We start from the raw sequence: 55,459 nt of genomic DNA, 5'->3' as shown, positions 1-55,459 counted from the left end.
GCCCGATGGAGGCGCCGGCGGCGCCGGTGAAGCTGAAGAACCCGATGGCCCGGGTCCGCTCGCGCGGATCGGTGAAGAGCGTCACCAGGATGCCGAGGACGACGGCCGACGCGAGCGCGCTGCCGACGCCCTGGAGGAAGCGGGCGGCGATCAGCACGCCCGGCGCGGTCGCGACGCCCGCCAGCACGGAGGCGCCGGTGAACACCGCGTTCCCGGCGAGGAACAGCGCCTTGCGGCCGACGAGGTCGCCGAGCCGCCCGGCGAGCAGCAGCAGCCCGCCGAGGGGGATCAGGTAGGCGTTGACGATCCAGCTCAGCCCGGCGGGGGAGAAGCCCAGGTCGGACTGGATGGACGGCATCGCGACGGTGACGATGCTGCCGTCCAGGATCGTCATCAGCATCGAGGTGGACAGGACGCCGAGCGCCGCCCACCGGGAGCGCAGCGGCGAGGTGCGGGGGATATCGGGCGAGGACATGGTCATCTCCTGGTCGGTGCCACCGGGGAGGTCAGTGCCACGGAGTTCGGTGCCACCGGGACGGCGGCGCCACAGGAGAACCGTAGTAGATAGTTTCGTTGCAGACAATCCTCGACGGGCCTATTTCTGGCGCTCGCGGGCCCGCCGCACCGGCCGCACGCTCTCCTCGGGCACGGCCAGATGCCCGCTGACCAGGTTGTTCAGGGCGCGGAGGAGGATCTCGCGCTCCTGCTCCGGAAGCGAGCCGAGGGCGGCCTCGTGGACGCCGTCCACGATCTCCTGGCTGCGGGCCGCGACCCGCGCGCCCTCCTCCGTGACGGCGATGATCCGTGCGCGGCGGTCCCGCGACGACGGGCGCCGCTCGGCGAGCCCCGCCTTCTCCAGGGCGTCGACCGTGACGACCATCGTCGTCTTGTCCATGTCGCCGAGCTCGGCGAGCTGGATCTGGGTGCGCTCCTCCTGGAGGGCGTGCACGAGGACGCAGTGCATGCGGGCCGTCAGCCCGATCTCGGCGAGCGCCGCCGCCATCCGCGTCCGCAGCACATGGCTGGTGTGGTCGAGCAGGAAGGACAGGTCGGGTGCGGTGCGCGCGGGTGCCATGGCGGTCATGCCCGCCAGCCTACCCAACTCGTCCCGTCCCGGATTATCTAGAACCTTGCTTATCTTGTCCGCTACGCTGGAGGCATGCACCGCACCGCGACTCTCGCTTGGTGGCCGTCCTAGGACGGCCGAGAGACACGCATGCCCGGGCCGTCCGCTGGACGGCCCTTCTTCCTTCTCGGTGACCCAGGGGGCGGGCGTCCGGCAGGACGGCCCCCGACAACGAGGAGAGAACACCGTGCACACCGCCACCCCCACCGCGCCGGACGCCTCGCGGCTCGACCTGGAGGCGCGGATCGCCGCGGACCCCGGCGCCTTCCGGATCATGACCGGCGACCGTCCCACGGGACCGCTGCACCTCGGCCACTACTTCGGCACGCTCGCCAACCGCGTCCGCCTCCAGCGGGCGGGCGTCGAGGTGTTCGTGCTGGTCGCCGACTACCAGGTGCTCACCGACCGGGACGTCGCCGACCGGCTCGGCGAGCACGTCGAGGGCCTCGTCGCCGACCAGCTCGCCGCCGGGATCGACCCGTCCACCGCGACGATCTTCCAGCACAGCGCCGTGCCCGCGCTGAACCAGCTCATGCTGCCGTTCCTGTCCCTGGTCTCCGTCGCCGAGCTGGGCCGCAACCCCACGGTCAAGGACGAGATCGCGGCGTCCCGGCAGGACGCGGTCAGCGGGCTGATGTTCACCTACCCCGTCCACCAGGCCGCGGACATCCTGTTCTGCAAGGCGAACCTCGTCCCGGTGGGGAAGGACCAGCTCCCGCACCAGGAGATCACCCGGACGGTCGCGCGCCGCTTCAACGAGCGCTACGCGCCCGTCTTCCCCGTGCCGGAGGCCCTGCTGTCGGCCGCGCCGCTGCTGCTCGGGACGGACGGCCGGAAGATGAGCAAGAGCCGCGGCAACACCATCGCCCTGTCCGCCACCGCGGACGAGACCGCGCGCCTGATCCGCCGCGCCAGGACGGACGGCGAGCGGCGCATCGCCTACGCGCCCGAGACCCGTCCCGAGGTGTCGAACCTGGTGCTGCTGGCCGCGCTCTGCCAGGACCGCGACCCGCACGAGGTGGCCGCGGACATCGGCGACGGCGGCGCCGCGGCGCTCAAGCGGGTCGTCACCGAGTCCGTCAACGAGTTCCTGCGGCCGATCCGCGCCCGCCGCGCCGAGCTCGCCGCCGACCGGGCGCACCTGCGCGCCGTCCTCGCCGCCGGGAACGCCCGCGCCAACGCCGTCGCCGACGCGACGCTCGCCGAGGTCAGGGCCGCCATGGCCACGTGAGGGCGGCTAGCGCGGGGCCAGGCCGTACAGGACGGTCGCGACGAGGTCGTCGATCATCCCGGGGGACGCGGACCGCGCCGCACCCGCGTCCCCGCCCCCGAGGAGGGCCGACAGCACCGGCTCGTGGCACACGCCGACGATCATGGCGGTGGCGGCGTCGACGCGGGCGTCGGCGGGCAGCCGGCCGAGGTCCCGCTCGGCCCGCAGGTAGGCGCCGAGGCGGTCGCGCCAGTTCACGTCCGGATCGTCCAGCGCCGCGAACCGGGCCAGCACCTCGGGCCGCCCGACCAGGCCCGCGAGCGCGGGCAGCAGCCGGGCGTGCAGCGCCGTCCCGTGCTCGATGTGGGCCCGGAGGTTCGCCTCGACCGTCCCCTCGCCCGGCACCGGCAGCGCGGGCAGCCCCCGCCGCACCGCGACGGCATGGGCGCGCAGGGCCAGGGCGAGCAGCTCCTCCTTGTCGGCGAAGTGGTTGTAGAGCACGCCGTCCGCGACGCCGGCCTCCCGCGCGATCGTCCGCACCGTCAGCCCCGCCGTCCCGCGCTCGGCGATGAGCCGCTCGGCCGTGCCGATCAGGTGCTCGCGCAGCGTCCGGTCGCCGCCGCGCAGCGCGGCCGCTCTTCGAGGAGACATCACCGGCATCGTAATCGCCGCCCGGTGCGTCAGCGGCGGGCGCTCACCAGCCATGCCGTGCTCCGCAGCCGGACGGCGCCGTCCCGCTCGAAGGGGCGGACCGCCTTGGTGATCGCCTCCAGCAGCTCGCCGCTCTCCCCGAGGTTGTGGCGGACGGGTCCCCAGCCGGCGAGGAACGCGGCGGCGTCGGCGGCGTCCCGTCCCCAGACCTGCTCGGCCTCCACAGCGCGGCAGGAGACGTCCCGGAACCCGGCGGCACCGAGGATCTCGCGGATCCGCGCGGGATCGGCGAGCGACAGCGGCCCGTCGTGCCCGGCGACCGTGTGGTCGGGCGACGAGGTGAGGACGGAGAAGACGGTGCCGAGGTCGGTCCCGTCCAGCGGCGCCATGGACAGGAAGGCCAGCCGCCCGCCGTGCCGCAGGGCGCGCCGGACGTTGCCGAACGCGGCCACGGGATCGGCGAAGAACATGACCCCGAAGCGGCTGAGCGCGACGTCGAAGCCGCCCTCGGGGAACGGGAACACCTGCGCGTCGCCCTGCTCGAACGTCACGTTGGCGACGCCCTCCGCCGCCGCCAGCGAGCGGGCGCGGGCGAGCATCGGGCCGGACAGGTCCACCCCGGCGGCCGCGCCGAACCGGGCCCGCTCCGCCGCGAGCCGCGTGACCTGCCCGTTCCCGCAGCCGATGTCGAGGACGCGGTCGCGCTCCCCGATCGCGGCCTCGTCCAGCAGGAAGCGGTTGAAGTCGCCGTTCACCGCGTCGTACCGATCGTGGTGCGCCGCCCAGTGCTCGCCCTCGTAACCGTTCCAGGCCTCGGACTGCTGAACGTTGACGATCTCGGCCATGGCATCCCCTCGTTATGAACAAGCGTTCATGAACAAGTGTTCATAATGAGACCGCATGCGGCCGAGCGTCAAGGCATCACGAGGAACAAGGGCTGCGCTTCACCGGGCACGCCCGACGAGGGCCAGGTGGGGACCGCCTCAGGTGGGGAAGCCGGCGCCGTTCGCCAGGGCGCCTAGCGAGCGGGTGAACGCGGCGCGCTCGGACGCCGGGAGCCGGGCGGCGAGCTCCTCGTCCACCGACCGGGCCGCGGCGGCGCACCGCTCCAGCAGCCGGTGGCCGTGCTGGGTGAGCAGGAGCACCTGCCGCCGCCGGTCCCGGGGGTCGCGGATCCGCTCGACCGCGCCGAGCCGCACGAGGTGGTCGGCGAGGGCGACGACGAGGCTCGGCACGACGCCGAGATGAGCGGCGACCTCCAGCTGGGACGCCGCGAGGCCGCGGCCGACGACGGCCATCAGCGCGGCGTGCCGCGGCTTCAGATCGAGCGGCGCGAGCGCGGCGGCGAACCGGTCGGCGGCGACCGCGCCCAGCGTCATGAGCTGGAACGTCAGGGTCCCGGACAGCGGCTCGGACCGCCGCTGCGATCCAGGCGGCGCAGCGGCCCCCTCGGCATCGGTCATGGGCGGGGAGTTTATTGCAACGCCCCCTCGACGCGTCGAGTGTAGAACGGAATTCTTCGTTCCCTTACTATGGTCTTCATGGAGACCACGGCACGGGTGCCCATGAGCGGGCGCAAGGCGCAGGCGGCGCGCAATGACGAGCTGATCCGGGAGGCGGCGCGGGCGGTGTTCACCGCCGATCCCGGCGCGCCGATCTCGGCGGTGGCCGAGCACGCGGGGGTGGGGATCAGCGCCCTCTACCGGCGCTACAAGAGCAAGGAGGACCTGCTCCAGCGGCTCGCCGACGACGGCATGGACCGCTACCTCGCCGAGGTGGAGGCGGCGCTCGCCGACGAGGGGGACGCGTGGGCGGCCTTCGCGGGCTTCATGCGCCGCTGCCTCGACATCGGCGCGGGCTCGCTGACGATGCGGCTCGCGGGCAGCTTCCCGGTCACCGAGGCGATGAGCGAGAAGGGCCGCGCGATCCACCGGGCCACGCAGCGGCTGCTGGAGCGGACCAAGGAGGCCGGTGCCCTCCGGCCGGAGATCGAGGTCGGCGACGTCTCCGTCATGCTTGAGCATCTGCACACGATCCGGATCGGGGACGACGCGCGCATGAACCGGTTGCAGCACCGCTACCTGGCGCTGTTCCTGGACGCGCTGCGCCTCACCGACTCTGAGGAGCTGCCGGGCCCTCCTCCCACCTGGCAGGAGCTGCGAGGCCGCTATGACGACTGACGCCTCGCCGAAGGGCGTGCCCGCTCCGCGGTCCGGGGCGGCCGCCGGGCCGCCCGTGCTCGGACGGCGGGCGCTCAACCGGGCGCTGCTCGCCCGCCAGATGCTGCTCCGGCGGCGGGCGATGCCCGCGGTCGAGGCGATCGAGCACCTGGTCGGCATGCAGTCGCAGGCGCCGAACCCGCCGTACGTCGGCCTGTGGAGCCGCCTGGAGGGCTTCGCGTTCGACGAGCTCGCCCAGCTCACGAGGGACCGCGCGGTGCTCCGGATGGTGCTGATGCGCGGGACGCTGCACCTGGTCAGCGCCCGTGACGCCCGCGCGCTGCGGCCGCTCACGCAGGGCATCCTCGACGGGTACCTCCGGACGCGGCTGGGCGAGGCCCCGGCGGCGGACGGGCTCGACGCCGTCATCGCCCACGCCCGGACGCTGCTGGAGGAGGAACCGCGCTCCGACAAGGAGCTGCGCACGCTGCTGGCCGAACGCTTCCCCGATGCCGACGCCGAACTGCTCGGCTTCGCCGTCCGCTGCCGCGTCCCCCTGGTGCAGGTCCCGCCGCGCGGCATCTGGGGCGCGTCGGGGCTGGCCAAGCACACGACCCTGGACGCGTGGCTGGGGGACGGCGAGCCGCCCGAACCGTCCGTGGACGCGCTGGTCCTGCGCTATCTGGGGGCGTTCGGGCCCGCGTCCGTCCAGGACGCGCAGCAGTGGTCCGGCCTGACGCGGCTCGGCGAGGTCGTCGAGCGTCTCTTGCCCAAGCTGGTGGTGTTCCGCGACGAGAACGGCCGCACTCTCTATGACCTGCCGGACGCGCCCCGTCCCGGCCCGGACGTCCCGGCGCCGGCGCGGCTCGTCCCCGACTTCGACAACCTGCTGCTCTCCCACACCGATCGGGCACGGATCATCACCGAGGAGCACCGCAAGCGGGTGTTCACGGTCAACGGCATCATCCGGGCGACGTTCCTCGTGGACGGCTTCGTCCACGGCATGTGGAAGATGGAGAAGAAGCGGGGGACGGCCGTGGTGCGCATCGACCCGTTCCTGCCCGTCGCGGACGCGGACCGGGCGGCCCTGGCGGACGAGGCGGAGCGCCTGCTGGCCGCGGCCCACCCCGGTGCGGCCGCGTACGCCGTCGAGTTCACGGCCTAGGGCCGCTCGCGGGGGGGGGCTCAGCCCTTGCCGTCGGCGCAGGGCGCCTCGCGGTCGGGGTCGAGCGAGGCGAGCAGGGCGTGCAGCGTCTCGCGGAAGCGCAGCATCTCCTCGCGGCTGAGCGGGTCGAACAGGTGCCGCCGGACCTCGGCGACGTGGCCCGGGGCCGCCTCGGCGAGGACGGCGAAGCCCGCGTCGGTCAGCTCGGCGATCGTGGTCCGGCGGTCGTCGGGGTGCTTGACGCGGCGCACCCAGCCGGCCTCCTCCAGCCGGTTGACGGCGTGCGAGAGGCGGCTCGGAGACGAGTGGACGATCGCGGCCAGCTCGGTCATCGTGAGCGCGCGGCCCGGGGACTCCGACAGCATCGCGAGGATCATGTAGTAGGCGTGCGGCAGCCCGGAGTCGCGCTGGAGCTGGCGGTCGAGGGCCTCGTTGAGCAGCCGCGACGTCCACAGGAACGCGCGCCAGGTCTCCTGCTCCTCCTCGTCGAGCCATGCCGGGTCCGTCATGCCCCCAGTCTACCTAGTTACTTGAACGCTCAAGCCTTGAAAGTTCAATTTTTAACGGTTATGCTCGGTTTGGTTGAACACTCAACTGATACTGCCCCAGGGGGACGAGATGAGCCGCATGCCGGTGCTGTACCTCAGCCACGGCGCGCCGCCGCTGGCCGACGACGCCGTGTGGACGGACGAGCTGGCCCGCTGGTCGGCGGGCCTGCCGAAGCCCGAGGCGATCCTGATGGTGTCGGCGCACTGGGAGGAGGCCCCGCTGTCGGTCGGAGCCACCCGCCCGGTCCCGCTGGTCTACGACTTCTGGGGCTTCCCCGAGCACTACTACCGCGTCCGGTACGACGCCCCCGGCGCCCCGGACCTGGCGGAGGACGTCCGGAAGCTGATCCCCGGCACGCACCAGGACGAGCGGCGCGGCCTCGACCACGGCGCGTACGTGCCGCTGGTGGAGATGTACCCGGACGCCGACGTCCCCGTGCTCCAGATGTCGATGCCGACCCTGGAGCCGGAGCGGCTGTTCGAGATCGGCCGCCGGCTCGCGCCGCTGCGCGATCAGGGCGTCCTCATCGTGGGGAGCGGCTTCACCACCCACAACCTGCGCGAGATGGGCGCCGGCCCGGACGCCGCGCCGCCCGCGTGGTCGGCCGAGTTCGACGACTGGACGGTCCGCGCCGTCGGCGGCGGCGACATCGACGCGCTGCTCGACTTCCGCGCGAAGGCGCCCGCGGCGGCGATCGCGCATCCGCGGACGGAGCACTTCGCGCCGCTGTTCGTGGCCCTCGGCGCCGACGCCGACGGCGCCGCGGCAGGTGGGAGCGATGGTCCGTCCGGCCGCCGGTCCGTCATCGACGGCTACTGGTTCGGGCTCGCCAAGCGCTCGTTCCAGTTCGGCTGAGGGCACCGCGGCGCGGGGAACCGCGGTGCGGAGGCGGGTGCCCGCCCCCGGGCGTCAGCGCATCTCGGCGAAGCCGGTGCGCCAGGACGGCACCCGCGGCTTCCAGCCGAGGCCGAGCGCCTTGGCGTTGGACACCGGGCGTCCCGTCGCGGCGGCGTGCCGGGCCTTGCCGGGCATCGGCGCGCCCAGCGCGGCGCTGTAGACCGGCAGCCAGTCCGCCGTGGTCGCGGGCTCGTCGTCGACGATGTTGACGGGCCCGGCCGGCCAGTCGAGCGCGGCGAGGGCGGCGGCGGCCGCGTCGTCGGCGTGCACGAACGACGTCCACGCCGGGGTCAGCCGCAGGCTGCCCGCCCGGACCCGCTTGGCGATCGCACCGTCCGGCGCGTACCAGGTGCCGGGGCCGTAGAGCGCCCCGTAGCGCAGGACGACGCCGCGCGGCATCTCGCCCACGGCCGTCTCCAGCCCCGCGACGCCCTCGTAGGGCGGCAGGGTCGGGTCGAGCGGGTCGGTCTCGACGGCCGGGGTGTCGCTCGGCACGTACAGCCAGGCGATGCTCTGCGCGATCATCGTCTGCACGCCGGCGGCGAGCGCCGCGTCGACGAGGTGGCGGGTGCCCTCGATCCGCAGCCGGGAGTTGGCGGCGAAGTCCTCGCCGGTGAGGTCGGTGAGCTGGTGCACGATCGCGTCGGGACGCACCGTCTCGACGGCGGCGCGCACGGCGGCCTCGTCGAGGGCGTCCATGACCACGGGGGTGCCGCCGAGGTCGCGGACGGCCTCCGCGCGCTCGGGGCGGCGCGTCGTCCCGGCGACCTCGTGGCCCGCCTGGACCAGCAGCGGGAGGAGCCGGCGGCCGACGACTCCGGTCGCGCCGGCGAGAAGGATCTTCAAGGGGGTACCTCCACGACTTTCACGCCTTCGTGGTCGTAGGACTGTTCGTGATGGCTTGGCGGTTGTGGCTGGCAGGGGCGGTCGGGGCCGGCGGGGTGGTTCCGCCGGCACGGGGTTGCGGCCGCTGCGGCCGTCCGACGCCGAGGGTCGTCGCGGGCGGGCGGCACCACCCCCCGTCGCCCGTCCGCCACGAGCGTACCGCCGGACCGCGACAACATGCGTTTCGCGGTGGCGCCAGCGGATAACTTGTCGCCGACCGGCAGGGGCGGCAGGCGCGGCGGGAGGCGGCGGAGATGAAGATCAGCCTGGTCAGGGGCGATATCACCGAGCAGCGGGTGGACGCGATCGTCAACGCGGCCAACGCGTCGCTGCTCGGGGGCGGCGGCGTGGACGGCGCCATCCACCGCCGGGGCGGCCCGGCGATCCTGGACGAGTGCCGCAAGCTGCGCGCGAGCTCCTACGGCGGCGGCCTCCCGACCGGCCAGGCCGTGGCGACCACCGCGGGCGAGCTGCCCGCGCGCTGGGTGATCCACACGGTCGGGCCGGTCTACTCGCCGAGCCAGGACCGCTCCGACCAGCTGATCTCCTGCTACCGGGAGTCGCTGCGCGTCGCGGACGAGCTGGGCGTCACCTCGATCGCGTTCCCCGCGGTCTCGGCCGGGATCTACGGGTGGCCGATGGACGACGCCGCCCGGATCGCGGTCAACACGGTCAACTCGACCTCGTCCTCGGTGTCGGACGCGCGGTTCGTCCTGTTCACCGAGGACGCCTACGCGGCGTTCGAGCGGGTCGTCGCCGCGCTCTGACCTCGCCCTCTGAGGGCGCCCGGGCGGTCACTCGTCCTTCTTCGCCGGCGGGACGACCAGCGTCGGCCGGTGGACGTGGTGCAGGACGCGGGTCGAGACGCTGCCGAGCAGCACGGACCGGGCGCCCGCGAGGCCGCGCGACCCGGTGACGATCAGGGAGGCGTCGAGCTCGTCCGCGACGTCCACGATCGTGGCCCAGACCGGGCCGGTCCCGCGCTCCGCGCGCGGCGTGACGTCGGTGAGGCCGGCGGCGGTGGCGAGCTCGGCGCCCTGCTTGGCGAGCAGCTCCGCCTGCTGCTCCTCCTCGAACTGGTCGCCCGGCACCCCGCTCGTCGTGACCGGGGAGACGGTGGCCAGCGGCGCCCAGGAGATCTGGGTCAGCAGCGGCTCCCACACCGTGAGGATCACGGTGGGTTCCGGCTGGACGTGCCGGGCGGCGTACTCGATGGCGGTGCGGGCGTCGTCGGACCCGTCGAAGGCGATGAGAACGGTCATGTTCCTGGCATGTCCAGCGGCGATGTCCCTCGAACGTCCGCCGCGCCGGAAGTGATCGACTTCTCAGGCGGCGGCCGGGGCGCGGCCGGGGCCGGGCGGTCCGGCGAACGCCTGCGCGACGTCGAGCCAGCGGTCCGCGTCGGCGCCTTCCGCCGCGACCGCGAGGTCGTCGCGGTGTCGCCGCTGCGTGACCAGCAGGCAGAAGTCGAGCGCGGGCCCGGTGACCGACTGCGCCGCGTCCGCCGGGCCCCACGTCCACTCCTCGCCGCCGGGGCCGGTCAGCGTGACGCGGAACTCCTCGGTGGGCGGCTCCAGGCCGCGGTTCCGGAACGCAAAGTCGCGGGTGCGGACGCCGATGTGCGCGACGTGCCGGAGCCGGGGGGTGGGCTCCCGCCGCGCGCCGAGGGCGTCGGCGACGTCCTGGCCGTGCGCCCACGTCTCCATGAGCCGCGCGGTCGCCATCGACGCCGGGCTCATCGGCGGGCCGAACCACGGCACCCGCGTCCCGGCCGGGACCGCGGCCAGGGCCGCGCGGATGCGGCGCCGCCCGTCCCGCCACCGGGCGAGGAGCCGGTCCGGGGCCTCGGCGGCGCCCTCGGCCGCGCCCGCCTCGACGTAGTCGGCGTCGGTCATGGCCTTCTCCAGCAGTTCCGCGAACGCCTCGGGGTCGGTGGCGGCCACGATGGCCTGGTCGTCGGTCCAGGCGAGGTGCGCGATCTGGTGCGCGACCGTCCACCCCTCGGCGGGCGTCGGCGCGGACCAGCGCGCGGCGGGCAGCGGTGCCACGAGGGCGTCGAGGACGTCGCCCTCGGCAGCGAGGTCGGCGAGCAGGGCGTTCAGGTCGGGCATCCCGCAAGGATCTCCCGGTCCGGTGGCGCCCGTACAGCCCCGAACCGAATTCCGTTCAGACCGGCGGGCCGGACACCCGCTGGGACGGCGCCCGCGGAGGCGGTTTCAGGTCACCAGGGCGCGGGCCGCGGCGTAGTCGGCCTTGCCGTTCGGGAGCCGCAGGCTCGCGCCCGTCCGGACGAACGCCTTGGGGATCTTGTAGCGGGCCAGCCGGACGGCGCAGCCGGCGCGCAGCTCGGCGTCGTCCGGGCCGCTCCCGGGGCCGGCGGGCCGGACGACGGCCACGATCTCGGTGCCCCACCGCTCGCTCGGCCGCCCCACGACCAGCGCGTCCGCGATGCCCGGCAGGCCGCGCAGGACGGCCTCCACCTCCTCGGCGAACACCTTCTCGCCGCCCGTGTTGATCGTGGTGGCCTCGCGGCCGTGGAACTCGATCGTCCCGTCCGCGCGGTACCGGACGCGGTCGCCCGCGACGACGAGGCGCTCGCCGTCCACCGTGAGGAACGTGGACGCCGTCTTGTCCGGGTCGCCGAGGTAGCCGAGCGGGATCGTGCCGCCCTTCGCGAGCCAGCCCAGCTCGCCGTCGCCCGGCCGCAGCCTGCGCGTCCGGTCGGCGCTGAGCACGGCCGCGCCCGGGGACGGCGTGAACGCGGGGGCGTCCGCGCCGCTCCGGGTGACCGAGAAGCCGCTCTCCGAGGAGCCGAGCACGTCCACGATGCGGCTGTGCGGGACCAGCTCCAGCAGCCGCCGCTTCACCTCGGGGCTGATCGCCGCGGCCGAGTTGACCATCGTGCGCAGCGGGCCCAGCTCGTGCGGGCGGCTCTCCAGCGCCGCCACGATGGGACGCGCGAACGCGTCGCCGACCAGCGGCATCCGGGTCACCCGCTCGCGCTCGGCGGTCGCCATCAGGTCGGCCGCGTCGAGCCCGTCCACGACCGTGGGGAAGACCACGCACGCGCCGCCGCACCAGCCGCCGAGCGAGGACCAGGTCCCCGCGCCGTGCATGAGCGGCGGCCCCACCAGCACCCGGACCTCGCTGCGCACCGCGCGCTCGACCGCCTCGCCGAGATCGGTGACCGGCGTCCCGTCGCGGCGGCGGAGGCCGAGCGGGCCCAGCATCAGGTCGCCGATCCGCCACAGCACGCCCTTCGGCAGCCCGGTCGTCCCGCCGGTGTAGAGGATGTGGAGATCGCCCGCGTCCGGCCGGACGCCGTCGAGGGGGCCCGCCGGGGCGGCGGCGAGCGCGGCCTCGTAGTCGAGCGCGCCGGGCAGCAGGCCGGTGCCGGACTCGTCGGCGACCTGGAGGAGCAGCGGCCGCCGGTTCAGCCGCTCCACGACGCGCCCGATGGCGGGGGCGAACCGCGCGTGGTACATCACCGCGGCGGGACGCGCGTCGCCGAACAGCTGCGCCAGCTCGTCGTCCACGTAGCGGTAGTTGACGTTGAACGGGGCGACGCGGGCCTTGTGCGCCCCGACCAGCCCCTCCAGGTACTCGGGCCCGTTGTGCAGGTAGAGCGCGAGGTGGTCGTGCGGCGACTCCCAGGGCTCGCTGCTCGCCTCCGGCCCGATGCCGAGGCCGTGGTCGTGCAGGACGTGCGCCAGCCTTCGCGTCCGCTCGGTCACCTCGCGCCACGTCCAGCGCCGGTCGCGCCACACCAGGCACTCGCGGTCGGGCACGGCGGCCGCGATGGCCTCGTGCAGGGTCGCCAGGTCGAGCTGTGCCATCGACTCTCCTCCGGGCGTCGCGCCACGCGTGCGCTCCGCCGGCGCGGAGCGCGTCGGGCACCACCGTAACCAATCGCTTACCGAATCTCATTCAGTGGCCCCGGGCCAACGATCCGGGGACGGGACGAGAGGGTGCGCGCAGGCGGGAGGATGGGGGCGTGAGGACGACGCGGAAGCCGCAAGGGGAGGTCACGCGGGGCACCACCGCGCCCAACCGGCTGCGGCGGGTGGACCGCTGGATCGCCGCCACGCAGACCGCGGTCCTGCGCACCGGCGACCGGCCCCTCGCCGTCGACCTCGGCTACGGCGCGTCGCCCGTCACCACGTTCGAGCTCTACCGGCGGCTCCGCGCCGTCTCGCCCCGGCTGGAGGTCGTCGGCATCGAGATCGAGCCCGAACGGGTCGCCGCCGGGATCGCCTTCACGGCCGCCACCGGCCCGCACGATGGGCTGTCGTTCCGGCGCGGCGGCTTCGAGCTGCCGGTCGAGCGGCCCCCGGTGCTCGTCCGGGCGTTCAACGTTCTCCGCCAGTACGACGAGGAGGCCGCCTGGCGGGCCTGGGACGGGCTGCGCGGCCGCCTCGCCCCCGGCGGCGTGCTCGTCGAGGGGACGTGCGACGAGATCGGCCGCCGCGCCGTGTGGGTCGCCCTCACCCCGGACGGCCCGCGGACGATCACCTTCGCGGCGCACCTGCCGACGCTCGACCGCCCCTCGGGCCTGGCGGAGCGGCTGCCGAAGACGCTCATCCACCGCAACGTGCCCGGCGAGCCCGTCCACGAGCTGCTCGCGGCGTTCGACCGCTGCTGGGCGACGGCGGCCCCGCATTCGGCGTTCGGCCCCCGCGCCCGCTGGATCGAGGCGGTGTCCCTCCTCGCGCGGTCGCACCCCGTGCTCACGCGCCCTCCCTACGGAGGACGCGGGCGCTGGCGGCTGGGCGAGGTCACGCTGCCCTGGTCGGCGGTCGCGCCCCGCTGAGCGCTAACCGCCCAGGAGGCTCAGGTCTCGCGGTGGAGCTTGTGCGGGGCGGCCTGGACGCGGGGCTGCACGTCGATCCGGTCGATGTTGACGTGCGGCGGGCGGGTGACGGCCCAGGCGATGCAGTCCGCGATGTCCTCGGCGACCAGCGGCTCGGGGACGCCCTCGTACGGCTTGGCCGCCCTGTCCTCGTCCCCGTGGAACCGGACGAGCGAGAACTCCTCGGTCTTCACGAGCCCCGGCGCGATCTCGGTCACGCGGACGGGCTCGGCGACCAGCTCCAGGCGCATCACCTCGTTCACCGCGTACGCGGCGTGCTTGGCGGCGTTGTAGCCGCCCCCGCCCTCGTAGGGGACGTGGCCGGCCAGCGATGTGATGTTCACCACATGCCCGGCGCCGCTCTCCACGAGCCCGGGCAGCAGCGCCTTCGTCACCCGGACGAGGCCGAGCACGTTCGTCTCGTACATGGCGCGCCAGTCGGCCAGGTCGGCGGTCGCGACGCTGTCGAGCCCGAGCGCGCCGCCCGCGTTGTTGACCAGCACGTGGCAGCCGCCGCCCCGCCCGAGGACGCGGGCGGCGAGCGCGTCCACCGACTCCTGCGACGTCACGTCCAGCTCGATGGGGACGACCCGCCCGGCCTGGCCCGGGCCCGCGCCCGGCACGGTGCCGGCGATCTCCTCGGCCAGGGCGTCCAGGCGGTCCTTGCGGCGCGCCGCAAGGACGACGTTGAACCCCTCCGCCGCGAGGCGCCGCGCCGTGGCCGCCCCGATCCCGCTGCTCGCTCCGGTCACCACCGCCGTCTTACGCATGCGCCAAGCCTCTCAGGTCCGCGAACCGCCCGCCGCCCCGGGGTCACGGGCGTCTGAGCCGGTGGCCGGGCCGGTGAGCGGGCCGGTGAGGTGGGTCACTGTGGCGGTTCGTGACGATTGTCGGCCGTCATCCGGGAACACCTCATCCGCTCGATAGGTTGTGCTGTCGGAGGTGGTGTCTGGTGTCGCGTCGTATCAACCGAGTTGCGACGGTCAGTGTTCATACTTCGCCTCTCGACCAGCCCGGCACGGGCGACGCGGGCGGCATGAACGTCTACATCGTCGAGGTCGCCAAGCGGCTCGCCGCCCGCGGCGTCGAGGTCGACGTCTTCACCCGAGCCACCTCGCGCGACCTGCCGCCCGTCGCCGAACTGGCCCCCGGCGTGCTCGTCCGGCACGTCGTCGCCGGGCCGTTCGAGGAGCTGGACAAGACCGAGCTGCCGCGCCACCTGTGCGGCTTCACCTCCGGGGTGCTGCGCGCCGAGGCCTCCCACGAGCCCGGCCACTACGACCTCCTCCACACGCACTACTGGTTGTCCGGGCAGGCCGGATGGGCCGCCAAGAAGCGCTGGGGCGTCCCGCTCGTCCACTCGATGCACACGATGGCGAAGGTGAAGAACGCCGCGCTCGCGGACGGCGACAGGCCCGAGCCGCCCGAGCGGGTGCTCGGCGAGGAGCTGGTCGTGTCGTCGTCCGACCAGCTCATCGCCAACACGGCCGAGGAGGCCCGCGAGCTGGTCGAGCTGTACGGCGCCGACCCGAAGCGCGTCGCGCGCGTCAACCCCGGCGTCGACCTGTCGGTGTTCCGCCCCGAGTCCCCGCTGCTCGCCCGCGGCACCGGCCTGCTGCCGCACCGCACCGGGCCCGCCCGCCGCCGCCTCGGCCTGCCCCGCGACGCCTACGTGCTGCTGTTCGTCGGGCGGATCCAGCCGCTCAAGGCGCCGGACGTGCTGCTGCGCGCCGCCGCCCGCATGCTCGCGGACGACCCGTCCCTGCGCCCGCGGCTCGTCGTCGCGGTCGTCGGCGGCCCGAGCGGCAGCGGCCGGTCGCGCCCGGAGGGGCTCCAGGCGCTCGCCGCCGAGCTCGGCATCGCCGACGTCGTCCGGTTCGAGCCGCCGAGCCCGCAGGCCGTGCTCGCCGACTGGTACCGCGCCGCGGACGTCACCGTCGTCCCGTCCCACAGCGAGTCGTTCGGGCTCGTCGCCGTCGAGTCGCAGGCGTGCGGCACCCCCGTCGTCGCGGCCCGCGTCGGCGGCCTCCGCACCGCCGTCGCGGACGGCGAGTCGGGGATCCTCGTCTCCGGCCACGACCCCGCCGACTACGCGGCCGTCCTGCGCCGCCTCCACGCCGAGCCCGGCCTGCACGCCCGCCTCGCCCGCGGCGCCGTCCGCCGCGCGCAGGGCTTCGGGTGGGACGCGACCGTGGACCGCCTGCTGGAGGTGTATACCGGAGCCATGTCCCTCCCCGCCGTGCGCCTCGCGCCGCCCACCCTGACGTCCCGGCTCACCGCGGAGGTGACGGCATGAGCGAGAGGGAGCCCGTCAAGGTCATCCGGCAGGCGCTGGACGCGGCCGAGCTGGAGTACGAGGAGCCGCGCGAGGACGCGTTCTTCGTCAAGCTCCCCGGCCAGCACAAGCTCGCCACCATGACCTGGCTGATCGTCGGCGACCACAGCCTGCACGTGGAGGCGTTCTTCTGCCGCCGGCCCGACGAGAACCACGCCGACTTCTACCGGTTCCTGCTGGAGAAGAACGGCCGCATGTACGGCGTGAGCTTCGCCCTGGACGACGTCGGCGACGTCCACCTCGTCGGCAGGGTCTCGCTCGACTCGATCAGCGCCGAGGAGGTCGACCGGCTGCTCGGCTGCGTCCTCACCTACTCGGACGAGAACTTCGACAAGGCGCTGGAGCGCGGCTTCAAGAGCTCCATCCAGCGGGAGTGGGACTGGCGGGTCAAGCGCGGCGAGAGCCTCGCCAACCTGCGGGCCTTCGCCTCCTTCGCCGACCCGGCCAACCGCGAGGGGGCGGAGGAGGGCCGCTAGGCTCTGGTCCTATGGCGACCCTGGTATTGCTCCGGCATGGTGAAAGCGTCTGGAACGCGGAAGGGCTGTTCACCGGGTGGGTGGACGTGGACCTTTCGACGAAGGGCGAGAGCGAGGCGACCAAGGGCGGCGACCTGCTGCTCGACGCCGACATCACCCCCGACGTGGTGCACACCTCCCTGCTGAAGCGGGCCATCCGCACCGCGAACATCGCGCTGGACGTGGCCGATCTGCTCTGGATCCCCGTCAAGCGCTCGTGGCGGCTGAACGAGCGGCACTACGGCGCGCTCCAGGGCAAGAACAAGGCCCAGACGCGCGAGGAGTTCGGCGAGGAGCAGTTCATGACCTGGCGCCGCTCCTACGACACCCCGCCGCCGCCCATCAAGGACGACGACCCCCTGTCGCAGGTCAACGACCTCCGCTACGCCGAGCTGCCGTCCGAGCTGATCCCGCGGACCGAGTGCCTCGCCGACGTCGTGGACCGGCTCCTCCCGTACTGGTACGACGCGATCGTCCCCGACCTGGCCGCGGGCAAGACCGTGCTCGTCGCCGCGCACGGCAACTCGCTGCGCGCGCTCGTCAAGCACCTGGACGACATCGGCGACGAGCAGATCGTCGGCCTGAACATCCCGACCGGGATCCCGCTCGTCTACGAGCTCGACGACGACTTCGCGCCCCTGAAGCGCGGCGGCGAGTACCTCGACCCGGCCGCTGCCAAGGCCGCCATCGAGGCCGTCAAGAACCAGGGCGCGGCGAAGAAGCCCAAGAAGAAGTAGCGAAGGCCCGGCCGCTCAGGGCCGGAACGGAAGAACCCGTCGTGACCGCTTTGCGAGGCGGTCGCGACGGGTTCTTCTCGTAGGCGCCGGGCGCCCTCAGGGGAGGTCGTTGATCTCCTCGGGGCGCTGGCCCGTGACGAGGTAGACGACGTCCTCGGCCACGTGGACGGCGTGGTCGGCGAAGCGCTCGAAGTAGCGCCCGGCGAGCGTGATGTCGACCGCGGGCTCGACGCCGTGCTTCCACTGGGGCGACAGCAGGACGTCGAACAGGCGGCGGTGCAGCCGGTCCATCTGGTCGTCGTCGGCGTCCAGCTCCAGGCCCATCTCGACGTTCTGGGACGCGATCACGCTGCCGGTCTTGGCGATCATGCGCTCGGCGATCTGGCCCATCTCCAGGACGGTCGCCTGGAGCTCGGGCGGGACGGCCGACTCGGGGTGGCGGCGGCGCGCGGTCTTGGCGATGTGCACGGCGAGGTCGCCCATGCGCTCCAGGTCGCCGCTCATCCGCAGCGCGGTGATCAGCGTCCGCAGGTCGCCGGCGACCGGCTGCTGCCGGGCCATGAGGTCGAACACCGTCTCCTCGATCTCGGTGTCGATCTTGTTGACGTGCTCGTCGCTGCTGATGACCTCTTCGGACAGGCGCAGGTCGGCGTCCAGCAGCGCGGTCACCGCGCGGGCCATCGCGGAGCGGACGAGCCGGGTCATCTCGACCAGCTTGTCGGAGAGGGAGTCGAGCTCCTCGTGGTAGGCGTCGCGCAATTCAACTTCCCTTGTGCGAGTCGGGGCGGTGCGAGGCGGAAACGGAGGGGATTTTTCGGACTTAAGTGACGATAGTGGCGCCGTGCCGGGCCGGCGGGCGTACTCGCCCACGCCACATCGTGCCTGACCTGCGTGAACCGACCCGTAGAAGAAGGTGAACTTTCGGCGAACGAGACCATCTCGGGAGGCAGGGCGGCGCGGTCCACGGCCGATCGCCGCTTACGATCCGTGGTGTGGAGGTCGAGATTGTCGCGAGCCTGACCGGGCTCGCCGGGCTCGCGATCGGGCTCGCGACTGGATTGGCGGTGCGCGTGAGCGAGCGAGCCCAACGGGTGACCACCCCGGCGGCGCCTGTCGGCGTCCTTCCCCCGGGAGTCGCCTCGGTGCTCAGTGTCCTGCGTTCTTCGGCGGTGGTCGTGGACGGCGAGGACCGGGTCCTGCGCGCCAGCTCGGCGGCGCGGGCGTTCGGCATGGTCAGCGGCGACCGGCTCGTCCTGGACGAGCTGCTCGCGATGGCCCGGCTGGTGCGGCGCGACGGCGAGATCCGCGAGACGGAGATCCAGGTCGGGCCCGGACGCGGCCGGGGCCGCGCCGACGGCCGCTGGTTCGCGGTCCGGGTGGCGCCGCTCGGCTCGCACGGCCTCGTCCTCGTCCTCGCCGAGGACCTCACCGAGCTGCGCCGCACCGAGGCGATCCGGCGCGACTTCGTCGCCAACGTCAGCCACGAGCTCAAGACGCCCGTCGGGGCCCTGTCGCTGCTCGCCGAGACCGTCGAGGGCGCCGCGGACGACCCCGAGGCCGTCCGCCGCTTCGCCGGGCGCATGCAGTACGAGTCGGTCCGGCTGACCAACCTCGTCCAGGACCTCATGACCCTCTCGCGCATCCAGGGCGACGAGCCGCTCCCCGAGCTGCACGCCGTCGGCCTGGACGAGATCGCGGTCGAGGCGCTCGACCGCTGCCAGATCAAGGCGTCCGCGAAGGACATCGAGCTCGCCGTCGGCGGCGAGGACGGCCTCCAGGTGCGCGGCGACGAGGAACTGCTGATCACCGCGCTGCGCAACCTGATCGACAACGCCGTCGCCTACAGCCCCGAGCACACCCGGGTCGTCGTCGCCACCCGCCGCTGCGACGACCAGCACGTCGAGATCAACGTCACGGACCAGGGCATCGGGATCCCCGACACCGAGGTCGAGCGCATCTTCGAGCGGTTCTACCGGGTCGACCCCGCCCGGTCCCGCCAGACCGGCGGCACGGGCCTCGGCCTGGCCATCGTCAAGCACGTCACCACCAAGCACGGCGGCGAGGTGACCGTGTGGAGCAAGGAGGGGTCCGGGTCCACGTTCACGATCCGGCTCCCGCTGCTCGACGCGTCCCCCAACGGCGTCCCGCCCGCCGCCGAGACCCGCCCCGCCGAGGGCGCCGCACTGAATGAAACCGCCCGGGAGGCAACACCGTGACCCGCGTGCTCGTCGTGGAAGACGAAGAGTCGTTCAGCGACGCACTGTCGTACAACCTGCGCAAGGAGGGCTTCGAGGTGGCGGTCGCCGCCACCGGCCCCGACGCGCTGGACATCTTCGAGCGCAACGGTGCCGACCTCGTGCTGCTCGACCTCATGCTCCCCGGGCTGCCCGGCACCGAGGTGTGCCGGGAGCTGCGCGCCAAGTCCAGCGTCCCGGTGATCATGCTGACCGCCAAGGACAGCGAGGTGGACAAGGTCGTCGGCCTGGAGCTCGGCGCCGACGACTACGTCACCAAGCCGTTCTCCACCCGGGAGCTGATCGCCCGCATGCGCGCCGTCCTGCGCCGGCAGGGCGAGGTCGAGGAGCTCGCCCCGGCGACGCTGGAGGCCGGGCCCGTCCGCATGGACGTGGAGCGCCACGTGGTGAGCGTCGGCGGCGACCCCGTCCAGCTCCCCCTGAAGGAGTTCGAGCTGCTGGAGGTGCTGCTGCGCAACGCGGGCCGCGTCCTCACCCGCATGCAGCTGATCGACCGCGTCTGGGGCGCCGACTACGTCGGCGACACCAAGACCCTGGACGTCCACATCAAGCGCCTCCGCGCCAAGATCGAGTCAACCCCGTCCACGCCGCGGTACATCGTCACCGTCCGCGGGCTGGGCTACAAGTTCGAGCCGTGACCGGCGCCTGAGACGCCGAACGGCCCGCGCGGCGCTTGCCGCGCGGGCCGTTCCGTGTCCAGTGGGCGGTGCTCACCCTCCGGGCGTGGTGGGCGCGCCTCCCGCCGGCGTCTCCGAGGTCTCCTGGGAGGGCGACTCGGAACCGGCGCCGGGCGACGCGCTCTCGGACGGCGCGCTTCCGGACGGCTCGGCGGGCGACGGCGACCCAGGCTGCACAGGCGTCCCCGCCGAGACGGCCGTGAACCCGGCGTACTCGCCCTGCTGCGGGACGACCGGCACCGACAGGTCCACCGAGCCGGCGTTCTGGAACTGGAGCCGGAGCTGGACGCGCTCGCCGCCGTAGATCTCCCGGTTGAGGCCCGAGAGCACCACGAGCGGCGTCTTGCTCCCCGGCGCGACCGGGACCGGCGAGCCCGTCGCCGGCGCGGACGGCGTGTTGCTCGACTCCGGCGTCGACGAGGTGTTCGGCGTCGCGCCCTGGCCCGTCGGCTGCGGCGTGGCGCCGCTGCTCGGCTTCTCCGACACCTCGCTGGACGCCTCGCCGGACGGGCTCGCGGACGGCGACTTCGACTTGTCGGCGGAGGGCTTCTCGCTCTTCTTGCCGGGCGTCTCCGACACCGGCGCCCCCGGGCTCGCCTGCCCGGCGGCGCCCTCCAGCCGGACCGCGCTGCCGACGCCGTTCGGCTGGGCGGCCGGCAGCGCCAGCCCGCCGCCGCTGATCTTCGCCTGGGCGAAGCTCGGCGAGCTGATCGAGACCAGCCGGTCCTCGCTCTTGGCGTGATTGATGATCATGGCGTAGAGCGGCAGCGAGCTGCCCTGCCGGAACACCGTGTCGGGCTTCGGGCCCAGCAGGAACATGTTGCGGATGTCGAGCTGCGGGGCCTCCGGCCGGTCCCGCGGCACCGAGGCGTTGACGCCCTCGGTGAGCTGCGTGGGAGCGGCGGTCTGTGGGGTGCTGCCGGCGCCGCAGCCGGAGATCACCGGCGCGGTCGCGACGGCGCCCGCGACGGCGAGCGCGACCACTCGACGGCTGTTTCGGATCACGGCGTCGATCTCCTCGCGAAGTATGTTGTCGGTAGCGGTCCTGTGCGGCAGGGGCGTCGCAGCGGCGGAGACCCGCCGCGGAAGCGGCCCTGCGAGCATGGAAGCGGCGCGAGACACGCCAGGGGAAGCGTAGCGAGGCCCGACCGGACGCCCCGCTCCGGGGTGGCCGACACGGCCGGAATTTCTCAGCCGGAGCGGAGCGCCTTGACCTTGTCCGTCAGCTCGCGGCCCGGTCGCGGACCCTGCACGACCTCGCTGACGACCCCGTCCGGCTGGACGAACACCGCCGTCAGGCCGTCCGCGGTGGCGGGCACCGCGGCGGCGGACGGCCCCGGGGGACCGGACGCGCCCGGAGCCGCCGAGACCGAGACGGACGGCGGCACCGAGGGGCCCGGGGAGGCGCCGCCGGACGCGACCGGCGCCGGGGCGTAGGCGTCCGCGAGGATGCCCTTGCCGTCCTCCAGGAGCAGCGGCGTACCGGCGTGGGCGGTGCCCGCGCAGGCCCGCAGGTCCTTGAGGGACATGGGCTCGCGCCCGCCCGAGGGCCGCGGGTCGGCCACGAGCCAGAAGTTGAGCTTGTACTCCTGCGTCCGGCCCGCGAGCTCCGCGACCACGGCCTCGCACCGGTACCCCGGCGGGACGATGCCGATCACGCCGGGGCGCACGTCGCCCAGCGGGATCCGGGTGTGCTCGCGGTCCACCCTGTCGACCTCGCCCGCGGGCAGCAGCCCGCCGATCCGGCCGGGGCTCGCCGACGGCCGCGGCGCCAGCTGCGCGGCGGTCGGACGGGGCGCGGGACGGGGCCCGAACGCCGTCATGAGGGCGCCGCTGACCAGCGCGATCAGCAGCGCGCCCGCGATGATCGGGATGGCGACGCCGAAGCGGGTGAACGGCCGCAGGACCCGCCGCACCCGGGCCCGGCGGCGCCGGCGGCGCTCCTCGCGGCGGTAGGCGGCCACGTCGCGCTCCAGCTCGCGGGCGTCATCGGGCACGACGACGTCAACGCGGGGGAGCCCGTAGTCGTCGGGCTCCGGGTCGCCGTCCGGCCTCACGCCGCACCTCACCCTCATTGGCCGCGGGACGGGCCGGGCGTCCCTCGCGCCGCGGGAGCGCCCACGAGGAACCCCTGCCCTATTCGGACCCCTTCGGGCGCTTCGTACCCGCGCGGCCCGGCATGTTCACCTTCCAGTATGGAGCGCTTGGCGGGGATGCACAGGGGGATCGGCGGCGGATCCGCGGCGGGCGGCAGGGGGCGGCAGGGCGGGCGGCGCGGCGGAACGGGGAAGTGTCCAGTGCGGTCCCTTGTCCGGGCGCGCCCCTTGCCGGTATGGGCGGATCGCCGCGTTCCAGGTGGCCCGACGGTCACGCTCCGTACGGGGAACAGGGGCCCGATGCACTATTAAAGGCCTTTGTCAATACCCCAATAAGGGGCTTGACCTGCGCATATGTCACTAAGGTCGGTGCAGCCACGCTCGTTTCCGTGCTACCCTGGTTCTAGCGGAAGGGGTACTTGTCACATGACTTTCCAGGTCGGCGACACCGTCGTCTACCCCCACCATGGGGCTGCTCGGATCGAGGCCATCGAGACTCGCACCATCAAAGGTGAGGAAAAGACCTATCTGGTCTTGAAGGTCGACAAGGGCGACCTGACAGTGCAGGTCCCGGTCGAGAACGTCGAGGACGTCGGCGTCCGGGACGTCGTCGGCCAGGAGGGGCTGGAGAAGGTGTTCGAGGTGCTCCGCGCACCCTACACCGAGGAGCCCACGAACTGGTCGCGCCGGTACAAGGCGAACCTTGAGAAGCTCGCCTCCGGCGACGTGAACAAGGTCGCCGAGGTCGTCCGCGACCTGTGGCGGCGCGACAAGGAGCGCGGCCTGTCGGCCGGCGAGAAGCGCATGCTCGCCAAGGCCCGGCAGATCCTCGTGAGCGAGCTCGCGCTCGCCGAGAAGACCAACGAGGACAAGGCCGAGGCCCTGCTCGACGAGGTCCTGGCCAGCTGAGTTGAGCGCACGGCTTCCACGGGTGGGCGTCGGTACCGACGTCCACCCGTTCTCGTCGGAGCCGCGCCCGCTCCGGGTCGCCGGCCTCGACTGGCCCGGTGAGGGCACCGGTCTCGCCGGGCACTCCGACGGCGACGTCGCCGCGCACGCCGCCTGCGACGCCCTCCTGTCGGCCTGCGGCCTCGGCGATCTCGGGGCCGTCTTCGGCACCGCCGACCCGCGCTGGTCCGGCGCGTCCGGCACCGCCCTGCTGGCCGAGGTCGCCCGGCTCGCCGCCGCGGCGGGCTTCGAGATCGGCAACGTGTCCGTCCAGGTCGTCGGCAACCGCCCGAAGATCGGCAGGCGCCGCGCGGAGGCCGAGAAGACCCTGGGCGAGGCCCTGGGCGGCGTCCCCGTCAGCGTCTCCGCCACCACGACCGACGGGCTCGGCCTGACCGGCCGCGGCGAGGGCCTGGCCGCCATCGCCACCGCCCTGGTCGTCCCCACCTCCTGACCCGCCCCGAAGCCGGCGCTCCGGCGCACGCCCCGGGCGGCGACTCGGCGCATCACTCGGCCCCCGCGCTGCGCACGATCCGGCTCCGGCCTCCGCCCCGGTAGAGGTGGCCGGTCGCCTGGTTCTCGGGCGCGTTCCGGAGTTCGGCGGAGACGGAGGGGCGCTCCGGACATGCGGCGTATAGTCGTCAGCACGACCGTGCGGCGATGCCGCGACGTGACGATGTCCCGGGGGCACGCACGTTCCAGGAGGGACCAGCCACGGTGCCTGACGAGCCGGCGCGGGACATGGCGTCCGGCGCCTTGAAGGTGGTGGCGCTCGTTGCGTCCGCCGGGGGCCTGGAGGTCATCGGCGCCGTCCTGCACGATCTTCCGGGGGACCTGTCGGCGACCGTGCTCGTGGCGCAGCACATCGGCCAGAAAAGCGCGCTCGCCACCCTCCTCGCCCGGCGCACGCGGCTGCCCGTCGAATGGGCCGCCGACGGGGCGCCGCTGCGGCCCGGACGGGTCCTGGTGTGCCCCGCCCGCAGCGTCCTCGAAGTGCTGCCGGACGGGACGTGCCTCGTGTCCGCCGCGGAGCCGGGCGTCCGGGAGCGCTCCTTCGACCTGCTGCTCGGCTCGCTCGCCACCAGCTTCGGCCCGGAGGCGCTGGCCGTCATCCTCTCCGGCATGGGCCGCGACGGGACGGCCGGCGCGATCGCCCTGCGGAGCAAGGGCGGCACGGTCCTCGCCCAGAGCGAGGACACCGCCGCGTACGCCGCGATGTCGCGGTCCGCCGTCCGCGCCGGCGCGGTGGACCTCGTCCTGCCGCCGCACGAGCTGGGCTCCGTGATCGACGAGCTGGTCCGCGGCGGCCGGCTGCCCCGCTCGCACGCCGAGCTGGAGGCGGGCAGGATGCTGTTCGAGGGCCAGGGCCCGGCGCGCGCGGCCCTGCTCGCCGTCGACTGGTCCGCCACACCACTCGGTCGCGTCGCGGGGTGGCCGCGGTCCCTGCGGACGATCGTGCGGACGGTGCTCGCGTCCGGTATCCCCATGCACGTGGGGTGGGGGCAGGAGGGCACGCAGCTGTGCAACGACGCCTTCGCCGCGCTGATCGGCGCCCGGCATCCCGCCGTCCAGGGCGCTCCGCTCAGGGACACGTGGGGTCCGATGCCGGAGGACGTCTGGGCGATGTACCAGTCGGTGCTGCGGACGGGCCGGACGCACCACCTGGACGACTTCGAGGTGGTCCTCGACCGGGGCGGACGGGAGGAGGAGGCGCTGTTCCGCTGCTCCTTCGACCCCCTCTACGACGACAGCGGCCGCACTCGCGGGGTCCTCACCACCGCGGTCGACATGACCGAGCGGCAGCGGGCCCGGCGGCGCCTCGCGGCGGTCCACGCGGTCACGGCCGCCACCACGGGGAACCGGACGATCGAGGAGGTCGGCGCGGGCCTCGCCGAGGCGCTGGCCCCGCACGCGCGGGACCTGCCGTTCGTCCTGCTGTACCTGCTCGACCGGGGCAGGGGGCGCGCGGACCTGGCGGCGGCCGTCGGCACGGGCCCGGCCGGGTCGGTCCCGCAGGTCGTGGACCTGCACGGCGGCGCCGCGGCGCGGGCGCTCGGCAGGGCCATGGCCGAGGGCGCGCCGATCGTCTCGGACGACCTCGGCGAGGCGTTCCCGGGCCTCGTGGGCGCGGGGGCGAGCACCGCCGTCCTGCTGCCGGTGTACGCCGTCGCGGGCGAGACGCCGGTGGCGGTGCTCGTCGCCGGCCTCAACCCGCGCCTGCCCTGGGACGGCGACTACCGCCGCTTCCTGGAGCTGCTCACCGGGCAGGTCGGCGCGCGGGTGGCGGAACTGTGGTCGCTGCGCCGGGTGGAGGAGCGCGAGCAGCGGATGGCGGAGCTGGACCGGGACAAGGCGGAGTTCTTCCACAACGTCTCGCGCGAGTTCCGCACGCCGCTCACGCTCGTCCTGAACCCGCTGGAAGAGATCCTCCGGGCCACCGGGGACCTGCCGACCGCGCTCGTCGCCCAGATGGAGGGCGCCGTCCGCAACGCCCGCCGCCTGCTCACCCTGGTCGACGCCCTGCTGGACGCCTCCGCGCTGGAGGCGGGGCGCGCCGCCCCGCGGTTCGAGCCCACGGACCTGGCGGAGCTGACCACCGGGATCGCCGAGCTGTTCCGGGACGCCGCGGACCGCGCGGGGCTCCGGCTCGTCGTGGACTGCCCGCCGCTGCCGCAGCCGGTGTGGGTCGACCGCCGCATGTGGGAGCGGATCGTCGCGAACCTGCTGTCGAACGCGCTGAAGTTCACCTTCGACGGCGAGATCGCGGTCGAGCTGCGGGCCGAGGCCCGGCACGCCGAGCTGGCCGTCCGGGACACCGGCGCCGGGATCCCCGCGGACGAGATACCGCACCTGTTCCAGCGGTTCCACCGCGTCCGGGGGACGCGGGCGCGCACCTCCGAGGGCGGCGGCACGGGCCTCGCGCTCGTCGCCGGGCTGGTCGAGCTGCACCAGGGACGCGTCCACGTGCGCAGCCGGGAGGGGGAGGGCGCGCGGTTCACCGTCTGGATCCCGCTGGTGCCGCCCCCGGACGCCGAGGAGCGGCCCGGCCGTGCCCCGGGCCCGGACACCGCGGCCGCGCTGGACGTCGCCGCCGCGCTGGCCGCGGAGGCGGGGCGCTGGGTGGCGGAGGAGACCGGCGGCCCGGGACGGTCCCCGGACGCGGCGGGCGACACCCTGATCCCGGGCACCGCCTTCTCCTTCCGGGAGCGGACGCGCGGGTCGCGGGTGCTCATCGCCGACGACGACGCCGACCTGCGCGACTACCTGCGCCGCCTGTTCCGCCCCTACTGGCAGGTGGAGGTCGCCCATGACGGCAAGCAGGCCCTGGAGTCGGCACGGCGCATCCGTCCCGACCTGATCCTCGCCGGCGCGGCCATGCCCGCCCTGGACGGGTTCGGGCTCCTCCAGGCCCTGCGGAGGGATCCGCACCTGGAGAGCGTCCCCGTGATTCTGACGACGGCGCGGACCGGGGAGGAGACCGCGGTCGAGGGGCTCCTCGCGGGCGCCGACGACTACATGACCAAGCCGTTCTCGTCGCGGGAACTGGTCGCGCGCATCGGCGGCCGGATCGAGCTGGCCCGGCTGAGGCGCCAGGCCGAGGCCCGCCACCGGGCGCTCGCCGCCGCGAGCTGGGACGTGACCTACCGGATGAGCGCGGACTGGAGCGAGATGCACGCGCTCGACGGCCACGGCTTCATCGCCGGCACCGAGGAGACCACCGGCGGCCGGCTCGACGACGACATCCACCCCGACGACCAGGCGATGGTCACCGAGGCGATCCGGGAGGCCGTCCGCACCCGGGGGAGGTTCGAGCTGGAGCACCGCGTCCGCCGTCCCGACGGCACCCTCGGCTGGACGCTGTCGCGGGCCGTTCCCATCCTCGACCACCGCGGCGAGATCATCGAGTGGGTCGGCGCCGCCGGCGACGTGACCGCGCGCCGGGAGGCCGAGCTCGCGCGGGCCCGCGGGGAGGAGCGGCGCTTCCAGGTCCTCGCCGAGATGACCGGCCGGATCGTGTGGGAGGCCGACGCCCGCGGCCTGGTCCGCCGCGACTCCCCGTCCTGGCGGGCCTGCACCGGGCAGGCGCCGGAGGCCTTCCGGGACCTCGGCTGGCTGGAGGCCGTCCACCCCGACGACCGCGCCGGCGCCGAGCGCTCCTGGCGCGCGGGCGTCAGTGCCGGCGAGCCCTTCGAGCTGGCCTTCCGGCTGCTGCGCGCCGCCGACGGCTCCTGGCACGCCATGCGCGTGCGCGCGGCCCCGGTTCGCCGCGACGACGGCCTGGTCGGCTCCTGGATGATCGTCGCCGACCCCCCCCCGCTGCGGCGGGGGAGCGCTGAGGCCGCGCTCCCGCCGGAGCGCGGACGTCAGGGCAGCGGCGGATGAACGGTCCCGGTGACCTCTCCCAGGGAGATCACCGAGCCGGAGGCGCCCGGCGCCTTGCCGCGGATCGTGACCGTGTCGCCGTCCTCCAGGAAGGCGCGCTTGGTGCCGTCGGCCAGCTCCACCGGGTCCTGGCCGTTCCACGTCAGCTCCAGGAGGCAGCCGCGCTGCTCGCGCTCGGGCCCGGACACCGTCCCCGAGGCGAACAGGTCGCCGGTGCGGAGCGGCGCGCCGTTCACCGTGGCGTGGGCGAGCTGCTGCGGCGCCGTCCAGTACATCGAGGCGAACGGCGGCCGCGCGGCGACCTGCCCGTTGATCAGCACCTCCAGGTGCAGGTCGAGGCCCCACGGCTCGTCGCAGCGCAGATAGGGCGCGGGCTCGGGGAACTGGGCGGGCGGGGCGACGCGGGCGGGCTCCAGGGCGGCGAGCGGCACCACCCACGGCGAGATCGACGTCGCGAACGACTTGCTGAGGAACGGGCCGAGCGGCAGCGACTCCAGCGCCTGGACGTCGCGCGCGCTCCAGTCGTTGACCAGGACGAACCCGAACACGTGGTCGCGGAACGCCGACGTCGGCACGCCGCGTCCCGCCGACGACGGCACGCCCGCCACGAAGCCGACCTCGGCCTCGACGTCCAGCCGCAGGGACGGGCCGAACGACGGCTCCTCCTCGCCCGGCGCCCGGCGCTGCCCGGACGGGCGGATGATCGGCGTCCCGGACGGGTACACCGTCCCGGAGCGGCCGTGGTAGGCGACCGGCAGCCGCTTCCAGTTCGGCGCCAGCGGGTTCCCGTCCGGCCGGAAGATCCGGCCGACGTTCGTGGCGTGGTGCTCGGACGAGTAGAAGTCGACATAGTCGGCGACCTCGATGGGCCGCAGCAGCTCCACGTCCGCCAGCGGGATCAGGTGCGGCTCGACCTCCGGCCGGGCCGACCCGTCGGTGAGCAGGTCGACGAGCCGCGCGCGGTTGGCGCGCCACGCGGCGCGCCCGGCCACCATGAAGGCGTTCAGCGAGCCGGACGCGAACCAGCGGCGGTCCTCCACGAGCCCGGCGGCCGCGAGCCCGGCCAGGTCGAGCACGTACCCGCCGATGGCCACGCCCACGCGGGGCAGCTCCCCGGAGCGCGAGAACACCCCGTACGGCAGGTTCTCGACGCCGAAGCCGCCGTCCTCGTCGACCTCAAGCCACGCGGCGTCCCCGCGGGGGCGTTCCGCCGCACCCCCGGAGCCGGCGCCGTCGGAGTCAGTAGTCATGCTCACGTTTCTTCCCCGGTGGGAGGCTTTCCCATCAGGCTCAGCGCGATCAGATCTCACGGCGGGCGCGCGGGACCCCACCGGCCCGGCCGCCGCTACTCGGCGGGCGGGGTGGGAGAGCTGCGCAGGTTGCCGGACGGCGGCGGGGTCCAGTCCCAGATCGGCAGGTCGTCCTCCTCCTCGGCGGTGAGCGGCCGTTCCCGCCGCCGCCTGCGCGCCTCCGGGTCGTCGGCGTCGGGGTCCTCGGCCCGGTCGGCGAGCGGGTCGTCGTGCTCGTCCGGATCCCCGGGACCGTCGAGGTCGAGGGGGTCGTCGTAGTCCCCGGGCTCGCCGAACTCCCTGTGCTCCTCGGTTTCCTCGTGCTCGCCGCGGTCGCGGTGCCCGTCCGGGTCCACGCCGCGGATGTCCGGCATGACGAGATCGGGCTGGGTGGTGCGGGCGGCCTCGGGCTCCGCGCCGTCCTCCACGCGTTCGCGGTGCCGGATGAGCTCCACGTCCGTCGGCAGGAGGGCGGGGGCGGGCGCCGCGATGGCCGGCGGCTCGGGAAGCGGGTCGAGCTCGGGCCGTTCACGCTCGGGCTCACGCTCCGGCTCGCGCTCGGGCTCGCGCTCGTCGCCCCAGTCCCAGCCGTTCGCCTCCGGCCTCAGGGCCGGCTCGGGCCGCGCGGCCTCCTCGCCGTCCTCGCCCGTCGCCGCCGGGGCCTCGATGACCTTGACGTGCCCGCGCTGCAACGCGGGCCCCCCGGACTCGTCCGCGGCGGGCCGCGCGGTGCGGATCTGCTTGACCATCGTCAGCCACAGCCACACCGCGAGCACGAGCATCACCTCTGGCGCGACCGCCACGCCCGTCCGCAGCGGATCGTCCGGCAGCGGCCCGAAACCGTGCAGCGCGTGCTGGACGGAGATCGCGGCGAGCCCGGCGGCGAGGACGAGCAGCAGCGCCCAGCGCAGCGTCCGCGTCCACCAGCGGGCGTTCCGGGTCACGACCAGGGACAGCAGCGTCAGCGCGATCAGCGCGTCGGTCATCGCCGGGTAGACCGGCGCCCAGTGGCGGCTCACCCGCCCGGCGACGGCGAGGTCGCGCACCAGGTCGTAGGTCAGCGCGAAGGCGCCGCCCGCCAGCGCGGCGACGACGAGGCCGGCGGCCGCGGTGAGGAGCCGGCGCTGGCCCCGGGAGTAGCGGGGGCCGCCGGGGCGGAGGGGATCAGAAGGCATGGCTCTCGTTCCGGGAAAGGCGCCTGAGGGGTCGTGCGCGGGAGGTCTCCCACGCGAGATTAACGAGCCGCGCGGCCGGTGCACGCGAACTTCAAGCCGATCATCGCGTAACCCGCGCGTTAAGTGGGGAGACGCACCGTATGGGCACGGCGGCGAGTGCCCTTCGCGCCGGACGGCGTCCGCGAAAAACCCCGCCGGAGGGTGTCAAGAATGCGTCCGCGGCTCCGACTCTCTCGTGAACGGGCGGCTGTCAGAGGCGTCCGGTTGACTGGAGACCACCCGAAGGAGGCATCACCGATGCGAACGCGAACGCTCGACGTCCCCGGCGCGACCCTGCACTACGAGGTGCGCGGCTCCGGCCCGGTCGTGCTGCTGATCTGCGGCGGCGTCTACGACGCCGCCGCCTACGCCGGCCTCGCCGGCCTCCTCGCCGACCGGTACACGGTCGTCACCTACGACCGCCGCGGCAACTCGCGCAGCCCCCTCGACGGACCGCCCGAACCGCAGAGCATCGAGGTCCACGCCGACGACGCGTCCCGCGTCCTGGCCGCCGTCGGCGGCGGGCCCGCCCACGTCTTCGGCAACAGCTCCGGGGCGGTCATCGCGCTGGAGCTGGCGGCCCGCCACCCCGACCAGGTCCGCACCGTCGTCGCCCACGAGCCGCCGTACCTGAACCTCCTCCCCGACGCCGGCCACTGGGAGAGCGTCATCGCGGACGTGGAGGCGACGTTCGCCCAGAGCGGCCCCGGCCCCGCGCTGGCCGCCTTCGGCGCCGCGATGGGCATGAGCGAGGAGGCACCGGAGGGCGAGCCCGACCCCGAGCTGCTGGAGATGTTCGCGCGGACCGAGCGCAACAGCGCCTTCTTCATCGGCTACGAGGTGCCGCCGTTCGCCCGCCACCGCCTCGACGCCGACGCGCTCCGCGACTCCCCGGCCGCGATCGTCGTGGTCGCGGGCGCCGACTCGGAGGGCGAGCCGGCGCACCGCGCCGCCCACGCCGCCGCCGAGCGGCTCGGCACGTCCGCCGAGACCTGGCCCGGAGGCCACGGCGGCTTCGGCTCCGCGGCGAAGGCGTTCGCCGAACGCCTCGACGAGCACTTCGCCAAGCCCTGACCGAGCGGGGCCGGAGCAAGCGAGGGCCGGAACAAGGCGGGCTGGGGCAAGGCGAGACCGATGCGAGCCGGGGCCGCGTGGCCGAGTGCACCACGCGGCCATGGCCCCATCCAATAACCTGGGTCGTGTGAGCCTGCGCCTTTACGACACCGGTACCCGTAGCGTCCGCACGTTCGAGCCCCTGGAAGAGGGCCGCGTGGGGATGTACGTGTGCGGTGCGACGCCGCAGGCCTCGCCGCACATCGGCCACCTGCGCTCCGGCGTCGTCTACGACGTCCTGCTGCGCTGGCTGCGCCGGTCCGGCTACGAGGTGACGTTCGCGCGCAACGTCACCGACGTCGACGACAAGATCATCAACGTGGCGGCCGAGCGGGGCGTGCCCTGGTTCGCGATCGCCGAGGGCAACCAGCGCGTCTTCACCCAGGGCTACGACCTGCTCGGCTGCGTGCCGCCCACGATCGAGCCGCGCGCCACCGGGCACGTCCCGGAGATGGTCTCGCTGATCCGGCGGCTGATCGCCAAGGGCCACGCCTACGCGTCCGGCGGCGACGTCTACTTCGACGTCACGTCCTGGACCGAGCACTACGGCGAGCTGTCCAACCAGCGGCTGGAGAACATGCGGTCCGCCGGCGACACCCCCAACGAGGACGCCAAGCGCGACCCCCGCGACTTCGCGCTCTGGAAGGGCGCCAAGCCCGGCGAGCCGTCCTGGGAGACGCCCTGGGGCGAGGGCCGCCCCGGCTGGCACCTCGAATGCTCCGCCATGGCCACCAAGTACCTCGGCGCCGAGTTCGACATCCACGGCGGCGGCGTCGACCTGATCTTCCCGCACCACGAGAACGAGCTCGCCCAGTCCCGCGCCGCCGGCGACGGCTTCGCCCGGTACTGGCTGCACAACGGGCTCCTCACCGTGGACGGCGAGAAGATGAGCAAGTCCGTCGGCAACGTCGTCCTGCTGCCCGACCTGCTCGACCGGGCCCGCCCCGCCGAGGTGCGCTACTACCTCGCCGCGGCCCACTACCGGTCCCTGATCGACTACACCGACGCCGCCCTGGCCGAGGCCGTCTCCGCCTACCAGCGCATCGAGGGCTTCGTCACCCGCGCCGCGGAGGTCGTCGGCGCCGGCGTCCCGGCCCCGTCCGTCCCGGACGCGTTCGCCGCCGCGCTGGACGACGACCTCGGCGTCCCGCAGGCCCTCGCCACGCTGCACGACACCGTCCGGGAGGGCAACAGCGCCCTCGCGTCCGGCGACCACGACGCCGTCCGGGACCGCCTCGCGGCCGTCCGCTCGATGGCCGACGTCCTCGGCCTCGACCCCCTGTCCGAGCACTGGGACCAGGGCGGCGGCGACGACCTGCGCCCCGTCGTGGACGCCCTCGTCGCCGTCGCCCTCGAACAGCGCCAGGCCGCCCGCGCCCGCAAGGACTACCAGGCCGCCGACGCCATCCGCGACGGCCTCGCCAAGGCCGGCATCGTCGTCGAGGACACCCCCCACGGCGCGCGCTGGGAGCTGAAGCGCGACTGAGGCCGGGCGGGTCCACGCGGCGGATAAAATAGGACGTTCGCCGGGCGTCCGCCGCCGTGCCGCCCGGGACCAGATCTCAGCCGCCCGCAGCCACGAGGGCGAGCAGTCCGCAATCGTCGCGAGGGGCGTACCGACAATGGCCAAGCGCAAGGGCAAGGGACCGACCCCCAAGGCCGAGGACCGGCACTGGCACGGCAAGCGCCAGAAGGCCCGCGCCGTCAAGAGCGCCAAGCGCACCGGCACGCCCACGCTCGGCCCCGGCAGCCGCGGCCGGGCCGACGACGCCGCCGACCGTCCCGGCGGCACCGGCCGTCCCGCCGGGGCCCGCCGCGCGAACGGCGAGGTCCCCGAGCTGGTCACCGGCCGGAACCCGGTCGTCGAGGCGCTCCGCGCCGGCGTCCCCGGCAGCGCCCTCTACGTGACGTCCGGCACCGACGACCGCATCCGCGAGTCGATCCAGCTCGCCGCCGACCGCCGCATCCCGCTGCTGGAGACCGGCAAGAACGAGCTCGACCGGCTCACCGACGGCGCCGTCCACCAGGGCATCGCGCTCCAGGTCAAGCCGTACCGGTACGCCCACCCCGACGACCTGCTCACCGGCACCGCCCCGCTGATCGTCGCGGTGGACGGCATCACCGACCCCCGCAACCTCGGCGCGATCGTCCGCTCCGCCGCCGCGTTCGGCGCGACCGGCGTCGTCGTACCGGAACGCCGCGCCGCCGGCGTCAACGCGGGCGCCTGGAAGACCTCCGCCGGAACCCTCGCCACCGTCCCCGTCGCCCAGGCCACCAACCTGTCCCGGCAGCTCAAGGCCTACCAGAAGGCCGGCTGCTTCGTCGCCGGCCTCGACGCCCGCGGCGGCGTCACGATCGCCGACCTGGAGATCGCCTCCGGCCCGTTCGTCCTGGTCGTCGGCTCGGAGGGCAAGGGCCTCGGCCGCCTCGTCGCCGAGACCTGCGACATGCTCGTCACCATCCCGATGCCCGGCAAGGCCGAATCCCTCAACGCGGGCGTCGCCGCCGGAATCGCCCTGTACGAAGTGAGCCGCCTCCGCTCCTGACCCGGAGCCCGCGGGGCCGCCGCCCGGCGGCGGCCCCGGCCCGGCGGGCGGCCTCTGCCCTGCCGGCGGCCTCCGCTCAGACCCCGGCCCAGAACGGCCGCACCTCGACCGGCAGCCCCGTCACCCGCACATACCGGTGCCCCCACATGAGCGCCGCGTCCAGGTCCGGCACCTTGATGATCGTCATGCCGCCGACGTACTCCCCGCCGTCCACGTACGGCCCGTCCGTCGCGATGACCTGATCGCCCTGCGGCCTCAGGACGGTGCTGGTCTCCGGCCCGCACAACCCCGCCCCGAACACCCACGCCTCCGCGTCCTCCAACTCCAGCCGCAGCGCCCTGACGTCCATCATCACCTTCTCCAGGACGTCCTGCGGAGGCATCTGCCCCCGCGGCTGCCACATGTTGAGCGCGTACAGCTTCATGCGTCCCCCTCAGGCACGGATCAACCCTCTATACGAAGGCTCCAGCCGCACAGAGAAAGGCCCCCCAACCCCCCACCACCCCAAAGTCAAACCTCACCCGGATCGGACGGATCGGTGAGCTGGAAACCGAGAAGGCCCACATCGGACGGATCGAGAACCCCTAGCTCAGGCTCGCCCTCAGCAAGGCACCCAGCGCCACCTCCCCCAGTTCAAGGGGATGAAACGGCAGCGGATACGGCTCGTCCGACCATTCAGGATCGTGCGGAACCGGATACTCCCCACCCCAGTAGGCCGCCTCGAACGGCATCGGATCACCAACGTCCTCCATGACACCGTCATCGGACGACAGGCTGAGCGAGCGAACCAGCCGCCCGTCCTCCCACACAGCAAACGCAAGCCAGTCGACAACACTATGCATCGCATGTAGCACCAACCGCCGCCCCACACTCGCCTCAACCAAATAACCCGGCAGTTCCAAGCAAGCTCTTACGCCCACTCCCCATCCGAGTCCAGAGCGCCGGGAGCATATCGCCCGGCTGAGACGAGGTCACAGCAGGGTCACAGCGTCAGGCACCACGCTGTGACCGTCCGCTCGCTAGAAAGTCGCGAGAGGTGATCCAAGAAAGGGGAAGCCGTGACTGGTGACAAGCAATGGGACCGGCGTTCGCTCCTCCGAGGCGCCGCCGTGGTGGCTGGCGCCGCCGCGACCACGCCGCTGCTAGGCAAGACGACCACGGCACGAGCCGAAGGCACCGACGCGGACACGCTGTTCAAAACCGGGAAGTTCGAGCAGGCGGCCCGCGCCTACGAGGAGATCCTGAAGCAGGACCCGACGAACCTGACGGCGGCCCGCCAGCGCGGTTATATCGGACTCCTGAGCAACCGGTTCCCTGAAGCCGAGAAGTACCTCACGATGGCTCTCGCACTGGCGCCCACCGACAAGGACACCAACAAGCTTCTGGGCGACTGCTATATCCGCCAGGACAAGTTCTCCCTCTCCGTGCCGCGCTGGCAGGCGATCGGAAACGACAACTACGCCAAATGGTTCGGCGCGGTCAACGGGGATCCGTACCAGGTCAACGGCGACATCGCCCGCGTGCCCTGGCAACAGATGGACCCGGCGCCGCTGGTGGAGGCATCGGTCAACAACGGACCGCCGAGGCGCTTCACGTTCTACACCGGCGCCCCATATCTGAGCCTGTCCGAGAAGGTGGCCGAGGAGGCCGGGCTGAGCGCCGTCGCCCAGCAGAAGATCGACTACCTGGGCGACACGACCTGGGTGTACTTCGGCGTGCTCGACTCGTTCAAGCTGGGCGACATCGAAGTGCGCAACATCCCGGTGTCATGGTCGGACTCGGCCCCGGTCGCCGGCGACGGAATGATCGGCACGTGGCTCTTCTACCACCTGCTGACCACCTTCGACTACGCCGGCCGCTCGCTGATCCTGCGCCGCCGGACCCCCGAGGCCGCCAAGAAGGTCCGGGACGACGCCGCCCAGGCGGGCACCGGCCCCCTTCCGCTGTGGCTGGCCTTCGACCACATGGTGCACAGCACGGGCAGCATCGCCGGCTCAGGAAAACGGATGGTCGCCGTGAACCTCGGCGGAATCACCGAATCCGTCGCGAGCATGCCCGGGGAAGCAGTCGAGCAGCTGAAGATCCGCACCGACCTCGACCGTCCGATCGAGACCGCCGCCCACAGCCACCCCGTCGTCGCCTACCCCTGCTACCCAAAGGAGATCCGCCTGGCCAAGGCCGTCGCCAACGAGTCCTACTGCGAAACAACCCTCGACATGTCGCTCGTCCAACCCTGGGGATTCGAGGTATGGGCCCACCTGGCCCACTGCTTCTTCAAGCCCTACAACATCACCCTCGACTTCACCAACATGAACCTCTACATAACCCCCGGCAAAGCCCCCTAAGAAAACACCACTCCCAACGCGCCCCCGCGGATGCACGCGGAAGCACCACAGAGCGCGAGGTCTAGGGGACGGCGCAACCCTGGCTCTGCCTTGCTCAATCAAGACGTGCGCGAATCCGGTCGGCCTACCCCCAAGCAGCAGCCGCCACTGCAGCCGCTTGCTCCCGACCCGATCGAAACAAGAGCCGCTGGGCCAACTCGCCGAGCGCGCCCGCCATCGCGTCCCACCACCCACCAAACGCAAGCAACCGCGCCTCCACCGGCCGACAAGCCCGCACCACACGAAGCCGCGCCAAAGACCGCTTGAGCTCCACCGGTATACCCACGACCACCTGCAGAGTTGCTTGAGGCGCTCGTAGCCGCGACGCAACCCCGTGACGACTGTCGGGTCAAGGCCGACGCCCCACGTCCTACAGCGCAAGCGCGCAGCGGCGGAGCTCAAAGTAGATCTCCGCCGCTCGGACGCCCGCAGTGCAGTGCGCAGGCGTGCAGGGTCTGTCGATGGCAAGGAGGGAGTCTTGAGTCGCTCATATGCCCGCGCCGGCCGATTGAGCGTCGCATGGCCTGGAGAAATCGTTCTCATGCCAACCCGAAGGAATCCACCCAAAGGAACCCCGCTCAAACTTGGCTGCCTTGTGTTCGTCGCACTCGCCGCGCTCGTCGGCGGCGTAACGCTTCTCAACAACAATCACGACTATAATGAAGTGCCCCCCGTCCCAAGCAGCTTCCCGCCGCCACCCGTTACCAGTCGCAGTCCGACAATTTCGACTCCCACGCCAGATCGGGCTGCGAATACGATGTGCCGCCAGGCTGTCCGAGCGCGTGCCCTTCGTACGGCGGGAAGGAATGCAGACGCCGATAGCGCCGTCGAAAATGCGCTCCTCGCCGCTGGCGAGTCTAGGCTTCCCGCGCTCCAGGCTATGAGCGACATGGCCACAGCGGGTTTCCTGGACCGGGCCTACACATGGTGTCGCGCCAACCTGCCCCAGATCACCGCATCCCCGATCCCCAGAGTACGCAAAACTCGCACACCTGAACCTGAGCCAAGTTCGGAGGAGCCATCGAACAGTGGCTCTGTACGCCCTGGCGCGTTCTGTGAACCGCAGGGCGCGATCGGCAAACATAATGGCCATACCTACATTTGTAGGGGCCCGGGGCAGCCTCGATGGAGACGGTGACAGATGAACGCATCCGCGATCACTGAGATCACTGCTGGCTCGCGGCCGCGCCAAGGTCCACCGGCGGCCATCTGCGTCACCCAGCTACCGCCAGGTGTCCGTCTGCGATGCTGTTGATGAACCCGGACCTGCCGGACGGATGAACGATCGAGCGCGTCCGCAGTCTGTCAGGCGACAGCACGGCAGCGCTGATCTCAGCCAACCGGCTGGTGGCGCTGTGGGAAGGGTGCCAGCAGGACTGCTCCTTCTTGCGCCCCACGACGATTCTGGCCTTCGGCAGCCTGTGCCTGGTGAAAGGGAAGCCACGAGCGCCTGGTACATGGGACACATCGAGTGCGATGGATCAGTGATCTGCTGGGCCTACTACGGGGACAACCTGCACGAAGCCATCTGTGGACTGTGAGTCGGCGCGCCCACCGCGAGGTGCAGATCGAGGGACGACGAAGAGCGGGCGGTCGTGGGTCGTCAGCATCGATCCTGGCGCGGTCGACGTGGCCAAGGCTCGTCGCAAGCAGCAGCTCGCCGACAAGCTCAGGTGGGGAGTTCCGGGAAGGTGCGGAGGACGGGCGCCTGTTCACCACGGGATGGGGTGAGCCCGTTCGCGGTCTTGTCGCTTATGGCTGCCCTGATCCAAGAGCACAACACGGGGACTGTTCGAGCTTCTGCCGCGTGCGCGGCTGTATGAGCTTCGGCGTGTCCATGCGACTGCGCTGCTCTTGGCGGGTGTGCCCGTTCACGTTGTGGCGGCTCGGCTCGGGTTGGGTGACTCGGCCATCGCGCTGCGGGTCTATGGGCACGTGGTCAACGAGGAGTTCTCCGAGGCCGCCGCGGTCTTCGCGGAGCTACGCGACGGTGTTGCGTAGAGGTTGCTGTTAGCAAGAAGCCCCCTTTCATGATCGGGAGGGGGCTTTGGTGTGGAGCCGGCGAGGGGACTTGAACCCCTAACCTTCTGTTTACAAGGGAGATCGACGACGTCCAGGACAGTCCCCACAGGTCCCCTGACCAGCGCAGCAACCTCCCGGACGTCCACACCCGTCCAAGATCATCCAACCCTGCTGTTAGCGCCACCGTTAGCACGCACGCCCGTCCCGGAGGGTGCGCCCGCGCGAACGGCGAGACGGTGTGACAGACAGCTTCGCGCGGGCGTGCCCTCCGGCTCGCGGGGGGCTGGGGGCCGCGAGGCCCCCGCTTCACGCACGCTTAACTGACTGTGCTTTCGAGGGATCATCCGCTGTCGTCTCCCTTAAGCGAGCCAGCTTGTCGCGCCCAGGGTTGTCGGCGTACATGGGGGTCGTTGTGACATGGGACAGCCAACAGACGTCTTGTCTATGCCAGCAGGCCGATCGCTTTGCCGTAGTTACTCAATTTACCGAGCACATAGTTGGCGATGGTAGCCCTTCCCGTTCTAGCTCTCCACATCATCTCCAGTCGGATCGGAGAGCCAGCCTTCATGCAGTAAACATCACTATAATAAGTAAGGTCAGAACCGAGATTGCGCTCTGTCTCATACGATTCGATCAGTCCTGATGCAACAAGTGCACGACCGAGTGCATCATTGAGGAGGCCATCGCTGGTACGCGAAATCTCCACGAGCTTTGCGAAAGCATCTTTCGTGTTCTGTCCCGGCTTGGGACCGCGCTTGCGAGTCCCAAGCGGCTTCCCTTCGAGGAGGATTCCAAGATCGCTCTCCCGTATTCTCCGAGAAGCTGATACGTCAGAACTGACCTGCATACCCTTTGCCTGCATCGCCGAGCGAAGCGCTGGATTTCCATATGTGCGGGCCACCGCGAGAATGCAAACCATGTCCAGATGAATTACTCGCGCGTCAAGAACTGTTCCCAGTATCCCAACTTGTTCCGGATGTTGCTTCAACTCGTTGACGACGTTCGCACCCGTGGAATTCACAAGCCGATCGATATCGGCGTAGGACTCACCTCCGCGAGTCAGCGCCGCAACGTCCCCTTCGACATCGTTTCCGGCGATGACGACAGTCCAGAGTCGATAGCGTTCCTTGGTGAGAAGCTTCTCCACTCGATTGCTTGCACGCACGGACGCTTGGCGAATCTTGGCGAGGTAGCCTCCGATCGTCTCGGACTCTACCGCGAGTTTTTGAGCCTTGTCGACAGAGATGCCCAACGCATCTAGAGATGCACCTTCATTGAGACTGGATACAGTTTGCTGAGCAATCCTGACGTAGTCATTCTTGACTGGCCCCTCGAAACGGGTAACAGGGTCTGAGGGGCCAAAGAGAGCTTCGCTCCCCAGGGAAGTTCCCAAAGCAGCAAGAAGTTCGGTCAGATCGTCAGTGTTAGTTGGCCACACCACAAGGGTCTTACATCCGACATCGGAGCGCACAAACTGGTTGACCGCGTGCATGGTTGCTTCAATCTCTTGCCGGGACACTTGACCGAGCGCCTCTCTGCCCTCCAGCACCAGAACACGAGGATGAGCAGCCGCCTCCAGGCGGAGGGCCTCAGTCATATCTTCATTGGGGGCAATCCTGATTGTTTCGACACCATCACGAAAGAAACCCAGGGTCCCCAAGAAGGTAGACTTCCCTGCACCCGACCGCCCGCGCAGAATCATGAAAGACCCTCGGTCTGCCGCAATCATGTCGAGGAAGCGGTCATCTATGATGTCGAGCGCTTCCTCGGTGCCCGGGACGCGTTGCTCGCCTCGGTGGAGGTCGACTGGTTGGATCTCCAGGTGGGCAAGGGGCCGGTCGGGTGAGTACCGAGTATCAGCGGGCGCTCGGACGGCGCATCGCTCAGGAGCGCAAGCGGCGCGGGCTGTCTCAGCCTGAGCTGGCGCGGCAGGTCGATCGGTCGGTGGCCTGGGTCTCTCAGGTGGAGAGGGGCGTGCGCAAGGTCGACCGGATGTCGGTCTTGGAGAAAGTCGCCGAGGTACTAGAGCTTCCCCTGTCGGAGTTGGCGGCCGAAGCTCCGGTAGTCGCGGCGACGACAGAGGAGTTGCCGGGCTCGGCTGGGCTTCGGCTGGTGCTGTCGGGTGCCCACTCGCTTCGGGCCATGCTGCACTCGGCGCCCGTCCCTGCCACGTCGGAGATCAAGCCGCGAGTTGATCGGGCCTGGGAGCTGACCCACGAGAGTCAGTACGTGGAGCTGGCCGACCTGCTTCGCGGTCTGGTCCCGGCGCTGGAGACCGCGGTTCGGTCAGCACCGGAGGAGCAGCGGGCGGAGTTGTTCGACCTGCTGGCGGTGACCTACCAAGCGTGCTCGGCCGCGCTGGCCAAGCTCGGCGAACCGGAGGCCGCCTGGATCGCGGCGGACCGCGCGATCGTCGCCGCGGAGCGAGCGGGCGACCCGCTGATGATGGCGGCCGGCGCCTTCCGGCTCGGCTTCGTCTTCCTCGGCGCCCGGCACTTCGACCAGGTCGAGGAGAACGCGCGGACGGCGTCTGAGGCGCTGTGGTTCATGGTCGACCAGGGCAAGCCTGAGGCGATGTCGCTGTGGGGTGGGCTGACCCTGCAACGGGCTGTCGCCGCGTCCCGGCTCAATCAGGCGAGCGTGGCGTATGCGCATCTGACTCGGGCTCGGGAGGTCGCCGAACGGCTCGGGGACGGGCGCAACGACTACAACACCGAGTTCGGACCGGCCAACGTCGTCCTTCATGAGGTCGCGGTCGCGGTAGAGCTGGGCGACGCCGGGCACGCCCTCCGGGTCGGGACGGACGTGGACACGTCCGCCCTGTCTGGGGAGCGCCGCGCGCGGCTCAATGTCGACTTGGCGCGTGCGCACGCTCAGCGTCGCCAGGTCGACGAGGCCGTTGCCGCGCTGCTGGAAGCCGAGTCGATCACGCCGGAGCAGATACGGAACCACCGGATCACGCGGCAGATCGTGTCCGACTTGCTGACCATGCAGGACCCGCCGTCCCCTGACCTGCGAGAACTCGCCGACAGGGTGGGCGCGTAATCGCGCATGTTCACTCGGTGCTTCGGAGGGCGTTCGGTGATGCCGTCCAAGTTGATGAACTGACTGCGTCCAGTCTTGCGGAGGGGGCGAAGCGGCCTCGGCTCTACCGCTATGAGCCGGGGAAGGTCTGGACGCCCGAGCAGCTCCGAGCCTTCCTCATCGCTGCTGCGGGGCGTCGGCTGTCGGCGTTCTTCCACGTGGCTCCGTACACGAACGCCCGTCGCGGGAAATAGTTCGCCCTGGGGTGGCGAGAGGCCGACCTCGGTGGCGCCTCGGCTCACGCAAGGGCTCGGTCGCGTTCGTCGTGGGGGAGCGGATCGAGGGGACGGCCAAGAGCGGCCGGTCCGGCATCGTCAGCATCGACTCCGGCACGGTCGGTGTGGTCAAGGCTCGTCAGAAGTGCCAGTTCGCCGACAAACTCTCGGCGGGGGAGTTGTAGAAGGGTGCGGCGGACGGGCGCGTGTTCGCTACGGGATGGGGTGAGCCTGTTCGTCCGGACGCGGTCTCGTCGCTTGTGGCCGTTGTGATTTAAGAGCGCAGCAAGGGGAGCTGTGTCGAAGCTCTCGCCGCGTGGGCGGGCTGCATGATCTTCGGCATGTCCGCCGACCATGCTGCTCTTGGTGTGCGGGTGGCGGTGCGGGTCAGGCATGCTGACCCCGGCTATCGCGCTGCGGGGTGCGCGCCTGCTGTTAGTGAGGAGGCCCCTGGCGGTGGTCGCAAGGGGCCTTTCTCATGGGAGCCGGCGAGGGGACTTGAACCCCTAACCTTCTGTTTACAAGACAGATGCTCTGCCAATTGAGCTACGCCGGCGGGCTCGTCCCGCATCGTAGTCGACGGGACGGGGGGCTCGCGCGGCGATATCGGGTGGGGGGTCGGCCGCAGGTGGACGTGGGGGTCGCCGGGCGTGGCAGGTTGTGGTTGGGCGGCGTGTGGGGTGCGGGCGGACGGGGCGTGGTCCGCTCGGGTGGGGTGGCTTGTGGGGTTGGTGTCCCCATCGGGGGCGTGAGTGTGTTGTTCGGGCGAGTTTCGGTGGACGGCGCGGCGGGGATCGGCGATGAGTCCGGGTGGCCGAATCGGTCGGCGGCCTGGGGCGCGTGATCTGAAAGGGGTCTCGCCCGTGGGGGGATTTCCGTACACGCTGCCGAACGCCGGCGGGACGCCGGCGAAGTCCGATCTCGATGATCTCCAGGCGCGGTTGCGCGTGCATGAGGCGACGTACGGTGTTCCGCTGGACGCGTTCGCGGGGGCGGATGACAATGCCAAGCTGACCGCGGCGATGACGTATGCGGCGAAGCAGAAGCTGCCTCCGGCGATCCTGCTGTCCAATCGGTCGCACTCCTTTTCGGGGCCGCGGAAGTTCTACGACGGTTTCCGGCTGGTGGGTTCCCTGGGGACGGGGGAGCGCGAGTTCGCCGGGGCGGGGCCGCAGTGCATCGTGAACGTGGGCGGGGCGGCGCTGTTCGAGGTGCCGGCGTCCGGTGTGAAGAACGTGTGGATCAGCGGGATCCAGTTCCGGGCGTCCAAGGGGGGCGTGCACTTCCAGGTGCCGGTCGGGGATCTGGGGGGCGGGCCGATCATCAACGACGCGACCTACCAGGACGTGGCGTGGGTGGGCTTCGCGACCGTGATGCACGCGCGGCACCTGCGGGTCCGCATCGATCGGATGTACTGCAACAACGGCACCGACCACCAGTTCAAGCTGGCCGGCAGTGATAATTACTACTGGCAGAACGGTGGGTATCTGTCCAGCAGGCAGTTGGGCGCCGAGAAGTTCTACGTCTGGTTCTCGCACATGAGCCGTAGTCAGGTCGGGCCGTTGTTCATCACGCCGGAGAAGGCCACAGGGGTTCGTATCGATGGGTCCAATGGCGGGCTTGTTTTTACGGGCACGATCCTTGATTGTGCGGGACGGAACAAGTCCACGGCGTGTCAGGGGGCCGCGCTGCTCGTCACGGGTGGCCATGGCATGGTGTTCGACAAGATGGTGTTCTTCAACAATGCCGTGAACCCGGCCGGGGCGAAGCGGTCGCCCGTTGACAAGGGGCAGGTGTTCGTGCGGGGGAGCGCGAGCGATCTGCTGTTCAGCGGGTGCCAGTTTCCCGGGTTCAAGGCGCAGCGCGGTTTCACGCCGGCGGCCACGCCGGCGATCTATGCCGCGTCCGGGACGTCGAACATCAAGGTCGTCGCGCCGTTCGCGCCGCTCGGCGGGACGCGGCTCCTCCAGCAGCAGAAGGACAAGATCATCAGCCGGTACGGGGCCGACGACTGGAAGCTGGCGGTCGGCTGAGCGTCAGCGGAGGGTTGCGGTCAGGACAGTGCCCGAGATCAAAAGGATCGCGAGGGTGCCGGTGACCAGGAGCGCGTGCCGGGGACGGTCGGTGCCGGACGGGTCGTTCAGGACGAGGGTGCCCGCCATCTTGTCGTGGAGGCATTGGCGCAGAGGGCGGTCCCAGAGGAGCCACAGGGAGTTGGCGAGGCTGATGAGACCGAGCAGGGGAAGTGTGCCGATCACGGTGAAGAAGACCGGGTAGCTTGCCGCGCGGCCGAAGGCGCGGGACGGGGTGAGGGGGTCCTCGGGGGCGGTGGCGGACGCGACGCGCATCTTGAGGAGGCACATGCCCAGGGTGCGGCCCCAGATGGCGAGCTGGACGGCCTCGTACAGGTAGAAGAGCGCGAACGCGGTGATCGCGGCCGCGGCGACGGCGGCGGGCGGGACCTTGGAGCCGCCGCCCGGGGCGGCCAGGGGGATGACGATGAGCAGCGGGGTGACCGTCATCGCGATCAGGGTGAGGGTGTCGATGAGGCGGGCGGCGAGCCGCCGTCCCGGGTGGGCGAGGTCGGGGGTGGTGAGGTGGGGTTGCCATTCGGTGGACGGGGGCGGCGTCGGGGCGGCCGGGGGTCTGTACTCGCGCATCGAGGCGACCTTTTCGGACAAGGATGGGTAAAGCTTGGGATTGCGGGGATTATGCGGTGTTCGGCCTGAATCGACCACCGGGACGGCGAGTTCGGCAGGGCGAAAATCAGTGCTCGGCCGGATGTGACATTTGCCGTGGGATGGGCACAAGGGGCGTACCCAGGACCGTCTCATGGGAGGGCGAGGACGTGACCATCTCAGGCATCATCGCCGCGATCGTCATCGGAGCGATCATCGGAGCGCTCGGCCGGCTGGTACTGCCGGGCCGGCAGCCGATCGGTGTGCTCCTGACCATCGGTATCGGCATCGTCGCGGCGCTGATCGGTACGGCCATCGCGCAGAAGGTGGGCGTGGCCACCACCGATGGCATCGACTGGATCGAACTGGTCTTCCAGATCGGGCTCGCCGCGATCGGGGTCGGCGCGGTCGCCGCGTTCAAGCGGCGCGGCGCCGGGACGCGGTAGGTCCCGGACGGCGCCGGACGAGCGGTGCCGTCGAGCCTGGCATCCGCCAGGAGACCAGGTCGAGCAGGGCCAGAGACGCGATATCGGTGGGAACCGGTGGCGTGTCCCTGGCCCTGCTCGACGTTTCGGGCTCAGTGGGTGAGCTGGGCCGTCCGCGACTTCGGCGAGGGGACGCGGAAGAGGGTGCTCAGCCTGCGCAGGGCCTCGCCGTCGCCGGACGCGGACGCGGTTCCGTTCTCGATCGCGGTGGTGAGGGACGCGCGTCCGGCGGCGATGGCGAGAAGGGCGTCCTCGCTGGTGGTGATGGTCGCGTCCGGGTGCTGGGCGGGGCCGTGGCTCATCTCCAGGGTTCCGTCGTCCACGCGGGCGTGGAAGACCTCGTCGTCGATACGCCACTCGTAGACCGCGCGTAGGCCCGAGGCCGCTTCGGGGACGAAGCATGTCCGTAGGCCCAGCACGGCCCAGCCTGGGTGGAACGTCTCTCCTTCGCGACGGTCGCCCAAGGCCCATTTCAGGCCCCATCGGGCCAGTGCGAGCACTGCCGGGCCGAGTTCCTCGCCCGCTTCGGTGAGCGCGTAGGCGGGGGTGCGGGCGGGGGGCGGGAGTGTCACCTTGCGGGCGAGCCCCTCGCGTTCCAGGTGCTTCAGCCGCGCGGACAGCAGGCCGGTGCCGAGCCCGCGCAGGCTGTTCTGCAGGTCGCCGAACCGTTTGGGGCCGGTGAGCAGCTCCCGGATCAGGAGGAGCGTCCAGCGTTCGCCGACGATGTCGAGGGTGCGCGCGGTCGCGCAGTACTGGTTGTACGTCCGCTGTTCCACTTCATCACTCTAAGCTTCGTGCTTCCCGTTCTTGAACGAGCCCACCTCCAGGAGGATGTCCGCGAGCTCCTTGGGACGGGCCAGCATCACGTTGTGCGGCCCCTCCAGTGCGAGGCGCCGGTACCCGATCGCCTCGGCGAACCGGGCGAACGGGAACGTCTCCGGTTGGCAGCAGATGCCCGTCCCGGGAATCTTGTCGACGTTTCCGGTCAGTTTGGTGGAGTCGGTGAAGGTGGCCAGTGGCTGGGGACGCAGCCGTTCCGCGAGCCATTGGGCATCGTCCGGGTCGACGATGCCGAAGGCGGCGGGCGGGGGCGCCGGGATGCTCTGTCCCTTCGCTCCCGCGCGGACCGCGTCGGCGAAGCCCTGGGGGGCCAGTCCGAACATGCTGGCGCCGTCGCCGCCGACCCACCCGTCCACCAGGACGACGTGGTCGATCGCGGTGTGCCGGGAGTCGGCCGCCTGCCGGACGACCAGGCCCGCGTAGCTGTGGGCGACGAGTACGAGGTGGTCGTCCTGGACGGTGTCGATCGCGGCGAGCACCTCGTGGACGTGGTCGTCGAGCCCTGTTCCCTCGTCGGACGAGAGGTCGGGGACGACGGTGCGCGCTCCGGCGGCGTGCAGGAGCGGGACGACCCGGTCCCAGGCCCAGGGGCCGTGCCAGGCGCCGTGGACGAGCACGAACGTGGTCATGCGGTCACTTCCTTCCGGAGGGCGGGCAGGACGGCGTCGCCGAGTTCGTCCAAGGCCGCGTCGTGGTCCTCGGTGGCGAGCCGGATGATGATGTGGCGAGCGCCCGCGTCGGCGTAGGACTTCAGCCAGGCCACGGCCTCTTCCGGGGTGCCGGCGAACATGGCCTGGATCGACTGGATGAACTCCAGGGGGGCGTTGTAGTAGCGCTCGATGCTCTCGCGTAGGCGTTTGCGCGCGCGCTCCGCGTCCGTGTCCAGGCAGAGGGTCGCGTACAGGGCGGGAGTGACCGGACGGCTCGCCGTGTCCTGGATGACGGTCCACTCCTCGGCGTACGTGCTGACCTCGGGTGGATACGGCAGCCATCCGTCGCCGAGGGTCGCCACCCGTCGCAGGGGTTTGTCACCGCCTCCGGCGAGCCAGATCGGCGGTCCTCCGGGACGGGACGGGGTCGGTGCGAGCGTCACGTCCTCGAACGCGAAGTGCCGCCCATGGAACGTGACGGGGTCGCCCCTCCAGAGCCGTCGCATGGCGTCGATCGACTCGATCATGCGGCCGACCCGGCGCGTGTAGTCGGCGTCCACCGCGCGGAACTGGGCCTCGGTCTGCGGGACGGGGAAGCCCGCGCCCATGCCCGCGATCAGCCGTCCGGAGGAGAGCCTGTCGAGCGTGGCGAGCTGGTGCGCGAGCAGGATCGGGTGCCTCAGCGCGGGCAGCAGGACCGCCGTGCCGAGCGCGATCCGCTCGGTCGCGTCCGCGGCGGCGGCGAGGAGCAGCAGCGGATCGGCGCGCGGGCGGGTGACGGGGCTGTCGCCCGCCCAGACCGAGTCCAGGCCGAGGGCCTCCGCGCGCCGGGCCTGGGCGACCAGGCGCCGCGGCTCGTGCTCGCCGCGCACGGTCTGGTCGCGCGTCGGCAGGAGATAGCCGACCTTCAGTTCCGCCATGTCGCCTCCAAGATCGCCAGTGCTCCGATCCTAGAGCCGAGCTTCTTGTTTTTGAAGTGTCGAGTAGGGATTCGAGAAACCAAGGCGCCTGACCTGCCCGATCTCTGCTGTCCGCAAGGTGACGGTCAGGTGGCGGGCCAGGGATTTTCTCGCTTCTCGCCAAGTGGGCATTGCGCGGCCCACATCTTTGATCTCATAGAGGAGTTGAACGACTACACATGGTCATGGTTCGGTCTACGGGAGGACCAAATGGTCGGGGACTCTGAACCATCGCGGCGTCCGGGACCCGAGCGAGGCGGAAGGGTCCGTCCCGGGCAGTACGCGCCCGCGGCGCGCGATGCGCGGTTCCGGCTGCTCAGGGCGAGGTTCCTGCGGGCCGCGGCGGGGATCGTCCTGGTGTCCTTCGGGTGGTACTTCGCCTATGTCGTGCTCTCCGCGTTCGCGCGCGGCTTCATGGCGCGGCGTGTCGCCGGGAGCGTCAACGTGGCGCTGCTGCTCGGGCTCACCCAGTTCGCCGCGACGTTCGTGCTGGCCTGGGCCTACACGGCCTACGCGCGGCGCAGGCTCGACCCCCTCGCGGACGAGCTGCGCGCCGAACTCGACGGGCCGCCCGTGACGCGGGACGGCGCCGCGCCCGCCGCCGTAGCGGACGGCGCGGAGCGGCGCGAGGCGTGGCGCGGGACCGTCCGGCCCGACTTCGGAGGCTTGCGATGATGGACGGGCGGACGCTCACGTTCGGGCTCTTCCTCGTGTTCATCCTCATCACGCTGGGGATCACCGTCCGGGCGAGGGCCCGGACCAACGGCGCCGACGACTTCTACGCGGGCGGCCGGACGTTCTCCGGCCCGCAGAACGGCGTCGCGCTGGCCGGCGACTACATGTCCGCGGCGTCGTTCCTCGGCATCGCGGGGATCATCGCGCTGTCCGGTTACGACGGGTTCCTGTACTCGATCGGCTTCCTGGTGGCGTGGGTGCTCACGCTGCTGCTCGTCGAGCCGGTGCGGAACGCGGGCCGGTTCACGATGGGCGACGTCCTCGCGCGGCGGGCCCGCGAGCAGGCCGCGGTGCGGACGGCGTCGGTCGTCTCCACCGTCACCGTGTCGGTGTTCTACCTGCTCGCGCAGATGGTCGGCGCGGGCGCGCTGGTGTCGATGCTGCTCGGCATCCACGCGGGCGAGCGGTTCCTCGGACTGTCGGCGGGCACGGCGAAGACCCTCACGATCGTCGTGGTCGGCGCGCTGATGATCGTCTACGTGACGTTCGGCGGGATGCGCGGCACCACCTGGGTGCAGATCATCAAGGCCGTGCTGCTGATGGCGGGCGCGGCCGCGCTCACCGCGCTGGTGCTCGGCCGGTTCGGGTTCGACGCCGGCGCGATGCTCGACTCGGCCGCCGGCGCGAGCGGGAAGGGGCACGCGTTCCTCGAACCGGGGCTGCGGTACGGGCGCGACGTGCCCGGCGACGCGATCCGGACGATGGTGAACAAGCTCGACTTCGTCAGCCTGGCCCTCGCGCTCGTCCTCGGCACCGCGGGCCTGCCGCACATCGTCTCCCGCTTCTACGCCGTGCCGGACGCGCGCGCCGCGCGGAACTCGGTGTCCTGGGCCGTCGGGCTCGTCGGCGCCTTCTACCTGATGACGCTCGCCCTCGGGTTCGGCGCCGCGGCGCTCGTCGGACGGTCCGCGATCGTCGCGCAGGACCCGTCCGGCAACACGGCGGCGCCGCAGCTCGCGCGCGCCGTCGGCGAGCACGCGGCGGGACGGGTCGGCGGCGAGGTGATGCTCGCGCTCATCGCCGCGGTGGCGTTCGCGACGATCCTCGCGGTGGTGTCCGGGCTGGTGCTGTCGTCCGCGACGTCGCTGGCGCACGACTACTTCGGCCAGGTGCTGATGTTCGGCCGGCCGCGCGAGTCGCAGGAGGTCGCGGTGGCCCGGCTCGCGTCGTGCGTCGTCGGCTCGCTCGCCATCGTGCTCGCGGTGGTGGCGAAGAACCTGAACGTGGCGTTCCTCGTGGCGCTGGCGTTCGCGATGGCGGCGTCCGCGAACCTGCCCGCGATCGTCCTGTCGCTGTTCTGGCGGCGGTTCAACTCCGCGGGCGTCGTCGCGGGCATCTACGGCGGGCTGACCGGGTCGCTGGTGCTCGTCGTGTTCTCGCCCGTCGTGTCGGGCAAGGTCGATCCGGTGACGGGAGCGAACCTGTCGCTGTTCCCGAAGGGCGTCGACTTCCACCTGTTCCCGCTGGAGAATCCCGGGCTCGTCTCGATCCCCATCGGCTTCCTCTGCGCGGTCGTCGGCACTTTCTTCGGACGCGAGAAGCCCGACTCCGCCCGGTACGACGACCTGTCAGTGCGCGCGCTGACCGGCGCGGACTCGCACTGACCAGGACGGACTCACGGTGACGCCGACGCGGTGCCGGGAGGTGCTCGGAAGGCAGTGATCCCTTACGTGGGCGGGTTAACACTCTGGCCCGGCTGAAGTTACTTGCCGGTACGGCATGCTGGTCGCCATGAAGCCCACGACCCTGCTCGCCCTCGCCGGCGCGGTCGGCGGAACCGTCCTCGCCACGGCGGGCGTCGCCGCCCTCGTCCTGGACGGCGACGGCGGCGGATCGACCCGGCCCGCCGCGAGCGCCCGCTCCTACGAGAGCGCCGGCGCCATCGGCACGGTGCTCCGCCGGAACGGCGCGACCGGCTGCACCGCGGACGCGTCCCGCGTCGAGTGCCGCTACGCCGGGCGGTACGTCGCCGCGATCGTCCTGACCCCGTCCATGGGGCTCACCGCCGACGCCGCGCTGCAGAGCTGGCGGACCGGCGTCGCGCAGAGCGCCCTCGGCGACGACGGCGCCTTCGCGGTCCTGCAAGGGCCGAACTGGCTCGTCACCGGCCCGGACGAGCTCGTCGGCGGCGTCCGCCCGTCGCTCGGCGGGCGGATGCTGCGCTGCGACCGCCCCTACGGGACCTGTACCTCCTGACCCCGCCGCGCCGCGCCGGTTCAGCCGAGGGCGTGACCGAGCGTGACGGAACGGCGCCCGGGGCATATGAGGTGCAGACCACAGCGCTCGGACGTCCGGCAGGTCGGGCGGGGGACGGGGGGAAGATCCGCGCTGTCCCGGACCGTGCCCGAATGTGACGAGTGCCCGGGCCGAGGTAGGTTCGCGTGGCAGAATGTTGGCTCGCGCCCACGGGCGGACCACGGCCGAATGCCGGGAGGAGGTGCGGCTGCGTGTCCCATGCCGGCCGACGCCGTGTCCGGCGTCCCCGTCCGGCCGCCCGGCTCGGCGCCAGGGCCACCGCGACGCTCGGCGTGCTGACGCTGACCGCCGCCGTGGCCGTGCCCGCCGCCCTCGCGCCGGACGACGCCGCGAAGCGCGCCCGCCCCGTCAGCGGCGCCGCCGCGGGACCGCTGCTCGGCGCGCCGACCGACCAGATCCGCGCCCGCGAATGGCACCTCGGCGTGCTGCGCGCCCAGCGGGCCTGGAAGTGGTCCCGCGGGTCAGGCGTCACGGTCGCGGTGCTGGACACGGGAGTCGACCGGCGCCATCCCGACCTCACCGGCCGCGTCGTCAGCGGCCCCGACCTCACCGGCGGCGGGCGCCGTCCCGGCAGCCGCTACTGGGGCCTGCACGGGACGTCCATGGCCAGCATCATCGCCGGCCACGGCCACGGCCCGGGGTTCGCGCAGGGCATGATCGGCGTCGCGCCGCAGAGCCGCATCCTGTCGATCCGGGTGACGCTGGAGAACGACGACCCGCTGCGGCAGAGCAACGGGCAGGCCGGCGGCGACACCGACGCCGTCGCCCAGGGCATCCGCTACGCCGTCGACCACGGCGCGAACATCGTCAACATGTCGCTCGGCGGCGGGCAGCAGCACTACAACGGCACCCCGCAGCAGGAGGCCGCGATCAAGTACGCGCTCGGCAAGGGCGTCGTGCTGATCGCGTCCGCGGGCAACGACGGGTCCAGCGCCAACCGCAAGAACTTCCCCGCCGCCTACCCCGGCGTCATCGCCGTCGGCGCGCTCGACCGCAGGCTGCGCCTCTGGAAGGACAGCAACCGGCGCTCCCACGCCTCGGTGTGCGCGCCCGGCGTCGACATCGTCAGCGCCGACTCCAGCAACGGCTACGTCGTCGGGACGGGCACCAGCGCGTCGTCGGCGATGGTCGCGGGCGTCGCCGCGCTCATCCGCGCGCGCTACCCCAAGCTCAGCCCGGAGGACGTCCGCCGCGCGCTCGTCCAGGGCTCGCCCGCGCGCGCCGGGCACCCGACCGGCTCGACCGCCTGCTCCGGGACCGTGGACGCGGTCCAGTCGCTGGTCGCCGCGTCCAAGCTCAACAAGACCGGCAGCGGGCCCGTGCGGAACCCGGAGCCGACCGCCTCGCCGGAACCCGAGGCCGTGCCGGAGGAGAGCGACTCCAGCCTGCTGCTCCCCGCCGTCCTCGGCGGCGGAGGCGTGCTGATCATCGTCGGGCTGGTGCTCGGCTGGCGCCAGCGCCGCCGTCCCGAGGACGAGCCCGACGAGGGCATCCCCGAGTACGGCCTGCCGTCGGCCCCGCCCCGCGAGGCCGTCGCCGCGTCGGCCGCCCCGCCCTACGGCGGCGCGCCGGGCCACCCGGCGGGAGCGCCGATGGCCCCGGCGCCGGGAGCGCCGTCCGTCGCCCCGGTCAACGCGCCGCTCTGGCAGAGCACCGAGGTGTACTCCCCGCCCGCGACGCCTGGGCCTCCTCCGGAGTACACCGGCCCTCCGCCCGTGCCATCGCCGTCCGTCCCGGAGCTCTCCGGGAACGACGTGGCGGCGACGTCCGCGTACGACCAACCGTCTCCGGGGCTCGTCGAACCGCCGCCGCCCGTGCTGGACGACTCCGCGAGGTACGAGCGGCCCGCGGTCTACGAGCAGCCCGCGGTGTACGACGACCCCGCGGCCACGTACGACGACCCTCCGGCGTACGAGGACCCGGCGGACGGCCGTCCGGGGCAGCCGCCCGTGATGGCGTCGGAACTCCGGCCCTTCGTGCCCGGGGAGTTCTCCACGAACGGGACGAACGGGCTGCACGGCGACGGTCTCGTCAACGGGAACGGCGGCGCCCCGAACGGAAAGCACCACGGGCCCTCGTCGTCCGGTGAGGGCCTGATCGCGAACGGCCACGACTTCCTCAACGGCCACGACCTGGGGAACGGCAACGGCGGCAGCGGCGGCGGTAACGGCCATGTCGGGAACGGCCAGTTCGGAGCCGGTTTGCATGGTCTGCCGCCTGGGCCGGGTCTGGGTGAGCCCGGTCTGGGTGAGCCGGGTCTGGAGGATGCTGCGCCTGTGCCGGACGAGCCGGCCGCCTTCGACGATGACGAGTGGGAGCGGTTCCGGCGGAGTGCCCTCGGGGAGCCCGACGCGGCCGGTGGCGTTCCGCCGTCGGCTCCGCCTCCGCCCCCGCCGATCGCGCCGCCGTCCGCGCCGCCTCCCGTGCCGCCGTCCGTGCCGCCGGCCGAGGTGGAGGACGACGAGTCGCGCGGGCGGCACTCCCGGCCCCCGCGTCCCCCGGACGACGAGGACTACCGGCCTCCCTGGTGGTGAGCGCCGTCCCGGGGCTACTCCGCCGGGCGTAGCGCGCATGCCTCCGGCGGGCCGATGACGCCCCCGGAACCCGTCGCCGAGCATCGGACCATCCGCACACAGGAAGGGTCGATGGACGATGCTGATGACGCTCGCGACACAGATGCGCCCGGAGCACTGGCACGACGGGGACGCGCCCGCGTTCTGGCCGGTCTTCCCGATCACGTTCGGGCTGTTCTGGCTGGCCGTGCTGGGCGGCGCGTTCTACCTGGTCCGCCGCAGGATGGCGACCGCCGCGACCACCGCGGCGGCGGCCGCGGACCCGCTGGGCAAGGCGCGGTCCATCCTCGCCGAGCGCTTCGCGAGGGGCGAGATCGACGAGGACGAGTACCACATGCGCATGTCCGCGCTCCGCAACGGCGGCTGAGCGGGGGAGGGGGCGCGGGGTCAGTCCGCGTCCGCCTCCTCGAAGATCCTGTCGATGCCGTCCGGATACATGGGGGTCTGGGCGGCGGCCTCGGCGAAGCGGGTGAGCAGCCGGGCGAAGTCCGCCCGCTCCGCCGCCGACCAGCCGGTCATGAGCTGGTCGAGGTAGGCGCGGCGGAACCGGTCGGACACCTGCTTGACGCGCCGGCCGGCCTCGGTCAGCCCGAGGTTGGCGCGGCGCGCGTCCACGGGGGACGGGCGCCGCGAGACCAGCCCCGCGTCGATCGCGTGGCCGACCAGGCGGCTCGCGGTCGAGGGGTCGACCTCCAGGCGCTCCGCCACCGCGCCCACGGTCACCTCGCACGCGCTCTCGTCCGACGCGGGGGGCTCAGGGAGGTCAGGGGCGTCCACACCACTGTCAGCGGACGGGTCGAGGCGGCGCTCGTCGCAGGCCGCCTCGGCCAGGGCCGCCACGGCGTTCACGACCATCAGGTTGGAGATCTGGAGCGGGCGCCCGCCGGGACCGCTGGAGGTCTGCGCGCGGATGCGCTTCATGAGGTCCGGCTTGGCCCAGACGCGGCGCAGATGGAACAGCGCGGCCCCGATGTCGGTGAGAACCGGGTCAGGAAGATCGTCCTCGGGCGGCCGGGCTCGGGAGGACCGGGATTCGGGCGACGGGCCGGGGCCGGAGTCCTCCGGGCGGGCGGACGCCTCGTCGCCGGGGCGTTCGGTGGCAGAGGTCTCCGTCGCCATGCACAGGTCTCCCGTTCCTTGCCGGTCGCCGTCGCGGATGCCCGGGGCGCACCGCGTCCAGCCTAACGGATGTAGTCTGCATATTTTCTTTACGCGGCCCTTATGAAGCGCCCGCGAACTGCTGTGACGACGGATCGCCATGGGACGTGGGACGATGAGGAGCCGCAGGTGAACAGGGATGTGACGGCCTGAACGAGGCCCGCTCGTTCCCTGCGAACCGCCGGAACTTGTCGGCGCGGACGCGTAGCATGGCACCCGGCCGAACCCGGACGACCCGGGATCAGTGACCACAGAGGGGACCTCATGCCAGCGGCGAACGCCCCCGGTGACGGCCCTCACCAGGACGGAACCATGGACGATGGTGCAGCCCTGCAACCCGTGACCGACGGTCTCGAAGACGACGGGGTCTTCCCCGCAGACCTCCTCTCCGAGCGCGACCGCCAGATCCTCGCCTTCGAGCGGCAGTGGTGGAAGTACGCCGGAGCCAAGGAGCAGGCCATCCGCGAGCTGTTCGACATGTCGGCGACGCGGTACTACCAGCTGCTCAACATCCTGATCGATCGACCCGAGGCGCTGGAGTGCGACCCGATGCTGGTCAAGCGCCTCCGCAGGGTCCGATCGCAACGGCAGCGGCAGCGCGCCGCGCGGCGGCTCGGCATGAGGCCCTGACATGGCCAACACTGGTCGGTGTGAACACTTCCTCTCCCCGATCCGTGACGGCCGCCGGAACTGACGGCCTGAACGCCATCCGCACGCGTCCCGCCGGGGCCGTGCTCGGGTTCGACTTCGACGGCACCCTGGCGCCGATCGTGGACGACCCGGACGCGGCCCGCGCCCACCCCCGGGCGGCCGCGGCGCTGGGCCGGCTGGCCCCGCTCGTCGGCTCCCTGGTGATCGTGACCGGCCGTCCCGCCGCCCTCGCGGTGGAGCGCGGCGGTTTCGAGGGCATCGACGGGCTCGTCGTGCTCGGTCAGTACGGGCTCGAACGCTGGGAGTCCGGCGTGCTGACCGAGCCGGAGCCGCCGCCCGGGGTCGCCGAGGTGCGCGCCAAGCTGCCCGGCGTCCTGACGGCGGCGGGCGCCCCGCCCGAGACCTATGTCGAGGACAAGGGCCAGGCGCTCGCCGTGCACACGCGGCGGTGCGCCGAGCCGCAGGTGGCGCTCGACCGGCTGCGCGGCCTCCTCGACGCGCTCGCCGAGCGCACCGGTCTCGTCGTCGAGCCCGGGCGGTTCGTCCTGGAGCTCCGTCCGCCCGGCATGGACAAGGGCAGGGCGCTCCGGTCGTTCCTCGCCGACCGCGGCGCCGCGCCGTCCGCGGTCCTGTTCGCGGGCGACGACCTCGGTGACCTGGCCGCCTTCGACGCCGTCGAGGAGCTGCGCGCCGAGGGCGTGCCCGGGGTGAAGGTGTGCAGCGGCTCCGCGGAGGTGACCGAGGTCGCCGAGCGCGCCGACGTGGTCGTGGACGGGCCCGAAGGGGTCGTGGAGTTCCTCGACGGCCTCCTTGACGGCGCGTCCTGACCCGCGTCCTATCTTCCGTGTGACAAGAGTCATGGGCCGGTTTGTCGTTTCTCGCGCGACTCCGGGGAGGGCCGTGGACGTACCGTCCGATCGAGCCTAACTATGGTGGTCTGCGGCAGAAGTGAACTGTGGGGAGACGTACGCGAGCACGGGGAGGCTTGAGGGTGGACACGGATCCGCGAGTCCCGCGTCGTCCGGGCGAGGTCAGGTCTGCTCCGCCGATGGCGGCCACGCCCCCGCCCGCGGCCGCCCGCCCTAAGCGGCTCCCGGAGGCCGCGCCCGGGGTGGCTCAGGCGGCATTCCATTCGGAGGCGAGGAGGGCCCAGATCTGCTCGTCGCGGCG

At 72.3% G+C, this 55,459-nt stretch carries 54 protein-coding genes and 1 tRNA gene (1 of these 55 cut by a window edge); 30 read left to right on the top strand and 25 right to left on the bottom strand.

All coding sequences use genetic code 11. From position 1 onward, the window contains the following. Both E1300_RS05865 and E1300_RS05860 read right to left on the bottom strand, forming a co-directional pair. A protein-coding gene (locus E1300_RS05865) for an MFS transporter (protein WP_207399503.1) crosses the window boundary here: on the bottom strand, nt 1-475 show its beginning. It extends 1,004 nt beyond the left edge of the window; only the first 475 of its 1,479 coding nucleotides appear in the window; the start codon lies at nt 473-475; its stop codon lies off the left edge, out of view. Between the two features lie 120 nt (nt 476-595). Beyond that, nucleotides 596-1,084, bottom strand: coding sequence for a MarR family winged helix-turn-helix transcriptional regulator (locus tag E1300_RS05860; RefSeq protein WP_131755842.1), 489 nt, complete (start codon nt 1,082-1,084; stop codon nt 596-598). A 229-nt stretch (nt 1,085-1,313) separates the two neighbouring features. On the opposite strand from E1300_RS05860, the gene trpS reads away from it, so the two are divergent. Further along, nucleotides 1,314-2,357, top strand: coding sequence for a tryptophan--tRNA ligase (gene trpS, locus E1300_RS05855; RefSeq protein ID WP_242618960.1), 1,044 nt, complete (start codon nt 1,314-1,316; stop codon nt 2,355-2,357). A gap of 6 nt (nt 2,358-2,363) precedes the next feature. Here trpS and E1300_RS05850 read toward each other — a convergent pair whose 3' ends face one another. The 3 genes from E1300_RS05850 to E1300_RS05840 all read right to left on the bottom strand — a co-directional run bounded on the left by E1300_RS05850 (nt 2,364) and on the right by E1300_RS05840 (nt 4,450). Then, nucleotides 2,364-2,987 (bottom strand): TetR/AcrR family transcriptional regulator, encoded by a 624-nt coding sequence (locus tag E1300_RS05850; protein ID WP_131755841.1) that lies wholly within the window; start codon nt 2,985-2,987, stop codon nt 2,364-2,366. Between the two features lie 29 nt (nt 2,988-3,016). After that, entirely contained in the window at nt 3,017-3,832 is an 816-nt protein-coding gene (locus E1300_RS05845; protein WP_131755840.1) for a class I SAM-dependent methyltransferase, read from the bottom strand. A 138-nt stretch (nt 3,833-3,970) separates the two neighbouring features. Next, on the bottom strand, nt 3,971-4,450 hold the full coding sequence (locus E1300_RS05840) for a MarR family winged helix-turn-helix transcriptional regulator (protein ID WP_207399502.1): 480 nt from the start codon (nt 4,448-4,450) through the stop codon (nt 3,971-3,973). Between the two features lie 78 nt (nt 4,451-4,528). On the opposite strand from E1300_RS05840, the gene E1300_RS05835 reads away from it, so the two are divergent. Further along, nucleotides 4,529-5,167 carry a TetR/AcrR family transcriptional regulator gene (locus E1300_RS05835; RefSeq protein ID WP_242618959.1) on the top strand — a complete coding sequence of 213 codons (639 nt, stop codon included), beginning with the start codon at nt 4,529-4,531 and terminating at the stop codon, nt 5,165-5,167. Next, entirely contained in the window at nt 5,157-6,311 is a 1,155-nt protein-coding gene (locus E1300_RS05830; protein WP_131755839.1) for a winged helix DNA-binding domain-containing protein, read from the top strand. The genes E1300_RS05835 and E1300_RS05830 overlap by 11 nt, the downstream gene beginning before the upstream one ends. 20 nt (nt 6,312-6,331) lie before the next feature. Here the strand turns inward: E1300_RS05830 and E1300_RS05825 are convergent, their stop codons facing one another. Then, nucleotides 6,332-6,820, bottom strand: a complete 489-nt coding sequence (locus E1300_RS05825) for a MarR family winged helix-turn-helix transcriptional regulator (RefSeq protein WP_131755838.1) — start codon at nt 6,818-6,820, stop codon at nt 6,332-6,334. Between the two features lie 73 nt (nt 6,821-6,893). Between E1300_RS05825 and E1300_RS05820 the strand changes: the two genes are divergently transcribed. Further along, entirely contained in the window at nt 6,894-7,715 is an 822-nt protein-coding gene (locus E1300_RS05820; protein WP_306440640.1) for a dioxygenase family protein, read from the top strand. Nucleotides 7,716-7,769: 54 nt separating this feature from the next. Here E1300_RS05820 and E1300_RS05815 read toward each other — a convergent pair whose 3' ends face one another. Beyond that, nucleotides 7,770-8,603, bottom strand: coding sequence for an NAD-dependent epimerase/dehydratase family protein (locus E1300_RS05815; protein ID WP_131755837.1), 834 nt, complete (start codon nt 8,601-8,603; stop codon nt 7,770-7,772). A 293-nt stretch (nt 8,604-8,896) separates the two neighbouring features. On the opposite strand from E1300_RS05815, the gene E1300_RS05810 reads away from it, so the two are divergent. After that, a complete protein-coding gene (locus E1300_RS05810; protein WP_131755836.1) occupies nt 8,897-9,409 on the top strand; it encodes an O-acetyl-ADP-ribose deacetylase in 513 nt (170 codons plus the stop codon). A gap of 27 nt (nt 9,410-9,436) precedes the next feature. Here the strand turns inward: E1300_RS05810 and E1300_RS05805 are convergent, their stop codons facing one another. From E1300_RS05805 to E1300_RS05795, 3 genes are all read right to left on the bottom strand, one after another. After that, nucleotides 9,437-9,904: a universal stress protein gene (locus tag E1300_RS05805; RefSeq protein ID WP_131755835.1), complete on the bottom strand. Its 468-nt coding sequence runs from the start codon at nt 9,902-9,904 to the stop codon at nt 9,437-9,439. A gap of 63 nt (nt 9,905-9,967) precedes the next feature. Next, nucleotides 9,968-10,753: a TIGR03084 family metal-binding protein gene (locus tag E1300_RS05800; protein WP_131755834.1), complete on the bottom strand. Its 786-nt coding sequence runs from the start codon at nt 10,751-10,753 to the stop codon at nt 9,968-9,970. A 105-nt stretch (nt 10,754-10,858) separates the two neighbouring features. Next, entirely contained in the window at nt 10,859-12,478 is a 1,620-nt protein-coding gene (locus tag E1300_RS05795; protein ID WP_131755833.1) for an AMP-binding protein, read from the bottom strand. A 158-nt stretch (nt 12,479-12,636) separates the two neighbouring features. Between E1300_RS05795 and E1300_RS05790 the strand changes: the two genes are divergently transcribed. Then, the gene (locus E1300_RS05790) at nt 12,637-13,452 is read left to right on the top strand and encodes a class I SAM-dependent methyltransferase (protein WP_131755832.1); all 816 of its coding nucleotides are present in this window, start codon (nt 12,637-12,639) and stop codon (nt 13,450-13,452) included. Between the two features lie 20 nt (nt 13,453-13,472). Here the strand turns inward: E1300_RS05790 and E1300_RS05785 are convergent, their stop codons facing one another. After that, complete coding sequence (locus E1300_RS05785) at nt 13,473-14,261, bottom strand: SDR family NAD(P)-dependent oxidoreductase (protein WP_131755831.1); 789 nt, start codon at nt 14,259-14,261, stop codon at nt 13,473-13,475. Nucleotides 14,262-14,443: 182 nt separating this feature from the next. Here E1300_RS05785 and mshA point away from each other — a divergent pair, with 182 nt between their 5' ends. The 3 genes from mshA to E1300_RS05770 are packed head-to-tail and all read left to right on the top strand — an operon-like array spanning nt 14,444 to nt 17,078. Beyond that, nucleotides 14,444-15,787, top strand: a complete 1,344-nt coding sequence (gene mshA, locus E1300_RS05780; RefSeq protein ID WP_131755830.1) for a D-inositol-3-phosphate glycosyltransferase — start codon at nt 14,444-14,446, stop codon at nt 15,785-15,787. Continuing rightward, nucleotides 15,784-16,302, top strand: a complete 519-nt coding sequence (locus E1300_RS05775; RefSeq protein ID WP_131755829.1) for a type III secretion system chaperone family protein — start codon at nt 15,784-15,786, stop codon at nt 16,300-16,302. Before mshA ends, E1300_RS05775 begins: the two co-directional genes overlap by 4 nt. A gap of 11 nt (nt 16,303-16,313) precedes the next feature. After that, entirely contained in the window at nt 16,314-17,078 is a 765-nt protein-coding gene (locus E1300_RS05770) for a phosphoglyceromutase (protein ID WP_131755828.1), read from the top strand. Nucleotides 17,079-17,174: 96 nt separating this feature from the next. Here the strand turns inward: E1300_RS05770 and phoU are convergent, their stop codons facing one another. Then, nucleotides 17,175-17,837 (bottom strand): phosphate signaling complex protein PhoU, encoded by a 663-nt coding sequence (gene phoU / locus E1300_RS05765; protein WP_131755827.1) that lies wholly within the window; start codon nt 17,835-17,837, stop codon nt 17,175-17,177. Nucleotides 17,838-18,070: 233 nt separating this feature from the next. Here phoU and E1300_RS05760 point away from each other — a divergent pair, with 233 nt between their 5' ends. Beyond that, the gene (locus E1300_RS05760) at nt 18,071-19,294 is read left to right on the top strand and encodes a sensor histidine kinase (RefSeq protein ID WP_131755826.1); all 1,224 of its coding nucleotides are present in this window, start codon (nt 18,071-18,073) and stop codon (nt 19,292-19,294) included. Between the two features lie 5 nt (nt 19,295-19,299). Further along, nucleotides 19,300-19,971 (top strand): winged helix-turn-helix domain-containing protein, encoded by a 672-nt coding sequence (locus tag E1300_RS05755; RefSeq protein ID WP_503104928.1) that lies wholly within the window; start codon nt 19,300-19,302, stop codon nt 19,969-19,971. Nucleotides 19,972-20,043: 72 nt separating this feature from the next. Here E1300_RS05755 and E1300_RS05750 read toward each other — a convergent pair whose 3' ends face one another. Beyond that, nucleotides 20,044-21,015 carry a hypothetical protein gene (locus tag E1300_RS05750; protein ID WP_131755824.1) on the bottom strand — a complete coding sequence of 324 codons (972 nt, stop codon included), beginning with the start codon at nt 21,013-21,015 and terminating at the stop codon, nt 20,044-20,046. Between the two features lie 185 nt (nt 21,016-21,200). Next, on the bottom strand, nt 21,201-22,067 hold the full coding sequence (locus E1300_RS05745) for a hypothetical protein (RefSeq protein ID WP_131755823.1): 867 nt from the start codon (nt 22,065-22,067) through the stop codon (nt 21,201-21,203). A 465-nt stretch (nt 22,068-22,532) separates the two neighbouring features. Between E1300_RS05745 and E1300_RS05740 the strand changes: the two genes are divergently transcribed. The 3 genes from E1300_RS05740 (at nt 22,533) to E1300_RS05730 (ending at nt 27,437) form a co-directional block, all read left to right on the top strand. Beyond that, nucleotides 22,533-23,015, top strand: a complete 483-nt coding sequence (locus tag E1300_RS05740) for a CarD family transcriptional regulator (protein WP_067459337.1) — start codon at nt 22,533-22,535, stop codon at nt 23,013-23,015. Nucleotides 23,016-23,037: 22 nt separating this feature from the next. After that, on the top strand, nt 23,038-23,508 hold the full coding sequence (gene ispF, locus E1300_RS05735) for a 2-C-methyl-D-erythritol 2,4-cyclodiphosphate synthase (RefSeq protein WP_131755822.1): 471 nt from the start codon (nt 23,038-23,040) through the stop codon (nt 23,506-23,508). Nucleotides 23,509-23,771: 263 nt separating this feature from the next. After that, nucleotides 23,772-27,437, top strand: coding sequence for a chemotaxis protein CheB (locus tag E1300_RS05730; protein ID WP_165502692.1), 3,666 nt, complete (start codon nt 23,772-23,774; stop codon nt 27,435-27,437). On the opposite strand, the gene fahA is transcribed toward E1300_RS05730, so the two are convergent. Together fahA and E1300_RS05720 are read right to left on the bottom strand one after the other, a co-directional pair. After that, entirely contained in the window at nt 27,419-28,687 is a 1,269-nt protein-coding gene (gene fahA, locus E1300_RS05725) for a fumarylacetoacetase (RefSeq protein WP_131755820.1), read from the bottom strand. The two genes, E1300_RS05730 and fahA, sit on opposite strands and share 19 nt — an antisense overlap. Nucleotides 28,688-28,782: 95 nt before the next feature. Continuing rightward, nucleotides 28,783-29,901 (bottom strand): DUF2637 domain-containing protein, encoded by a 1,119-nt coding sequence (locus E1300_RS05720; protein WP_131755819.1) that lies wholly within the window; start codon nt 29,899-29,901, stop codon nt 28,783-28,785. 297 nt (nt 29,902-30,198) lie between these two features. On the opposite strand from E1300_RS05720, the gene E1300_RS05715 reads away from it, so the two are divergent. From E1300_RS05715 to rlmB, 3 genes are all read left to right on the top strand, one after another. Further along, nucleotides 30,199-31,014: an alpha/beta hydrolase gene (locus tag E1300_RS05715; RefSeq protein WP_131755818.1), complete on the top strand. Its 816-nt coding sequence runs from the start codon at nt 30,199-30,201 to the stop codon at nt 31,012-31,014. Nucleotides 31,015-31,141: 127 nt separating this feature from the next. After that, the gene (gene cysS, locus E1300_RS05710) at nt 31,142-32,539 is read left to right on the top strand and encodes a cysteine--tRNA ligase (RefSeq protein WP_131755817.1); all 1,398 of its coding nucleotides are present in this window, start codon (nt 31,142-31,144) and stop codon (nt 32,537-32,539) included. A gap of 136 nt (nt 32,540-32,675) precedes the next feature. Further along, nucleotides 32,676-33,599: a 23S rRNA (guanosine(2251)-2'-O)-methyltransferase RlmB gene (gene rlmB, locus E1300_RS05705; protein WP_131755816.1), complete on the top strand. Its 924-nt coding sequence runs from the start codon at nt 32,676-32,678 to the stop codon at nt 33,597-33,599. 76 nt (nt 33,600-33,675) lie between these two features. Here the strand turns inward: rlmB and E1300_RS05700 are convergent, their stop codons facing one another. Together E1300_RS05700 and E1300_RS05695 are read right to left on the bottom strand one after the other, a co-directional pair. Continuing rightward, nucleotides 33,676-34,023, bottom strand: coding sequence for a YciI family protein (locus E1300_RS05700; RefSeq protein WP_131755815.1), 348 nt, complete (start codon nt 34,021-34,023; stop codon nt 33,676-33,678). 160 nt (nt 34,024-34,183) lie between these two features. After that, on the bottom strand, nt 34,184-34,501 hold the full coding sequence (locus tag E1300_RS05695; protein ID WP_207399501.1) for a DUF6928 family protein: 318 nt from the start codon (nt 34,499-34,501) through the stop codon (nt 34,184-34,186). 207 nt (nt 34,502-34,708) lie between these two features. Here E1300_RS05695 and E1300_RS05690 point away from each other — a divergent pair, with 207 nt between their 5' ends. Both E1300_RS05690 and E1300_RS49840 read left to right on the top strand, forming a co-directional pair. Next, nucleotides 34,709-35,944, top strand: a complete 1,236-nt coding sequence (locus E1300_RS05690) for an aspartyl protease family protein (RefSeq protein WP_165502690.1) — start codon at nt 34,709-34,711, stop codon at nt 35,942-35,944. 1,902 nt (nt 35,945-37,846) lie between these two features. Then, nucleotides 37,847-37,984, top strand: coding sequence for a hypothetical protein (locus E1300_RS49840; RefSeq protein WP_165502689.1), 138 nt, complete (start codon nt 37,847-37,849; stop codon nt 37,982-37,984). A gap of 463 nt (nt 37,985-38,447) precedes the next feature. Here E1300_RS49840 and E1300_RS05680 read toward each other — a convergent pair whose 3' ends face one another. Beyond that, nucleotides 38,448-39,707, bottom strand: a complete 1,260-nt coding sequence (locus E1300_RS05680) for a hypothetical protein (RefSeq protein WP_165502688.1) — start codon at nt 39,705-39,707, stop codon at nt 38,448-38,450. A 140-nt stretch (nt 39,708-39,847) separates the two neighbouring features. Between E1300_RS05680 and E1300_RS05670 the strand changes: the two genes are divergently transcribed. Both E1300_RS05670 and E1300_RS05665 read left to right on the top strand, forming a co-directional pair. Beyond that, nucleotides 39,848-41,050 (top strand): helix-turn-helix transcriptional regulator, encoded by a 1,203-nt coding sequence (locus E1300_RS05670; protein WP_131755812.1) that lies wholly within the window; start codon nt 39,848-39,850, stop codon nt 41,048-41,050. A gap of 244 nt (nt 41,051-41,294) precedes the next feature. After that, on the top strand, nt 41,295-41,489 hold the full coding sequence (locus E1300_RS05665; protein WP_131755811.1) for a hypothetical protein: 195 nt from the start codon (nt 41,295-41,297) through the stop codon (nt 41,487-41,489). A 298-nt stretch (nt 41,490-41,787) separates the two neighbouring features. On the opposite strand, the gene E1300_RS05660 is transcribed toward E1300_RS05665, so the two are convergent. Continuing rightward, nucleotides 41,788-41,860 (bottom strand) — tRNA-Thr (locus E1300_RS05660). A 307-nt stretch (nt 41,861-42,167) separates the two neighbouring features. Here E1300_RS05660 and E1300_RS05655 point away from each other — a divergent pair. Beyond that, nucleotides 42,168-43,337, top strand: a complete 1,170-nt coding sequence (locus tag E1300_RS05655; protein ID WP_131755810.1) for a hypothetical protein — start codon at nt 42,168-42,170, stop codon at nt 43,335-43,337. A 3-nt stretch (nt 43,338-43,340) separates the two neighbouring features. Here E1300_RS05655 and E1300_RS05650 read toward each other — a convergent pair whose 3' ends face one another. Then, nucleotides 43,341-43,964 (bottom strand): RDD family protein, encoded by a 624-nt coding sequence (locus E1300_RS05650; protein ID WP_165502687.1) that lies wholly within the window; start codon nt 43,962-43,964, stop codon nt 43,341-43,343. 188 nt (nt 43,965-44,152) lie between these two features. Between E1300_RS05650 and E1300_RS05645 the strand changes: the two genes are divergently transcribed. Further along, nucleotides 44,153-44,428, top strand: coding sequence for a GlsB/YeaQ/YmgE family stress response membrane protein (locus E1300_RS05645; RefSeq protein ID WP_131755808.1), 276 nt, complete (start codon nt 44,153-44,155; stop codon nt 44,426-44,428). Between the two features lie 131 nt (nt 44,429-44,559). Here the strand turns inward: E1300_RS05645 and E1300_RS05640 are convergent, their stop codons facing one another. From E1300_RS05640 to E1300_RS05630, 3 genes are read right to left on the bottom strand one after another with little or no spacing between them, the layout of a single operon-like run. Further along, the gene (locus E1300_RS05640) at nt 44,560-45,243 is read right to left on the bottom strand and encodes a winged helix-turn-helix transcriptional regulator (protein ID WP_131755807.1); all 684 of its coding nucleotides are present in this window, start codon (nt 45,241-45,243) and stop codon (nt 44,560-44,562) included. 9 nt (nt 45,244-45,252) lie between these two features. Next, nucleotides 45,253-45,936: an alpha/beta fold hydrolase gene (locus tag E1300_RS05635; protein ID WP_131755806.1), complete on the bottom strand. Its 684-nt coding sequence runs from the start codon at nt 45,934-45,936 to the stop codon at nt 45,253-45,255. Then, complete coding sequence (locus tag E1300_RS05630) at nt 45,933-46,877, bottom strand: LLM class flavin-dependent oxidoreductase (RefSeq protein ID WP_131755805.1); 945 nt, start codon at nt 46,875-46,877, stop codon at nt 45,933-45,935. Before E1300_RS05630 ends, E1300_RS05635 begins: the two co-directional genes overlap by 4 nt. Before the next feature lie 249 nt (nt 46,878-47,126). On the opposite strand from E1300_RS05630, the gene E1300_RS05625 reads away from it, so the two are divergent. The 5 genes from E1300_RS05625 (at nt 47,127) to E1300_RS05605 (ending at nt 52,847) form a co-directional block, all read left to right on the top strand. Next, nucleotides 47,127-47,591 carry a DUF485 domain-containing protein gene (locus E1300_RS05625; protein ID WP_131755804.1) on the top strand — a complete coding sequence of 155 codons (465 nt, stop codon included), beginning with the start codon at nt 47,127-47,129 and terminating at the stop codon, nt 47,589-47,591. Beyond that, the gene (locus tag E1300_RS05620) at nt 47,588-49,255 is read left to right on the top strand and encodes a monocarboxylic acid transporter (RefSeq protein ID WP_131755803.1); all 1,668 of its coding nucleotides are present in this window, start codon (nt 47,588-47,590) and stop codon (nt 49,253-49,255) included. Before E1300_RS05625 ends, E1300_RS05620 begins: the two co-directional genes overlap by 4 nt. A gap of 127 nt (nt 49,256-49,382) precedes the next feature. Next, complete coding sequence (locus tag E1300_RS05615; RefSeq protein WP_131755802.1) at nt 49,383-49,847, top strand: hypothetical protein; 465 nt, start codon at nt 49,383-49,385, stop codon at nt 49,845-49,847. A 251-nt stretch (nt 49,848-50,098) separates the two neighbouring features. After that, a complete protein-coding gene (locus E1300_RS05610) occupies nt 50,099-52,441 on the top strand; it encodes a S8 family peptidase (RefSeq protein WP_165502686.1) in 2,343 nt (780 codons plus the stop codon). A gap of 124 nt (nt 52,442-52,565) precedes the next feature. Continuing rightward, nucleotides 52,566-52,847 (top strand): SHOCT domain-containing protein, encoded by a 282-nt coding sequence (locus tag E1300_RS05605; protein ID WP_207399500.1) that lies wholly within the window; start codon nt 52,566-52,568, stop codon nt 52,845-52,847. A 20-nt stretch (nt 52,848-52,867) separates the two neighbouring features. Here E1300_RS05605 and E1300_RS05600 read toward each other — a convergent pair whose 3' ends face one another. Continuing rightward, nucleotides 52,868-53,599, bottom strand: coding sequence for a MarR family winged helix-turn-helix transcriptional regulator (locus E1300_RS05600; RefSeq protein ID WP_131755800.1), 732 nt, complete (start codon nt 53,597-53,599; stop codon nt 52,868-52,870). Nucleotides 53,600-53,950: 351 nt separating this feature from the next. On the opposite strand from E1300_RS05600, the gene E1300_RS05595 reads away from it, so the two are divergent. Next, nucleotides 53,951-54,268: a DUF3263 domain-containing protein gene (locus tag E1300_RS05595; RefSeq protein WP_131755799.1), complete on the top strand. Its 318-nt coding sequence runs from the start codon at nt 53,951-53,953 to the stop codon at nt 54,266-54,268. A 20-nt stretch (nt 54,269-54,288) separates the two neighbouring features. After that, on the top strand, nt 54,289-55,116 hold the full coding sequence (gene otsB, locus E1300_RS05590) for a trehalose-phosphatase (RefSeq protein ID WP_242618958.1): 828 nt from the start codon (nt 54,289-54,291) through the stop codon (nt 55,114-55,116). Nucleotides 55,117-55,459 lie beyond the last annotated feature (343 nt).

Origin of the sequence: Actinomadura fibrosa (genome assembly GCF_900659615.1) — a bacterium.
GTDB classification, from domain to species: domain Bacteria; phylum Actinomycetota; class Actinomycetes; order Streptosporangiales; family Streptosporangiaceae; genus Spirillospora; species Spirillospora fibrosa.
This window is presented reverse-complemented; position numbering and strand designations above follow the sequence as displayed.

What these genes read in the sequence shown, in the direction of transcription:
- E1300_RS05860 (WP_131755842.1), bottom strand. Translation starts at nt 1,084, where the DNA reads ATGACCGCCATGGCACCCGCGCGCACCGCACCCGACCTGTCCTTCCTG.
- E1300_RS05850 (WP_131755841.1), bottom strand. Translation starts at nt 2,987, where the DNA reads ATGTCTCCTCGAAGAGCGGCCGCGCTGCGCGGCGGCGACCGGACGCTG.
- E1300_RS05845 (WP_131755840.1), bottom strand. Translation starts at nt 3,832, where the DNA reads ATGGCCGAGATCGTCAACGTTCAGCAGTCCGAGGCCTGGAACGGTTAC.
- E1300_RS05840 (WP_207399502.1), bottom strand. Translation starts at nt 4,450, where the DNA reads ATGACCGATGCCGAGGGGGCCGCTGCGCCGCCTGGATCGCAGCGGCGG.
- E1300_RS05835 (WP_242618959.1), top strand. Translation starts at nt 4,529, where the DNA reads ATGGAGACCACGGCACGGGTGCCCATGAGCGGGCGCAAGGCGCAGGCG.
- E1300_RS05830 (WP_131755839.1), top strand. Translation starts at nt 5,157, where the DNA reads ATGACGACTGACGCCTCGCCGAAGGGCGTGCCCGCTCCGCGGTCCGGG.
- E1300_RS05825 (WP_131755838.1), bottom strand. Translation starts at nt 6,820, where the DNA reads ATGACGGACCCGGCATGGCTCGACGAGGAGGAGCAGGAGACCTGGCGC.
- E1300_RS05810 (WP_131755836.1), top strand. Translation starts at nt 8,897, where the DNA reads ATGAAGATCAGCCTGGTCAGGGGCGATATCACCGAGCAGCGGGTGGAC.
- E1300_RS05805 (WP_131755835.1), bottom strand. Translation starts at nt 9,904, where the DNA reads ATGACCGTTCTCATCGCCTTCGACGGGTCCGACGACGCCCGCACCGCC.
- E1300_RS05800 (WP_131755834.1), bottom strand. Translation starts at nt 10,753, where the DNA reads ATGCCCGACCTGAACGCCCTGCTCGCCGACCTCGCTGCCGAGGGCGAC.
- E1300_RS05795 (WP_131755833.1), bottom strand. Translation starts at nt 12,478, where the DNA reads ATGGCACAGCTCGACCTGGCGACCCTGCACGAGGCCATCGCGGCCGCC.
- E1300_RS05785 (WP_131755831.1), bottom strand. Translation starts at nt 14,261, where the DNA reads ATGCGTAAGACGGCGGTGGTGACCGGAGCGAGCAGCGGGATCGGGGCG.
- E1300_RS05775 (WP_131755829.1), top strand. Translation starts at nt 15,784, where the DNA reads ATGAGCGAGAGGGAGCCCGTCAAGGTCATCCGGCAGGCGCTGGACGCG.
- E1300_RS05770 (WP_131755828.1), top strand. Translation starts at nt 16,314, where the DNA reads ATGGCGACCCTGGTATTGCTCCGGCATGGTGAAAGCGTCTGGAACGCG.
- E1300_RS05740 (WP_067459337.1), top strand. Translation starts at nt 22,533, where the DNA reads ATGACTTTCCAGGTCGGCGACACCGTCGTCTACCCCCACCATGGGGCT.
- fahA (WP_131755820.1), bottom strand. Translation starts at nt 28,687, where the DNA reads ATGACTACTGACTCCGACGGCGCCGGCTCCGGGGGTGCGGCGGAACGC.
- E1300_RS05720 (WP_131755819.1), bottom strand. Translation starts at nt 29,901, where the DNA reads ATGCCTTCTGATCCCCTCCGCCCCGGCGGCCCCCGCTACTCCCGGGGC.
- E1300_RS05715 (WP_131755818.1), top strand. Translation starts at nt 30,199, where the DNA reads ATGCGAACGCGAACGCTCGACGTCCCCGGCGCGACCCTGCACTACGAG.
- rlmB (WP_131755816.1), top strand. Translation starts at nt 32,676, where the DNA reads ATGGCCAAGCGCAAGGGCAAGGGACCGACCCCCAAGGCCGAGGACCGG.
- E1300_RS05700 (WP_131755815.1), bottom strand. Translation starts at nt 34,023, where the DNA reads ATGAAGCTGTACGCGCTCAACATGTGGCAGCCGCGGGGGCAGATGCCT.
- E1300_RS05680 (WP_165502688.1), bottom strand. Translation starts at nt 39,707, where the DNA reads ATGATTCTGCGCGGGCGGTCGGGTGCAGGGAAGTCTACCTTCTTGGGG.
- E1300_RS05650 (WP_165502687.1), bottom strand. Translation starts at nt 43,964, where the DNA reads ATGCGCGAGTACAGACCCCCGGCCGCCCCGACGCCGCCCCCGTCCACC.
- E1300_RS05635 (WP_131755806.1), bottom strand. Translation starts at nt 45,936, where the DNA reads ATGACCACGTTCGTGCTCGTCCACGGCGCCTGGCACGGCCCCTGGGCC.
- E1300_RS05630 (WP_131755805.1), bottom strand. Translation starts at nt 46,877, where the DNA reads ATGGCGGAACTGAAGGTCGGCTATCTCCTGCCGACGCGCGACCAGACC.
- E1300_RS05625 (WP_131755804.1), top strand. Translation starts at nt 47,127, where the DNA reads ATGGTCGGGGACTCTGAACCATCGCGGCGTCCGGGACCCGAGCGAGGC.
- E1300_RS05620 (WP_131755803.1), top strand. Translation starts at nt 47,588, where the DNA reads ATGATGGACGGGCGGACGCTCACGTTCGGGCTCTTCCTCGTGTTCATC.
- E1300_RS05615 (WP_131755802.1), top strand. Translation starts at nt 49,383, where the DNA reads ATGAAGCCCACGACCCTGCTCGCCCTCGCCGGCGCGGTCGGCGGAACC.
- E1300_RS05605 (WP_207399500.1), top strand. Translation starts at nt 52,566, where the DNA reads ATGACGCTCGCGACACAGATGCGCCCGGAGCACTGGCACGACGGGGAC.
- E1300_RS05600 (WP_131755800.1), bottom strand. Translation starts at nt 53,599, where the DNA reads ATGGCGACGGAGACCTCTGCCACCGAACGCCCCGGCGACGAGGCGTCC.
- E1300_RS05595 (WP_131755799.1), top strand. Translation starts at nt 53,951, where the DNA reads ATGGACGATGGTGCAGCCCTGCAACCCGTGACCGACGGTCTCGAAGAC.